Annotated in this window: 54 protein-coding genes (2 of these 54 running past the window's edge); 19 read left to right on the top strand and 35 right to left on the bottom strand. The window is 35.4% G+C overall.

Going from position 1 to position 57,671, the window contains the following annotated elements; translation table 11 throughout:
* From CQ022_RS12760 to tsf, 5 genes are all read right to left on the bottom strand, one after another.
* A protein-coding gene (locus CQ022_RS12760; protein WP_105681730.1) for a DUF6759 domain-containing protein crosses the window boundary here: on the bottom strand, nt 1-402 show its 5' portion. It extends 363 nt beyond the left edge of the window; the window shows 402 of its 765 coding nt (coding positions 1-402); it begins with the start codon at nt 400-402; its stop codon lies beyond the left edge, outside the window.
* 291 nt (nt 403-693) lie between these two features.
* Entirely contained in the window at nt 694-1,488 is a 795-nt protein-coding gene (locus CQ022_RS12755) for a hypothetical protein (RefSeq protein WP_105681729.1), read from the bottom strand.
* Between the two features lie 190 nt (nt 1,489-1,678).
* Entirely contained in the window at nt 1,679-5,077 is a 3,399-nt protein-coding gene (locus CQ022_RS12750) for a T9SS type B sorting domain-containing protein (protein ID WP_165791614.1), read from the bottom strand.
* 222 nt (nt 5,078-5,299) lie between these two features.
* On the bottom strand, nt 5,300-8,128 hold the full coding sequence (locus CQ022_RS12745) for a gliding motility-associated C-terminal domain-containing protein (RefSeq protein WP_105681728.1): 2,829 nt from the start codon (nt 8,126-8,128) through the stop codon (nt 5,300-5,302).
* A gap of 304 nt (nt 8,129-8,432) precedes the next feature.
* The gene (gene tsf / locus CQ022_RS12740; protein ID WP_047385945.1) at nt 8,433-9,257 is read right to left on the bottom strand and encodes a translation elongation factor Ts; all 825 of its coding nucleotides are present in this window, start codon (nt 9,255-9,257) and stop codon (nt 8,433-8,435) included.
* Between the two features lie 143 nt (nt 9,258-9,400).
* On the opposite strand from tsf, the gene CQ022_RS12735 reads away from it, so the two are divergent.
* Nucleotides 9,401-10,174 carry a DUF6759 domain-containing protein gene (locus CQ022_RS12735; protein WP_105681727.1) on the top strand — a complete coding sequence of 258 codons (774 nt, stop codon included), beginning with the start codon at nt 9,401-9,403 and terminating at the stop codon, nt 10,172-10,174.
* 61 nt (nt 10,175-10,235) lie between these two features.
* On the opposite strand, the gene CQ022_RS12730 is transcribed toward CQ022_RS12735, so the two are convergent.
* Together CQ022_RS12730 and gltX are read right to left on the bottom strand one after the other, a co-directional pair.
* Nucleotides 10,236-11,192: an acetyl-CoA carboxylase carboxyltransferase subunit alpha gene (locus CQ022_RS12730; RefSeq protein WP_105681726.1), complete on the bottom strand. Its 957-nt coding sequence runs from the start codon at nt 11,190-11,192 to the stop codon at nt 10,236-10,238.
* 49 nt (nt 11,193-11,241) lie between these two features.
* Nucleotides 11,242-12,750, bottom strand: coding sequence for a glutamate--tRNA ligase (gltX, locus tag CQ022_RS12725; protein ID WP_105681725.1), 1,509 nt, complete (start codon nt 12,748-12,750; stop codon nt 11,242-11,244).
* Between the two features lie 438 nt (nt 12,751-13,188).
* Here gltX and CQ022_RS12720 point away from each other — a divergent pair, with 438 nt between their 5' ends.
* The 5 genes from CQ022_RS12720 (at nt 13,189) to CQ022_RS12700 (ending at nt 19,226) form a co-directional block, all read left to right on the top strand.
* Nucleotides 13,189-14,619: an MAC/perforin domain-containing protein gene (locus CQ022_RS12720; protein ID WP_105681724.1), complete on the top strand. Its 1,431-nt coding sequence runs from the start codon at nt 13,189-13,191 to the stop codon at nt 14,617-14,619.
* A gap of 282 nt (nt 14,620-14,901) precedes the next feature.
* The gene (locus CQ022_RS12715) at nt 14,902-16,299 is read left to right on the top strand and encodes an MAC/perforin domain-containing protein (protein WP_105681723.1); all 1,398 of its coding nucleotides are present in this window, start codon (nt 14,902-14,904) and stop codon (nt 16,297-16,299) included.
* Nucleotides 16,300-16,480: 181 nt separating this feature from the next.
* Nucleotides 16,481-17,278 carry a hypothetical protein gene (locus tag CQ022_RS12710; protein WP_105681722.1) on the top strand — a complete coding sequence of 266 codons (798 nt, stop codon included), beginning with the start codon at nt 16,481-16,483 and terminating at the stop codon, nt 17,276-17,278.
* A 3-nt stretch (nt 17,279-17,281) separates the two neighbouring features.
* Entirely contained in the window at nt 17,282-17,935 is a 654-nt protein-coding gene (locus CQ022_RS12705) for a glycosyltransferase (RefSeq protein ID WP_105681721.1), read from the top strand.
* A 25-nt stretch (nt 17,936-17,960) separates the two neighbouring features.
* Nucleotides 17,961-19,226 (top strand): glycosyltransferase, encoded by a 1,266-nt coding sequence (locus tag CQ022_RS12700; protein ID WP_105681720.1) that lies wholly within the window; start codon nt 17,961-17,963, stop codon nt 19,224-19,226.
* 50 nt (nt 19,227-19,276) lie between these two features.
* Here the strand turns inward: CQ022_RS12700 and CQ022_RS12695 are convergent, their stop codons facing one another.
* The 12 genes from CQ022_RS12695 to pdxA all read right to left on the bottom strand — a co-directional run bounded on the left by CQ022_RS12695 (nt 19,277) and on the right by pdxA (nt 30,666).
* Complete coding sequence (locus CQ022_RS12695) at nt 19,277-20,518, bottom strand: glycosyltransferase (protein ID WP_105681719.1); 1,242 nt, start codon at nt 20,516-20,518, stop codon at nt 19,277-19,279.
* 3 nt (nt 20,519-20,521) lie between these two features.
* The gene (locus tag CQ022_RS12690; protein WP_105681718.1) at nt 20,522-21,709 is read right to left on the bottom strand and encodes a glycosyltransferase; all 1,188 of its coding nucleotides are present in this window, start codon (nt 21,707-21,709) and stop codon (nt 20,522-20,524) included.
* A gap of 3 nt (nt 21,710-21,712) precedes the next feature.
* Nucleotides 21,713-22,699, bottom strand: coding sequence for a hypothetical protein (locus CQ022_RS12685; RefSeq protein ID WP_105681717.1), 987 nt, complete (start codon nt 22,697-22,699; stop codon nt 21,713-21,715).
* A 4-nt stretch (nt 22,700-22,703) separates the two neighbouring features.
* A complete protein-coding gene (locus CQ022_RS12680; protein WP_105681716.1) occupies nt 22,704-23,450 on the bottom strand; it encodes a glycosyltransferase family 2 protein in 747 nt (248 codons plus the stop codon).
* A gap of 53 nt (nt 23,451-23,503) precedes the next feature.
* A complete protein-coding gene (locus CQ022_RS12675; RefSeq protein WP_105681715.1) occupies nt 23,504-24,268 on the bottom strand; it encodes a polysaccharide deacetylase family protein in 765 nt (254 codons plus the stop codon).
* 1 nt (nt 24,269) lies between these two features.
* Complete coding sequence (locus CQ022_RS12670; RefSeq protein WP_105681714.1) at nt 24,270-25,052, bottom strand: glycosyltransferase family 2 protein; 783 nt, start codon at nt 25,050-25,052, stop codon at nt 24,270-24,272.
* Nucleotides 25,053-26,300, bottom strand: a complete 1,248-nt coding sequence (rocD, locus tag CQ022_RS12665) for an ornithine--oxo-acid transaminase (protein WP_105681713.1) — start codon at nt 26,298-26,300, stop codon at nt 25,053-25,055. It lies immediately after the preceding gene.
* A gap of 325 nt (nt 26,301-26,625) precedes the next feature.
* Entirely contained in the window at nt 26,626-27,981 is a 1,356-nt protein-coding gene (gene accC, locus CQ022_RS12660) for an acetyl-CoA carboxylase biotin carboxylase subunit (protein ID WP_034692971.1), read from the bottom strand.
* A 94-nt stretch (nt 27,982-28,075) separates the two neighbouring features.
* Complete coding sequence (gene accB / locus CQ022_RS12655) at nt 28,076-28,561, bottom strand: acetyl-CoA carboxylase biotin carboxyl carrier protein (protein WP_105681712.1); 486 nt, start codon at nt 28,559-28,561, stop codon at nt 28,076-28,078.
* 127 nt (nt 28,562-28,688) lie between these two features.
* Nucleotides 28,689-28,892 carry a 50S ribosomal protein L32 gene (gene rpmF, locus CQ022_RS12650; RefSeq protein WP_002976251.1) on the bottom strand — a complete coding sequence of 68 codons (204 nt, stop codon included), beginning with the start codon at nt 28,890-28,892 and terminating at the stop codon, nt 28,689-28,691.
* 67 nt (nt 28,893-28,959) lie between these two features.
* Entirely contained in the window at nt 28,960-29,490 is a 531-nt protein-coding gene (locus CQ022_RS12645) for a YceD family protein (protein WP_105681711.1), read from the bottom strand.
* A gap of 84 nt (nt 29,491-29,574) precedes the next feature.
* Complete coding sequence (gene pdxA / locus CQ022_RS12640) at nt 29,575-30,666, bottom strand: 4-hydroxythreonine-4-phosphate dehydrogenase PdxA (protein WP_105681710.1); 1,092 nt, start codon at nt 30,664-30,666, stop codon at nt 29,575-29,577.
* Nucleotides 30,667-30,714: 48 nt separating this feature from the next.
* Here pdxA and CQ022_RS12635 point away from each other — a divergent pair, with 48 nt between their 5' ends.
* From CQ022_RS12635 to CQ022_RS12625, 3 genes are read left to right on the top strand one after another with little or no spacing between them, the layout of a single operon-like run.
* The gene (locus CQ022_RS12635; RefSeq protein WP_105681709.1) at nt 30,715-31,299 is read left to right on the top strand and encodes a riboflavin synthase; all 585 of its coding nucleotides are present in this window, start codon (nt 30,715-30,717) and stop codon (nt 31,297-31,299) included.
* A gap of 1 nt (nt 31,300) precedes the next feature.
* A complete protein-coding gene (locus CQ022_RS12630; RefSeq protein ID WP_105681708.1) occupies nt 31,301-32,755 on the top strand; it encodes a sensor histidine kinase in 1,455 nt (484 codons plus the stop codon).
* Complete coding sequence (locus tag CQ022_RS12625; RefSeq protein WP_105681707.1) at nt 32,755-33,447, top strand: tRNA1(Val) (adenine(37)-N6)-methyltransferase; 693 nt, start codon at nt 32,755-32,757, stop codon at nt 33,445-33,447. The genes CQ022_RS12630 and CQ022_RS12625 overlap by 1 nt, the downstream gene beginning before the upstream one ends.
* 59 nt (nt 33,448-33,506) lie before the next feature.
* Here CQ022_RS12625 and CQ022_RS12620 read toward each other — a convergent pair whose 3' ends face one another.
* Together CQ022_RS12620 and rpmH are read right to left on the bottom strand one after the other, a co-directional pair.
* Nucleotides 33,507-34,217, bottom strand: a complete 711-nt coding sequence (locus CQ022_RS12620) for a cell division ATP-binding protein FtsE (RefSeq protein ID WP_105681706.1) — start codon at nt 34,215-34,217, stop codon at nt 33,507-33,509.
* A gap of 152 nt (nt 34,218-34,369) precedes the next feature.
* The gene (gene rpmH, locus CQ022_RS12615; RefSeq protein ID WP_040997588.1) at nt 34,370-34,528 is read right to left on the bottom strand and encodes a 50S ribosomal protein L34; all 159 of its coding nucleotides are present in this window, start codon (nt 34,526-34,528) and stop codon (nt 34,370-34,372) included.
* Between the two features lie 235 nt (nt 34,529-34,763).
* Here rpmH and CQ022_RS12610 point away from each other — a divergent pair, with 235 nt between their 5' ends.
* Nucleotides 34,764-35,768, top strand: a complete 1,005-nt coding sequence (locus tag CQ022_RS12610; protein WP_105681705.1) for a DHH family phosphoesterase — start codon at nt 34,764-34,766, stop codon at nt 35,766-35,768.
* Nucleotides 35,769-35,817: 49 nt separating this feature from the next.
* Here CQ022_RS12610 and CQ022_RS12605 read toward each other — a convergent pair whose 3' ends face one another.
* The 8 genes from CQ022_RS12605 to tilS all read right to left on the bottom strand — a co-directional run bounded on the left by CQ022_RS12605 (nt 35,818) and on the right by tilS (nt 45,298).
* Entirely contained in the window at nt 35,818-36,621 is an 804-nt protein-coding gene (locus CQ022_RS12605) for a patatin-like phospholipase family protein (RefSeq protein WP_105681704.1), read from the bottom strand.
* A gap of 72 nt (nt 36,622-36,693) precedes the next feature.
* Nucleotides 36,694-37,476, bottom strand: coding sequence for an alpha/beta fold hydrolase (locus tag CQ022_RS12600; RefSeq protein ID WP_105681822.1), 783 nt, complete (start codon nt 37,474-37,476; stop codon nt 36,694-36,696).
* A gap of 111 nt (nt 37,477-37,587) precedes the next feature.
* Complete coding sequence (locus CQ022_RS12595) at nt 37,588-38,112, bottom strand: ExbD/TolR family protein (RefSeq protein ID WP_105681703.1); 525 nt, start codon at nt 38,110-38,112, stop codon at nt 37,588-37,590.
* Nucleotides 38,113-38,303: 191 nt separating this feature from the next.
* Nucleotides 38,304-39,839, bottom strand: a complete 1,536-nt coding sequence (locus CQ022_RS12590) for a T9SS type A sorting domain-containing protein (RefSeq protein WP_105681702.1) — start codon at nt 39,837-39,839, stop codon at nt 38,304-38,306.
* Nucleotides 39,840-39,973: 134 nt separating this feature from the next.
* Nucleotides 39,974-42,040: a protein-disulfide reductase DsbD family protein gene (locus CQ022_RS12585; protein WP_105681821.1), complete on the bottom strand. Its 2,067-nt coding sequence runs from the start codon at nt 42,038-42,040 to the stop codon at nt 39,974-39,976.
* Nucleotides 42,041-42,373: 333 nt separating this feature from the next.
* Nucleotides 42,374-43,333 carry a redoxin domain-containing protein gene (locus tag CQ022_RS12575; protein WP_105681701.1) on the bottom strand — a complete coding sequence of 320 codons (960 nt, stop codon included), beginning with the start codon at nt 43,331-43,333 and terminating at the stop codon, nt 42,374-42,376.
* Between the two features lie 79 nt (nt 43,334-43,412).
* Complete coding sequence (locus tag CQ022_RS12570) at nt 43,413-43,973, bottom strand: RNA polymerase sigma factor (RefSeq protein WP_105681700.1); 561 nt, start codon at nt 43,971-43,973, stop codon at nt 43,413-43,415.
* Entirely contained in the window at nt 43,946-45,298 is a 1,353-nt protein-coding gene (tilS, locus tag CQ022_RS12565; RefSeq protein ID WP_105681699.1) for a tRNA lysidine(34) synthetase TilS, read from the bottom strand. Before tilS ends, CQ022_RS12570 begins: the two co-directional genes overlap by 28 nt.
* Before the next feature lie 87 nt (nt 45,299-45,385).
* Here tilS and CQ022_RS12560 point away from each other — a divergent pair, with 87 nt between their 5' ends.
* A complete protein-coding gene (locus CQ022_RS12560; RefSeq protein WP_105681698.1) occupies nt 45,386-46,219 on the top strand; it encodes an OmpA family protein in 834 nt (277 codons plus the stop codon).
* A 52-nt stretch (nt 46,220-46,271) separates the two neighbouring features.
* Here CQ022_RS12560 and CQ022_RS12555 read toward each other — a convergent pair whose 3' ends face one another.
* The 3 genes from CQ022_RS12555 to CQ022_RS12545 are packed head-to-tail and all read right to left on the bottom strand — an operon-like array spanning nt 46,272 to nt 48,456.
* Nucleotides 46,272-47,234: an HTTM domain-containing protein gene (locus CQ022_RS12555; RefSeq protein ID WP_123864432.1), complete on the bottom strand. Its 963-nt coding sequence runs from the start codon at nt 47,232-47,234 to the stop codon at nt 46,272-46,274.
* Nucleotides 47,235-47,238: 4 nt separating this feature from the next.
* Nucleotides 47,239-47,811, bottom strand: a complete 573-nt coding sequence (locus CQ022_RS12550; RefSeq protein WP_105681697.1) for a hypothetical protein — start codon at nt 47,809-47,811, stop codon at nt 47,239-47,241.
* 51 nt (nt 47,812-47,862) lie between these two features.
* The gene (locus tag CQ022_RS12545) at nt 47,863-48,456 is read right to left on the bottom strand and encodes a hypothetical protein (RefSeq protein ID WP_105681696.1); all 594 of its coding nucleotides are present in this window, start codon (nt 48,454-48,456) and stop codon (nt 47,863-47,865) included.
* Nucleotides 48,457-49,304: 848 nt separating this feature from the next.
* Here CQ022_RS12545 and CQ022_RS23345 point away from each other — a divergent pair.
* The 6 genes from CQ022_RS23345 to CQ022_RS12520 all read left to right on the top strand — a co-directional run bounded on the left by CQ022_RS23345 (nt 49,305) and on the right by CQ022_RS12520 (nt 53,115).
* Nucleotides 49,305-49,460, top strand: a complete 156-nt coding sequence (locus CQ022_RS23345; protein WP_410492623.1) for a CCPGW family putative bacteriocin — start codon at nt 49,305-49,307, stop codon at nt 49,458-49,460.
* Between the two features lie 129 nt (nt 49,461-49,589).
* Nucleotides 49,590-50,237 (top strand): O-methyltransferase, encoded by a 648-nt coding sequence (locus CQ022_RS12540; RefSeq protein ID WP_105681695.1) that lies wholly within the window; start codon nt 49,590-49,592, stop codon nt 50,235-50,237.
* A gap of 87 nt (nt 50,238-50,324) precedes the next feature.
* Nucleotides 50,325-51,041 carry a C40 family peptidase gene (locus CQ022_RS12535; protein WP_105681694.1) on the top strand — a complete coding sequence of 239 codons (717 nt, stop codon included), beginning with the start codon at nt 50,325-50,327 and terminating at the stop codon, nt 51,039-51,041.
* Between the two features lie 22 nt (nt 51,042-51,063).
* Complete coding sequence (locus CQ022_RS12530; RefSeq protein WP_105681693.1) at nt 51,064-51,531, top strand: DUF1648 domain-containing protein; 468 nt, start codon at nt 51,064-51,066, stop codon at nt 51,529-51,531.
* Entirely contained in the window at nt 51,528-51,872 is a 345-nt protein-coding gene (locus CQ022_RS12525) for a cupin domain-containing protein (protein ID WP_105681692.1), read from the top strand. Before CQ022_RS12530 ends, CQ022_RS12525 begins: the two co-directional genes overlap by 4 nt.
* 4 nt (nt 51,873-51,876) lie before the next feature.
* Nucleotides 51,877-53,115: a 3-deoxy-D-manno-octulosonic acid transferase gene (locus CQ022_RS12520; protein WP_105681820.1), complete on the top strand. Its 1,239-nt coding sequence runs from the start codon at nt 51,877-51,879 to the stop codon at nt 53,113-53,115.
* Here the strand turns inward: CQ022_RS12520 and CQ022_RS12515 are convergent.
* Genes CQ022_RS12515 through CQ022_RS12505 form a run of 3 tightly spaced genes read right to left on the bottom strand, consistent with a single transcriptional unit; the run spans nt 53,107 to nt 55,545 of the window.
* Nucleotides 53,107-53,733, bottom strand: coding sequence for a deoxyuridine 5'-triphosphate nucleotidohydrolase (locus tag CQ022_RS12515; protein WP_105681691.1), 627 nt, complete (start codon nt 53,731-53,733; stop codon nt 53,107-53,109). The genes CQ022_RS12520 and CQ022_RS12515 overlap by 9 nt on opposite strands.
* A complete protein-coding gene (locus CQ022_RS12510) occupies nt 53,733-54,491 on the bottom strand; it encodes a glycosyltransferase family 2 protein (protein WP_105681690.1) in 759 nt (252 codons plus the stop codon). The genes CQ022_RS12515 and CQ022_RS12510 overlap by 1 nt, the downstream gene beginning before the upstream one ends.
* A 22-nt stretch (nt 54,492-54,513) precedes the next feature.
* The gene (locus CQ022_RS12505) at nt 54,514-55,545 is read right to left on the bottom strand and encodes an acyltransferase family protein (protein WP_105681689.1); all 1,032 of its coding nucleotides are present in this window, start codon (nt 55,543-55,545) and stop codon (nt 54,514-54,516) included.
* A 145-nt stretch (nt 55,546-55,690) separates the two neighbouring features.
* On the opposite strand from CQ022_RS12505, the gene CQ022_RS12500 reads away from it, so the two are divergent.
* A complete protein-coding gene (locus CQ022_RS12500) occupies nt 55,691-56,167 on the top strand; it encodes a lipocalin family protein (protein WP_105681688.1) in 477 nt (158 codons plus the stop codon).
* 170 nt (nt 56,168-56,337) lie between these two features.
* Nucleotides 56,338-57,671: the 5' end (the start) of a leucine--tRNA ligase gene (leuS, locus tag CQ022_RS12495; RefSeq protein ID WP_105681687.1), read on the top strand. It continues 1,480 nt past the right edge of the window; only the first 1,334 of its 2,814 coding nucleotides appear in the window; it begins with the start codon at nt 56,338-56,340; the stop codon falls past the right edge of the window.

Raw genomic sequence — 57,671 nt, 5'->3', positions numbered from 1 at the left:
AACATATGTATTTTGGGCACTACTTGGAGTATATACAGTGGTAGATTGTTTGGCAGCAAGTTCAGCCTTATATTTTGCAATCTGTTTTTGTTTGATGATGGCATTCATTTCATCAAAAGTAATTTTGGTAGAAGGTCTTCTTCTCAGCATAGCAAGCATTTCCTGCATATCTTTTACCTTCTGATCAGCAGGGTGTGCATCTTTGATGTATTCTTTCATCATTTCCATTACCCTTGGTTTCAGAACGGATCTTCGGGGGTCATCAGGATGGGCATCTCGCAAAAAAGCATTGATCTCGTAGATATTCTTACTTTTCAGAATATTACTATAGTCTTTACCTTGTTTTTGGGCAGAGACTGTAAAAAATAACATACATCCAAGAAGTAAAAGTACTTTTTTCATTAATTCATATTAAGTTAGAAATTGGGTGTTTCACTCTTAATTTGCGTTCCGGTTGCTTAGTTTTTTATTTGATAACGAATATCTCGTGTTTTTATTTTAAACACTTGTTTGTGAGATAAAATTAAACATATTTTTGAATATTGAAGAAGAATATGTTGTAAAAGTTGAATAATTCGTATTGTAGATGTTGTGGTAAACTATAGCGTGCATTTTTCGGTCATTTAACAAAAAAATAACCCGTGTAAAGCACACGAGTTATTCAATATTGTGAGTAATTTCTTTCCGAAATTTCTAATTACTGCTTACAACTTCCTGAAGATGCGAGCTTCTAAGCCTTTTCTGATAGATAGGAAGATATTTTTCAATAGGAATTTTTACCGCTTCAAAGTTGCCCGCCAATACATAAGCCTGGATATTTTCTGAAGTATAAACAAACTGAAGGAAGTTATCGATTAAATTTTCAGGAATCTTAAATTTTGTAAAATAATCTTTACCCAGATAATTTTTAATCTGAGCTACAGAGCTGTTCATCCTTTCATAGGCCTGATAACGTTGTTTTTTCTTTCGTTCTCCGGAGAGAATATCATAGATACTTTCAAGGCTAAAGGTAAGTCCTCCATCCCGCAGTCCGGCAACAGGAAGCTCCGGAGGAGTTCCGTCACCTTTTGGCTCAGGAAGGCCAATTACTTTTTTAAGAGCATGTGCTTTGTCTTCTTTTCTTAAAGAGTTCACATCATACCGAAGATTTCCGGTAGGCTTGAATCTGCTAAGAACAATTTCCTGAATTTCATAATATGCTATTTTCAGCTCAACCAGATTTTTTTGTTCCATGGATTGAGGAGTCATCTTAATATCTTTTCTTTCAGTAACGATAGAGGTAAAGCGAATCACATCCCCGACATTGGCAGGAATATTAAAATTACCATTGTAGTCCGTAAGAACAGTTTTCTGTGTATTCAGGTTAGTGACATAAACCTGATTGAGATATAAAATTGAGTTGTCTCTCAGAAATACCTCTCCGGAATATATTTGTGCATTAATTTTTGCCAGAAAAACCAATAGCAGTAGAGTAAACAGTTTCTTCATATAATGCGCAAAATTACATAGAAATAAAGCAATTCTGTGTAATTAGATGAAGAATAGTGGTTAAAGTTATATTAAACTTTGGGATTTAATTGTTAAGGAGTGTTAGAAACTTACCATTCATTTAAAAAATCGAAGATTTAAATAAAAAACCGGAAGAAAGAGTGGGGTTCTTTCTTCCGGTTTTCTGTTGTTATCTGTGTTTTACCAGCAACCAGCTTGTATATTTTACCATAAGGCTGGAACCATATTCTGTCCACGTGATAAAGTACCAATAATTAGCTGTAGGAACATATCTGCCACCGACTCTTCCGTCCCAGGTGTATCTGTTTTCAGGAGTACCTCTGAAGACTTCTGCACCATATCTGTCAAAGATCCTGAATATAAGATTCTCATTTTTCATTAAAGCAGAATAGTCTATTACTTCATTATAGCCGTCCCCATTTGGAGTAATGGTGTTGATCAGATTAATAATGGCAAATGGCTTTTTAACATCCTCACACATTTTAGAGTCTCTTACAAATATATTGTGTGCACCTCTAGGTACATTGTAGAAAATATTGGAACTCTGCCATACTACGCCATCCAAAGAATATTCATAAGGAGGTGTACCACCGCTTGCCCCAACTTTTACTGTCGTTCCATCAATTTCAATAGACGTAATGATAGGAAGAGGTAATTCCGTTACGTTTACATATTGCTTGTAAGTACAACCATTGAAGGTTAGTTCCACCCAATAGCTTCCCGGGCCAACATTTGTGATGGAAGGTGTTGTAGCTCCTGTACTCCATAAGTATTTTTCAAAACCAGGTCCTGCATTCAGTGTGGTAGTGGTTTTCGGACAGATAGCTTTATCTTTTAATACGTCTGATTTTTTAGGAACTTTAATATTGATTTTGAGAGTGCCTACTTCCGGACAAACTCCATTTTTTTCAAAACGGATATAATAAGTCTGAGAACCTGTAATGTTAACAGGTAAGGCAACAATATTTACATTGTTCTGAGCATCTGCTAAAGTTGCATGAAAAGTAAAAGTAACATTTGGATCTAAGGTAAACTGAGGAATAAACTGGGCTAAGTTGACACTTTTTATTCCATCCAGGTCATCGTCACAAGTAGTTTCTGTAACGGTTTTTGTAATTAATGTTATTTTGGCTCCAATACTGAATTGTAAAGGTTTGATAACAGAAGCACAACCATCGGGAGAATCTACTCTGATGTAAATCGTTGTGGTCGCGGTATAGCTCCAGTTATTAGGAAGATTATTATTGTTTCCGGCGTTAGCATCAGCCAGGTTTGCGTAATATCTTACAGTAGGAAAATAATTTGGATTATTAAGTACAATAGGGGTGATATTGGAAAGTATGACGGTAACCGTTCCATCCAGATTATCATCACAGAAAACACCATTGTAGTTGTCCAGTACAATTGCTTTATTAAAAAGGGATAGTGTTATTTGTGCAATATTTTTACAGCCAATATGGTCATTAACAACCGCATATATGATTGTTCCGTTAGTTGCAGTATAGGCAGTTGGGTTAGCAATCAATGCTGCTGCATTTTCATTTTGAGCATCCAATAGGGTAGGATAATAAGTAATGGTAACAGGAGAGTTGCTGGTAACATTTGCTGTTGTAAGGTTGAAGGTTCCCTGTCCATTGATATCACACGCAGATAATGCTGCATTCATTACCGTTAGAGCCTGAATATTCAGGGTGACAGTGACTGTTTCACAATCCGGGAAGTCAGGATCGTCTCCGCAGAATGTATAAGTGAATGTATCTGTTCCCGTTGTACCCAGAGTATTTACAGTATAAGTAATAATACCGGTTGCAGGGTTTACAACAGCTGTACCCAATGAAGGTGCTGTGGTAACAGCTACAGTGCTTGGGCTGGGAGTCTGTGATGAACTACTGAATGCAGGAATTATGGTTTTAACATTACATGCGTTATATGAAGTATTGGTAAGTTTTGTACAGTTCAGAACTTTAAATTGTTCAGTAACCAAAGGTGCACAACTTCCCATTGTTACAGAGCAAGTGTAATATCCTGATAATGTAGGGGTGATTGATGAAGTGGTAGCTCCCGGAACAATAACCCCGTTTCTATACCATTGGTAGGTATCATAAATAAAAGGATCTACGGTAAGACTCATTCCTGGAATACAGCCGCCTCCGGATTGTAAAATAACAGGTTGTGTAGGAAAGCCGGCAAAAAAGCCTCCATATCCTACAGCATCACTGCCGGCAGTGATCCCAGCCATAATTGCTCTATTTGAAGCTATAGTAATTGTACCTGTTACATTGGGAATACCATAGGTAACCCAATTCGTTGTACCTGTCATATTGTAAGGGCCGGTTATTGCAGGAGGATTAGCTCCATTTACTGTAATAATAGCACCACGTTCTGTAATGATGTTCAGTTTTGTAGGTATATTCAGCACTCCTCCGGGATTACCAATGGAATGAACAAAATTTTCATCAATAAGTCCAAGTTCATTAATTTGCTTTGGCAGGTAACAGTTCAAAGCAGGAATATAATTAAATCCACCGGTGGCCGTTTCATTTCCTGGATTTGAAACTCCTGCTAAAGTTTGGTAGACATAAGCATTTTTTGATGTTTTGAGATATAAGTTATAATGTCCATTGCCCTGAAGGATATATTTTGAGTCAGGAATGACAAAATATTTTCCTGCATTAAGGGTTGCAATAGGTGGAATTTCATCGTTTACAAAAATTTGAGTATTATCTTCAGTAGCAATTACAATAGCCCCTTCCATATGGGAGCCAATAGAACCGTTACCTTTTACAAGGGCAAATTCATTTCCAAGCCTGTTGACAGGTACTGCCTGATCCATTAAAATATCTGAACCAGCTGGATGATTTCCTGCATATTGACCATTAAAGTTTCCATTGGTGATATTGATGGGTTTGGTTGAAGTAATTTTAGCCCCAATAAAACCATCAAAGTTTGTTGTTATGTTTCCAATTCCATCAATAATGTAGGATTGTCCTTTATTTAAAGTGAAAGTCATTGTAGGATTGGTTGTCCCAGTTGTTCCATTTGAAAACTGAACGTTAGGACTGTACCCGGAAATAGTAACACTGGTATTATCTTCAGTTGCCAGTACACTGGTCATGAAATTCAGAATGGAATTGCTCACTGTAATAGGTGTGACAGCTGCGTAAAATTTCAGTCCTGTGGAAGAAATTCCTTTGGAAGTAATAATTTCTCCATGGTTGAACACTGAGAATCTTAAATTGGCATAAAAAGGGAATTCTGCCTTAAGGTATAATCCTTTTGTAGTGGGAGTAAATAAATCTGCCTGCAGTTTGGTAATAATATAAGTCCTTAATACATCAAATTTCTGAGGGTTATTTTTACTGATATTTACTGTTCCAATCAGAACATTATTATTGTAAATGCTTACAGGAAAAGGAGTTGTTCTGTTAGTAGATAAATAAAGTTTCTGATAAGGATTGGGAGCGCCTGTTCTGTCTATCATTGGAGCAAACCAATGCTCCCGGTCCAACTGAGCAAAAGCAAAGGTGAAAATGCAAAACATAAACAGAAAACATAATTTTTTTTTCATTCAGCGGTGGTCTTTATCACAAATTTAGTGATAAAAAGTATTGTATGGTTGAAAACATTATAAAAAAATGTGATTTCAAAATCATGGTTAAAAAAAAATTAAGTTTGTATTATTTTTTTTCGTATTTAACATAATCTAACAGATAGATTTAATCAGAGAGCTAAAAAAAATAAGCCACGATCATTTGATCGTGGCTTATTAAATATAGTTTTAAACTAATTATTACTCTCTGTTTTTAACAAGAATCCAACCTGTATATTTTATTGGAGTCTTTTCTTTGTTGGACTCATTCCAGCTGATATGATACCAGTATGTTCCTGTTCCAAGTTTTTTATCAAAGTGTTTTCCGTCCCATCTGTAGCTGTTGAATCTGTTTCCGGTGAATACCATATTTCCATATCTGTCATACACTACAAAGCTTAGGTTTTCTTTATATGCCAGTTCACTGTAATCGATATAATCATTTACATTATCTCCATTAGGGGTAATGGCATTTAATAGATTCGGAATAGTAACTTCTACTGCAATAGGAGTACAGTTATATGCATCTTTTACGTAGAAAGTGTGTTGCCCCCTTGTTAAACCTGTAAAAGTACTTGAATCCTGCCAGTTAGAAGTTCCGTCAACGGCATATTTATAAGGTGCTTTACCACCGCTTACAATTACTGTTGCTGTATTGTTGTTGATTTCAATGGTTTGAATTACCGGATCTTCAACTTTTTTAACTTTAACAGTCTGTGTAAGGAAACATCCATTCTTACCAAGAACTACGGTGTATTCTCCAACACCTACATCTCGGATACCTGAAGTGGTAGCTCCTGTGCTCCATAGGTAGGAATCATATCCAGGGCCAGCGTCCAGGTTAGTTTTTGCATCCATACAGATGTACTGATCTACAAGGATTGGTGACTTTTTGATTGGAAGTACAATTAATTCAATTTTAGCATTTGCTGTACATCCTTCAGCAGTCGTTACTTTCACATATACAAATCCTCCGGTGGAAGGGAAGTTTTCTGGTTGTGTGATTTCATTGATTCCTGCAGTAAGATCATTCAGTGTGCGGTAGTATTTTTTTGTAACAGCATTATAGTCTGTTACCTTAGCTTTTGTAAGGTCAAAGTAAGCGTAAGGATCCACATCATACCAACAAGCCTTAATAGAAGCATCCGTTACGATGAATGGTACTACAGTAAGGTTTAAGGTCACCTGCTCACAATCTGTAAATTCAACTGAATTTCCACAGAATTTATAAACGATTTTGTCTGGTCCTAAATATCCAGGATTTGGTGTATAAGTGATTGTTCCGTTTGGATTCACTACGGCAGTTCCTTTCGTAGGAGGCGTTAAAATTACTACTGTACTTGGAACCACTGTTTGAGTGGAAGAAGTAAAGGTTGGCGTAATTATTTTAGTAGAACAAGCATTAAGAGCTTGAGTCGTTTCTTTTAAACAGTTTTGCACTTTATAGATGGGAGTCGTCACTGGAGGACATGTTCCCATTGTTACTCTTACGGTATAATTTCCTGATTGTGTAGGAGTGTAAGTATAACTTGTAGCACCTGGAATGGCAACTCCGTCACGGTACCATTGGTATGTTTCATATCCATCATCTACTTCAAGAATAATTCCCGGAACACACTCACCTGTTTTTTTAGCAATTACAGGGATTGATGAGAATCCGGCAAAGTAACCTCCATATCCGGCAGAACTAAATCCTCCGTTGATACCAGCTGTTACAGCTTTTGTAGAGGTTATTTTAATGTTTCCAACAACTCCGGTGATTCCATAGGTTACCCAGTTAGTATTTCCTGCCAATGGATAAGGGCCGTCTGTCGGTGCGACAGGGTTATCATTTACCATTACAGTAGCTCCGGTCTCTGTTAAGATATTTAATTTTACAATAATATCCTGAACTGCACTGGCACCACCTGAACCGATTGGCATTTCATTAATCTTTCCGATTTCATCAATCTTTCTTGGAAGGAAACAGTTCAATGGCGGTATATAGTTGAATCCATTAGTTGCCTCACTATTCCCTACCCCTACAAACTGATAAAGGTATACGTTTTTAGTTGTTGAAATAAACATATTAGAATGCCCATTAGTACCTTGTGCTACATAACTGGTTTCATTAATTCTGTACCATTCTCCGGCAGCAAGTGTTGCAACAGAAGTTCCGACACCATTTAAATAAACATCAGTATTATCTTCTGTAGCAATAATAAGACCTCCTTCCATGTTCTGGCTAGGGATTGTAGATCTTGTTTTAACGATCGCAAATGTATTTCCAAGTCTTTCCACCGGTACTGATTGATCCAGAACCGGGTCACTTCCTGATGGAGAAGTAGAGAAGTTGGCATTACAGCTTCCGTTGGTAAGGGTTACAGGTTTATCAGAAACTATTTTTGCACCGATAAATCCAGTTTTATTTGCAGATTGTGTGCCTGCTCCGGCAAGAATCACAGATTGCCCTTTTTGTAATGTAAAGGTCTGGGAATTGCCTGTAGGAGTACCATTGATGAAAACAACTCCGGAAGTAGGGTTCCATGAGGCTGTTACAGTAGTATTGTCCTCAGTTGCCATAATACCTGCGGTAAAGTTCTGAATACTGCTGGTATTGGTATTGGGAGCAGTTGCAACGAAGAATGTTTTTCCGATTCCAGCTTTTCCTTTACTGGTAATTACTTCCCCATGAACACTTTGGGCAAGTCTTAAACTACAGTAAAAAGGTTTTACTGCTTTTAAATACAGTCCTTTATTACCAACAGTGAATGCTTCTGTAGTGGTTGTTCCACTAATAAGGCTATTGGTAACCTTATAGGTTTGCGGATTACCTTTACTAATGGTAACCGTAGTTATTACAGCATTGTTATTGTAAATGGTTACATCAAATGGGGTGTCTGAATCAGTAGACAGATAGATCATGTTGGTATAACTGTTACCGCCATAACTATCATAGTAAGGAGCAATCCAATGCTCTGTATCCCTTTGTGCAAAGAGTGTATTAATTGTCAAAAAAATTAATACCAGACTGAGTAGAAATCTTTTCATGTGTATGGAATTAGGATTTCTACAAAAATAAAATAAAAAATGAAATACTTTTAATAAAATTTAAATAAATGTTAAAAAAATGTTTTCAATTTTTAATTAAAAGCTATTCTGGGTATGAAACTGGTAATTAATGTTGAATTCGGTCAATATGGTTATTTGCCATGAAAATTTTGCCCGTTTGAATTGTTAATGTTTTCACTTATTTTATCTCTTGTTGGTGAATAGTGTTGATGGTTACGGGTTTAGGTTAATAAAAAATCCCGGTGAATTTCACCGGGATTCTATATTTTTTGAAAAAGTTAGCTTATAGGCTTACTCTTACAAATCCTGTTACTTTTAGGTCTGCGTTTACAGATTTTACGTAATCAGCAACTGAGATACTTCCGTCTTTAATGAAGTCCTGGTGTACCAAAGTGTTGTCTTTGTAGAATCTCTGCATTTTACCTTTAAGGATATTATCGATAATGTTTGCAGGCTTACCTTCTTCAGTAAGTTTGTGTCTTTCGATTTCTAATTCTTTATCGATAGTCTCCTGAGAAACTCTTGTTTCGTCCAAAGCGATTGGGTTCATAGCAGCAACCTGCATAGAAACAGCTTTAGCAGCTTCGTCAGCTCCATCTACTTTAGCAGAAAGAGAAGAGATTGCAGCGATTTTGTTTCCAGCGTGGATGTAAGCTCCTAAGAAATCTCCCTGGATTCTTTCGAAAGATCCGATTTCGATTTTCTCACCGATAACTCCTGTTTGCTCTACTAATTTCTCAGCAACAGTCATTCCGTGGAAGTCAGTAGCTAAAAGCTCCTCTTTAGTAGCAGCGAAGATTGCCATCTCAGCTAATTCGTAAGCTAGCTCGATGAACGCTTCATTTTTAGCAACGAAGTCAGTTTCGCAGTTTAGAGAGATTACTACACCTAAAGTGTTATCTTCGTTTACTCTTGCGATTACTGCACCTTCAGCAGATTCTCTGTCAGCTCTGTTAGCAGCAACTTTTTGTCCTTTTTTTCTAAGGATGTCTACCGCTTTTTCGAAGTCTCCTTCAGCTTCAACTAGAGCTTTCTTGCAGTCCATCATACCTGCACCTGTTTGGTTTCTCAATTTTGCTACGTCTGCAGCAGCTGGTGTATAAGACATAATATCTATTATTTTTTATTTAAGATTAGTATTAATTTTTAGCTTAATTTTAGAGCAGTGCAAAGATAATGATTTTAATGATAAACTAAAAAATGACTTTTCACGTTATTAATATATTTAATACTATTTTAAAGATTTGATTAATGAAAAAAATCTTCTTTCTCCTATTTATATGCATTTTCTCACTTGGTTTTTCCCAAAAAAAGAAAAAAACAAAATCTAAAGCTGTTGTTGAAAAAGAAACCGTAATTATCTATACAGAACAGGAAGCTGAGATTTCAAAAGAAGCCAGAGTGATTGCCGGATTTTTGAAACAGAATCCTGGGCATGCTAAAACGGACTATTTCAAAAGAAAACTTATTGATATTATTATGGCGAATAATTCTCCTGAAGCGAAACCAACCATTAAACCTATCAGTAAAGAAAAAATTGAAAATATTGTAAAAAATAATGAACTGAACAGTGGTAAAACGGTTGCCACAAATAAAACTTATACTGCTAATGGTAAGCCTGTTTCTAATAATACAGCGGCTGCTATTGAAGCGTTAAAAGAAGAAAGAAGAACCACCTTTGCATCGGTAGGTTCTGCGGCAAAAAGTGCAGGTACATCCACCGCGTCTAAATCTGAACCAAGTGAGGAAGGTAAAAGAAGAGCCGCAATGCTTACCCATCTGTTTAATAATGATGTCAATAAGAATGAAGCATATGTTAATATTAAAAACAGATCAGCATGTAATCTTATTGTAAAAATAAGTGGCAAAAAATATTATAATTTGACGGTTCCGGCAAAAGGGGAGAACTTTATTCTGGTGGATAAAGGGGAGTATGTAATGACAACATCCGTGTGTGATGCAAAATATTCCGCTGTGAAAAAAATTACCCAGGATATTGAAATTGCACTGAATGTTGCAGAATAGAATACAATAGAAGAAAACTAAAGAAAAAAGGTTAAGAAGAAATTCTTAACCTTTTTATTTTTTATCCTTTAAACTGACCCATCGCAATGAATTTATCCTGTCTCTGGGTTTCAAGCTCCTGTCCTGTAAATTTGGAGAAAGCTTTGATATTTTGTAAAATTGAATTTTTCAAATTCAAATAGGTGGTTTCCTGGTCATATTGAGCTCCACCAAGTGGTTCCTCAATGATTCCGTCGATGAACTTTTCTCTTAAGGCATCTGCCGGAGTAAGATTTAATGCATTGGCTGCATCTTCTTTATGATCCCAGTTTCTCCATAAGATAGAAGAACAGCTTTCAGGTGCAATTACTGTATACCATGTGTTTTCCAGCATATATACTTTATTTCCAACACCTATTCCTAAGGCTCCACCACTGGCACCTTCTCCGATAATGTAAGTGAAGATTGGGGTTTTCAGCTGAACCATTTCAAAAATATTTCTTGCAATTGCTTCTCCTTGTCCTCTTTCTTCAGCCTCCAATCCCGGATAAGCTCCCGGTGTATCTACTAAAGTTACCACAGGGATATTGAATTTTTCAGCAAGCTTCATTAGTCTTAAAGCTTTTCTGTATCCTTCCGGATTTGGCATTCCAAATCTTCTATGCTGTCTTTCTTTTGTCGTTCTTCCTTTTTGAGTACCAATGATCATTACTTTTTGACCATCAAGGGTAATCAATCCTCCAATCATTGCCGGATCATCAGCGAAATTTCTGTCTCCATGAAGTTCTAAGAAACTGCCTTTGTCTGCCATTCCGTTGATGTAGTCCAATGTATACGGACGATCTGGGTGACGGGACAGTTGTACTCTTTGCCAAGGTGTAAGATTTCCATAGATTTCTTTTTTCTTTTCTAAAATCTTATCCTCAATCTGGCTGCATGCTAATTTTACATCAACACCACTTTCTTCTCCTACTAAAGAACACGTCTGGTATTGGTCCATCAATTCTTTGATAGGAAGTTCGAAACTTAAATATTCCATTTCTTGAAGTAAATTAAATCTTTCAAATGTATGAAAAATTATGGTTATTCTATTTAAAATTATTTATAGCATTGTTTATTCTGGAGGTACTTTCCTCTTTACCAAGGGTTTCCAGAATGTCTGGTACATCCGGACCTTTCAATTCCCCTACTAAAGATAATCGTAACGGCATCATCACCTTACCCATACCTAATCCTTTGTTTTCAGCGAAATCATGCATTGTTTGTTTCAATGTTTCAGCAACAAAGTCTGTAGATTCAAATGCAGCTGCCAGTTCTGCTAAAATTGCAGATGTTTCATCATTCCAAGCTTTTTTTGAGGCTTTTTCGTCATAAGAAACCGGAGCTTCGAAGAAAAATTTTCCGTTTTCATAGATGTCTTTCGGGAAAGTTGCTCTTTCTTTCATAAGGTGAATCACCTTTAAAAGCTTTTCATCAGAAGCACCTGAAAGATCAAGATCTGTATTTTTAAGGATATGAAGTAGCTCCTGGTCAGATTTCATCTGGATATACTGATGGTTGAACCACTCAGACTTCTCTTTACTGAATCTTGCGCCTGCCTTATGTACTTTATGAAGATCAAATTCTTTAATCATCTCTTCCAATGGAAGAATTTCTTTATCATCAGCAGGAGACCATCCTAATAATGCAACCATATTGATAAAAGCATCAGGAAGATAGCCGTTTTCTCTATATCCCTTAGAAACTACTCCTGTAGCTGGATCCTTGAAGTCAAGCGGGAATACCGGGAAACCGAATTTATCTCCGTCTCTTTTGCTCAGTTTTCCTTTTCCTTCAGGCTTTAAAATTAAAGAAAGGTGGGCAAACTGTGGTGCTTCCCATTGCATTGCTTCATACAGTAACGTGTGAAGTCCTAATGAAGGCAGCCATTCTTCTCCACGGATTACGTGAGAGATTTCCATCTCATGGTCATCAATAATATTGGCAAAATGATAGGTTGGCATTCCGTCATTCTTTACCAGTACTTTATCATCTAAAGTATTGGTATTCACTGAAAATTTTCCACGAATGATGTCTTCAAGATTCAAGATTCTGTCAACAGGCATTTTAAATCTTACCACATAAGGAGTCTTTTCATCCAGTAATTTTTGAACTTCCTCTTCAGAAAGGGCAAGACTGTTTTTTAAACGGTTTCTGGTTTTATTGTCATATGAAAAAACATCTCCTTTTGCTTCGTACTCTGCACGAATTACATCCAGTTCTTCTGCTGTATCAAAAGCGATATAAGCATAATCGGTCTTTAGAATCTGTTCAGTATATCGGTCATAGATATCTCTTCTTTCAGACTGTCTGTAAGGAGCAAATTTTCCTCCTTTTTTAGGACTCTCATCAGGGATAATTCCGCACCATTCCAATGCTTCTTCAATATATTCTTCAGCACCCTCTACATATCTGGCAGTATCTGTATCTTCAATTCTCAATACGAATTCTCCACCTTGATTTTTAGCAAAAAGATAATCATATAATGCGGTTCTTACGCCTCCTAAATGTAATGGTCCTGTAGGACTTGGAGCAAAACGTACTCTTACTTTCTCCATTTCAATTTTAATTTTTGCAAATTTACTTAAAATTATGCGTTTAAGAGATGATTTATGACCTGGTATTGGTTTTTTGAGTCTAACTTTTTTATTTATTTCTCTAAATTTTCTTCAAATACCGCTTTCAACTCCCTCGTATTATATTTTCAAATAATATTTTTAATCAAAGAATTATAATCTGTGAATATTCTTGTTGTGGAAATTGGGTTCATAAAGGGAAATTATTAAATTGATTTTAGTATTCTGTTTGTAGTCTGATTAAGTTTGTTTGTATAATTTATTTTACTTATTAAATCACTAATTAGTGACTGTTAAACCTTTTATTAAAAGCATTTTAATTAACTATTAATTTCACTAATAAATGATATATGTCAGTTGTTGTTTTGTATTTCACACAGTATTGAAGTTTATATTTGTTGAGAATTTTAAAACAATACTATGAAAAAACAAATTGTATTTTGCTTCAGTACAGCGATGATGCTTTTCATGGGGTCATGCTCTTCAGAAGACCTGAATAATGAAGTGAGTCCTGATGGTCAGGCAAAAACCAGTCGTTTGTCAGCAGCAAAATTTGCAGGAGATGGCATTTACGATGTCTTAGGGCATGGGTTTGATGCAGCAGGGGAATATGCCAATGCTAATTCTGCAGGATTTAAAGTGATTGATATCGATCGCTTCAAGACTGAGCAGGCAGCAAGATTAGTTTCTGAAAATGCAAATACCCAACAGTATATTGAAGAATATGGGGAGAATGCGGAAACCTATTCTAAAATGGTTTCTACCAAAGTAGATGCTACTGCGGGAATTCCTTTATTCAAAAAAACATTATCAGTAGGTTTTAATTCAGCAGTTACTACCAATCATAAATTTGATGCAAAATATATTTATGGTAGCTACAATCTTTTAATCAAGCAGAAAAGATTAAGATTCAATGCTACAACAGATATGCTGGCAGATTACGTAACTCCGGAATTTGCACAGGACTTGCAGACAAAAACTCCACAGCAGATTGTACAGGACTACGGAACTCACGTAATGGTTGATATTTATACAGGAGCTAAAATGGATATTATGTTCCAGTCTGAAACCACTAACGAAAGCCGTGACCGTGCTGCAAGAATTGGGGTAAAAATCGGAATGCTTAAAATTTTTGACGTTGATGTGCAGAATGAGGTCAATACATCAGAATCATCAATGAATTACTCTAGAAAATTATCCTACAGAACAAGAGGGGGAGATCCTTCAAAAGGTTTGGTAGGAGAAGTGAATCTTGATCAGACTACTTCAAAAGTTAATATCGCAAACTGGCAAAATAGTTCTACCCCTAACAATTCGGTGTTGGTGGAATTTGGAAACAATGGCCTTGTTCTTATCTACAACCTTGTAAAAGATGCTGCAAAAAAAGCACAGCTTAAGGCTTACGTAGATCAGTATTTGATTGATAACCAGATTTCACTGGAGTATAATACAACAATGTTATATGGTTACCAAAACCAACCAGACAGTAATCATTACTTTACGTTTAATACAAACCTTCAGCCATCTTCTTACTGGACAAATGAAGGACCTACATTTAAAGTGTTTCAGTATAAAGCACCAAATACAGTTCCTATTTACTGCTATAAAAGTACTTCAGGAGCAGATCATTACTTTACGCAGGCAAGCACATTACAACCCTCTTCTTATTGGAATATTTATATGGGGGTAGCATTTTATGCTTATAAAGATCCTGGAGCTGGAAGGATTCCTGTATACAGCTATAAAGCTAAGAATGGATCAGATCATTATCTTTCAGTGTCCCCTAATTTAGGCCCTGTGAGCTATTGGAATACCAGAGAAGGTATCGCTTTCTATATTCCAGCTAATTAATTTTTTGGATTTATATAAATCAATTTGGTTATACATTGAAGTGAAGTCAGATATTCTGGCTTCGCTTTTTATTTGAAATTAAATACAGTAGACGTGAGTGTTGTGAAGTTGACAGGGATATTTGTTTATGAATAATTAATTCCTTTATTAATGATGGTTAGACTGTTTATTGATTGATTTTTAAATACTTATTATATTCACTTTATAATGATATATATCATTGTGTAACTATTTTTTCACTCATTGTTGAATATTATATTTGCAAAAACTTTTAAATAACCCATGAAAAAACAAATGTTATTTTGCTTCAGTAGCTTACTGATGCTTTGTATGAGTTCATGTTCTACGGAAGAACTGAATAGCGAAGGAACTCCTGGAAGTTCTGCTAAAAACAGCCGATTATCAGCAGCCAAATTTGCAGGAGACGGAATTTATGATGTGCTTGGACACGGCTACAATGCTGCAGGCGAATATGCGAATGCCAATTCTGCAGGATTTAAAGTTGTTGATATTGATCGTTTCAAAGCTGAGCAGACGGCAAGGCTGGTTTCTGAAAATCCCAACACTCAGGAGTACGTTGAAGAATATGGAGAGAATGCGGAAACTTATTCCAAAATGGTGTCTACCAAAGTAGATGTTACTGCAGGAATTCCTTTATTCAAAAAAACGCTTTCAGTAGGATTTAATTCTGCAATTACCACCAATCATAAATTTGATGCAAAATATATCTATGGCAGCTACAATCTTTTAATCAAGCAGAAAAGATTAAGATTTAATGCCACAACAGATATGTTAGCGGATTATATTACGCCGGAGTTTGCTCAGGATTTACAAACGAAATCATCACAACAAATTGTACAGGACTACGGAACTCACGTAATGGTTGATATCTATACGGGCGCAAAAATGGATATCATATTCCAGTCAGAAACAAGAAATGAAAGCCGTGACCGTGCTGCAAGAGTGGGGATAAAATTAGGAATGTCTAAAATTTTTGATGTTGAAGTTCAGAATGATGTCAATACTTCAGAATCTTCCATGAATTTTTCTAAAAAACTATCATACAGAACAAGAGGGGGAGATCCTTCCAAAGGTCTTATTGGAGAGCTGAATCTTGACCAGAACACTCCGAAGATCAATATCGCAAACTGGCAAAACAGTTCTACACCAAATAATTCAGTATTAGTAGATTTTGGAAATAATGGATTGGTATTTATTTTTGATCTTGTGAAAGATCCTGTTAAAAAAGCAGAACTTAAATCATACGTAATTCAGTACCTGATTGATAATAAAGTAATGTTGGATTATATCCCGGTTCCGATTTATGGATTCTATAGTGGTTCAGAAAGAGATCATCTTCTTTCTACATGGTCTGGAACTCCTAATACCTATCAGGCGGAGGGAGAGCAGTTTAAAGCATATAGCTATAAAGCACCGAATACAGTCCCTGTATATCAGTTCTATAGTGCAAATGACAAGGATCATTACTATTCTACTTATCAGGGTACACCTTGGAATTATGCATATGAAGGAATTGCGTTCTATGCCACGATGGATAGTACACAGAGACCTATTTATCAGTTCTATAGCGGAAGTGAAAGAGATCATTACTACAGTACCTATCCGGGAACGCCTAATAAGTATGTTGCAGAGGGTATTCCTTTTTATGCTTATTACTAATAAATATTGATATTTTTACAGCAAAGAAGCCGTCTCAGATATGAGGCGGTTTTTTATATGCTGAAGAGTAAAAATGAATATTCGTGAAATATTTTCATTGATAGGAGAAATACTGAAAGAATATTTCGGGGAGTCTTATTATTAAAAATGTATTTTTGTACCTTATAAATTTAGTTTATCAATGAGAAAAGCAATATGTTTTTTTATTGTAGGGGATAAGTACTGGAAAATGTACAATAAAAATAAGGCAACGTTTGAAAATTATGCTAAAAAATGTGGAGCAGATTTAAAGATTATTGATAAACCTATGGATGATCAGTTTCATCGTCCGCTTCTGGCTCAAAAACTGCTGATTCCTTCAGAAACAAGAGATTATGATATGGTTCTTTTTATGGATCTTGATATTATTATTTCCGATAAAGCACCCTCCGTTTTTGATTATCTTCCGGAAGACAAATATTTCGGGGCAATTCTGGATCCAAGAGGAACTGAAGAATTCAACAAAACCTGGGGACATATTCCAAGAATACTGGAAGAGACCAGTGAAATGTATTTTACTGACCGACATTTTGAAGCCAATCCCTTATTGCAGGGAAGTATCAATGGAGGAGTATTTATTTTCAGACCGAAGAAAGTAGCAGATATCTTTAAAGAATACTATTTTTCAGATCATAATCAAGGGGAGCTGAACAGCTTTGAAGAAACACCATTTGCTTATTTTTCACAGATTAATAATTGGTTTGAAGCTTTACCACCTGCATTCAATGTTCAGGTTTTATATAAAATAAAAGGAACAGAGAAAGGGAAGGAAGTAGAAAATGATGAGAAAAAACTTCCGGAATTTTTCAGGAAATATTATTATAAAAAAACAGGAAGCTGTTTTTATCCTACAAGGAAGTATAAAAATTACGTAAAACAAATCATTGCCGAAAATTACTTTACCCACTTTTCTGGCAACTATCCTATAATCTACAATTAAATTATGAGCTTACTTTCACGCTTTTCCAGTAAATTTGTAACTGTTTCTTACGGAATCACCGTCAATGATGAAGCTCAGGAACTTAAAAAATTATTAGATATTCTTATTCCTTTGATCGGTCAGAATGATGAGATCATTGTTCTGCAGGATATTACCAATAAAAATAAAGAAGTGACAGAGCTGCTTGCTCATTACAATAATATTGTAAAACTTGAGGCAAGACTGGATGGAGATTTTGCAACCTTCAAAAACAGATTAATTGAAAAGGCAAACGGCCAGTATCTGTTCCAGATTGATGCAGATGAATACCCTACTGAGCATTTTATCAAAACATTGAAACCTTATCTTAAAAAGGAAAGAAGTGTTGAGGTATTCTACGTTCCCCGAATCAATACTGTAGAGGGAATTACAGAAGAATATGTACAGCAACTAGGCTGGAATATGAATAAAGAAGGCTATATCAATTTCCCTGATTATCAGGCGAGAATTGTAAAGAATAATAAAAAGATCTTCTGGAAAAATAAAGTGCATGAAGTTTTATTTGGAAATAAAAACTTTACGGAAATTCCTGCAAAATATGAACTGTCATTGATTCATAAAAAGAATTTCGAGAAGCAAAAAAAACAGAATAGTTTTTATGAAACATTGGAAGATTAATTATTTGAATTATTAGAAAATAAAAATGACAGATTTAGGAATTAACGTTTTTGGATTTATTAATGGTGAATTTGGTATTGCGGAAGCCACAAGGCTCAATTGTAAGGCCATACAGAGCGCAGGCATGCCTATCAGTCTGATCAACTATGATGTGAGAACCAATCATAACAATAATGACCAGACGTTTACTCAGTTTTCCAATAAAGCAGAATATCCTATTAATTTAATTCAGGTTTCACCCTCTGTTTCGGAAATTTCAAATTTCTTCGAATATTTTGACTATTCTTTTTTTGAAAGAAAATATAATATTCTTTATATGGCCTGGGAATCAGAGACTATTCCTGAGGATTACCTTCTGAATATTAATCTTTTCGATGAAGTCTGGACCCCTTCAGAATATTGTAAAAAATGTATTGAAAAATATATAGCATCTCCCGTAAAAGTAATTCCACATCCGATTGATATTCACCTGAAAGAGACGCAAGATCCTGATGCTTTGAATTTTTATAACGAAGATTACTTTAATTTTTTATTCATCTTTGATTATAACAGTTCCATACAGCGGAAGAATGTACTCAACCTGATTAAGGTTTTCAGAGAAACATTTGACGGAAAAGACAATAATGCTTTTTTAACCGTTAAAACCTCTAAATCAGATAAATTTTCTTTAGAAAAACAACAGATAAAAGAGGCAATCGGTGACTCGGTGAAGATTAAAGTAGTAGAAAAGATTTTTGATAAAAATGCACTGAACTATGTGATCAGTAACTGTGACAGCTATATTTCTCTTCACAGATCTGAAGGTTTTGGACTGACAATGGCTGAGGCCATGTATTTTGGGAAGCCTGTTATTGCTACCGCGTATTCCGGAAATCTGGAGTTTATGAATTCTGAAAACAGTTTTCTCGTAATTGCAGAAAAAGTTTCTTACGGTTCAGACGACCTTAATTATGATTCTAATACCATCTGGTCTGAACCTTCACTGGAAAAAGCTTCTGAATATCTGAAAAAAATATATCAGGGTGGGGAAGATGTCAAAGTGAAATCTGAGAATGCACGCAAAACAATCACTCATGATTTCTCTCTTGAAGGAGTAGGGAAATTGATCAGGGAAAGATCTGAAGAGCTTATTTCGGGAGGTAAAATTCAGCAAAGCAGATCTGCATTAATAAAATTATATGCCGATAGTTTATTTCTGAAAAAAGACCTTAGAATTTATAAAAAAAGCAAACCCATTCAGTGGATATATGGTGTCAAAATGTATTTAAGAAATAGAAAACAAAAGAAATAATTGATAATAAAATTAAAGAGCGATGGATCCAGATAAATCCATCGCTCTTTTTATTTTTTACCTTTAACTTTCTTTAAAAAGATATTTACTTTTTTCCTGATTTTATTGTAGAGTGTTTTTTCCAGGTAATTCACTCTGCCACTCAATCGGTCTATTTCAGCAAGATAGAATACATTTCCTACACTATTTTCTGTGCTGCTTTCTTTTTTATCCATCTGGTCGATAAAAGACAATCGTATTTGAAGCAGATTTCCTATAGATTCAAGAGAAAAATGATCTCTGATCTGAGCCTCTGCACTTTCTTTAACAGCGTGTAAAGACCCGAAATTGTTTTTTATATACAAAAGCTTTTGGGTAGCATCCTGCAAATCAGGTTTTGCCAAAGTGAGGCCTTCAGCAATTAATCCTTTTGTATTGGAAGTTTTAATAAAACTATACTGAACAAGGAAGCTGTTGTTCACATTCATAAAATCCAGATTTCCGGAGTATCCTGTTCCAACAACAATTTTCCCGTAAGACATCGCTTCAGCCATTGTAAGGCCAAATCCTTCGGAACCATGCAGCGAGATCAGAACATCAGATTTCTGAATAAGGGAATGCAGCTTTTCTTTCGAGAAATGTTCATCAATAATGATAATATTCGAAATGCCTGCATATTTTTCCACTACTTTTTGTGCATCCTTACTTCTGTCGAGATTATGGGTCTTGACAATTAAAACACTTTCAGGATCATCTTTAAAGACATTAATAAACGCTTCAATAGTCGCTTCAGGGTTTTTTCTGATCGTTGTACTTAAAGAATCAAAAATGGTAATATATACCTTTGAGCCAGGCTTAATATTATATTCTTCAAAATTAAATTCATCAGAAGGAGCCAGCTTTTGAATAGGATGAGAAAATCTCATCACAGGAATTCCCGTATATTTTGTGAAAATATTGACACAAAAGTCACTAGGAACCCATAATTCATCAAAAATATTCAGAAACTCAACCGTTTTATCCGAAACTTCGGGAAATTCCCAGGCCCAATATACAATGTTGTAATGACCTGCAAGATTGATATCCTGATTTTTTGAGAAAAATTCGTGAGTCACATTACTGTTAATGTGAAAAATATTAATTAAGGCATCTGATGGTGTGTCGCTTTTAGATTTTTCAAGAGTATCACTTGAATAGCTGATGCGGTTTACTTTAATCCCTGCATTTTCCATGGCAGCAGCATTAAGCCTTGTGGCCTCTGCAATGCCAAAATTTCCATCAAAAAAACCGTGATAGTTTACGCTTAATGACATGTTTTATAATGTTTTAAGTTTTTCTTTTACTTCTTCAGGTGAAAATGCTCTCAGACTGTCTACGGAATTTTTGCTTAAAATATTCCAAAGCTCTTCATTATTATTCAGCTGAATAATTGCTTCTGCAAAACTATTTTCATCGTTAGCAATGAGAACATTCTTTTTATCGGTAAGCTTCATCCCTTCGGCACCAATATCCGTAGTAACCACTGGGAAAAAGTATTCAAAAGCTTGTCCGATTTTTCCTTTAACACCAGCCCCAAATCTTAAAGGGGCTACCATAATTTTCGAATTCATAAAATGCTCCTCAATGCTTTCCACAAAACCTAAAAATTTAAACTTAGGATATAGTTTAAGATCCAGCTTTTCTGCAACATTTCCGATAATGCTTACTTCCAGCTCAGGATTGGTTTTCCAGACAATGGGCATTATTTTTTCATATAAAAACTTGACTGCATCAATATTCGGCTCATGGATAGATCCGATAAAGGTAATTCCTTTACTTTCACTGAAATTTTTTCTTTCAGAAATATCAATTTTAGGATAATGAATATTAGATATGGTAATGATCTTATTTTTATCCGCATACTGGCTCATAATCTCTTTTTCCTTGTCAGAGATGGCAATAATATAATCCAGCTGTGGGGCAACAACAGTTTCCAGACGGAAAAAGTGTTTGTAATTTTTCTTCAAAGAAATACGGGTTGGCTCCAGTTCGATCGCTCTTTTAAACCTTAAAAAATGAATATCTACCATGTCATAAATGAATTTGGCAGAAGGTAAAACGGATTTCATTTTTTTATAAAAAAGATTCAGAGCCAGAGGGCCATTGAACCAAACATAATCTACCTTTTTAAAAGAAGACAGGAAGTCATAAATATTCTTATACTTATTGTTTTCTATATAAACGATAACATTGTGCTGCTGGTAAAATTTCACATAAGAATTATCTTCAAAAATATGGGGAGCAAATAATATGCAGTTATATCCTAATTCTTTGTAAATAAATATAAGTTCTTTCAGTCTGTTGGCTCCGGATTCTTTATCATGGGCCGGGAAATCTCTAGAAGCAAACAGGATTGTTTTTTGGGAAGTGTCATACTGGTTAATGTTGACTATATCCTTAGACTGAAGGTTTTTGAGTTTTTCTTTTCTTTCGAAGTGCTTTTTTATTTTTTTTAAGATTCCCATTTGTTAGTTTTTAGTATCCAGTTCAAAAACTTTATTCACCCAACTATCCAAAGTGTATCTGTAGTAGATTTCTTCCGGAATTTTTTCGTAAGGTCTTTCAAAAAAAGATTTATCAAGATTACTAATATTTTTGTTTAAAATCAAAATATTATTGGGATTGTAAAAATCATAGGTTTTAATGGCTTCATTATCAGTAATAATTTTCTTTTCCAGAGACATGGCTTCAAAAACTCTGAAGCTGAGTCCATATTGTCCTTCCCGCATGAGATCCAGTAAAACTTTTGAGTTTTTATAATATTTGGGAAGATCATTATGCGGAATCTTTTTAATACTGAAAATCAGGAAAAGATTCTTAGGTACTGTCATGAAAATATTGGTCAGCTGATGCTTCCAGGATTTTTTTCCAATGATCATAATCTGGAATTTTAATCCCTGCTCAATCAGTTTCTTAGCCAGTAATTTTATTAGTGAAACCCTTCTGTTATCATAAGATGTGATATAAAAAAGGTCCATTTCAGGCTTTTGAATTTCTTTTGAACAGTGCGGAAGGTAAATGTAATTCGTTAATTTTTCAAATCCGTGCTTTTTGACATCAATATAGTCAAAGGAAAATACCTTGTCAAAAAGATACAGTTTGTCTTCTACAGGAACTCTTTCAAGATTATCATAAAGATAGGTAACCAGACGGTCTGTATACTTGCGGATTTTTTTAAGGGTAGAAAGATCAAATGTATCAGGATTCATCACTAATATTTGATCCTGATGCCCTAGTTTTTCAAGAGAATCCAGTACATATTTCTGTCTTTTTTCAGTCTTAAGATTCTTGTTTAAAAAAGTTTTGCTTAAAGCATTTACAGCTCTTTCATTGAAGTTGGAATGAGTAACGGTACTGATCTTTACATGATGAGCGTCAATACCACGTTTGCATAATGTTTCAACAATATACTTATCATAATCCCAAAAATCATAACTAATGATACAAATCTTCATTCAACTAATTTTGCTCTTTTTTTAATGATTCATAGGTTTCGTAGACACTTAAAGACTGCAGATAAGATAACTGATAGCCTTCTTTTCCGTCTAAAATACCAAGTCTCATTATATAGGCTTTAAAGAATTTAAAAGCTGTTTTAAGATATTGAACTAAAACATTGTACTTTTTTCCTTTAGCAGCCATTTCTTTCCCCTTTAAAACTCCGTAATGAATCATTTTCTTTTTGTAAGATTCATAATCTGAAACGGAGTAATGGAGTAATTTATTTTTTAAAATTCCAATGGTTCCATTAACCTCCAGAGTTTCATGTACCTTTTTTCCTGCCATATATATGGCCTTCGATTTTCTGAATAGTCTGAAATTTTTATCAGACTGAGTTCCTGAAAAATGAATCGGTTTCTGGGCAAAAAAGAATTTCCTGTAAAAATAATAGGCATCCTTTTGCTCGGGTTTATTTAGCTCATCGATAATTTCCTGCTTCAGGGCCGGTGTAATTCTTTCATCACCATCCAAAAATAAAACCCAGTCGTTTGTTGCAGCTTTCAGAGCCAGATTTCTTTGCTTTGTAAAGTCTTCAAATTTATTTTGAATCACCTTTACATTGGAGAATTTCTTCGCAATTTCTACAGTTTTATCCGTACTAAAAGAGTCCACTACTATTATTTCATCACAAAAATCAAAAGACTCAAGGATATCCTGTATATTTTTTTCTTCATTATATGTTATGATTAAACCACTTATATTCATCACAACGATTTGTTTGATAGAGGAGTATGTGAATACTTCCTTATAATTGTTTTTTAAAATAGTTTTAATCTGCCAAAGATAAGTTTTAATTTGAATTTTATAATCGAATCTTTGCCTTTTATATCAATTCTACACAGCTCGTATGGGCGCTGGGTAGGGTAATAATTTACTTTATTTCCAATTCTTACTGCAAATTCAATTCCTATTTTTTTTAAAATAGAAAAAAAAGTTAATTTATCTTCTTTTTTTTGTGGATATTTTCCATAAGGATACGCCAAAACCTTTGAATACTTGATGTTGTGGGCATCGAGGATTTCCATATTTTTTTTTAGATCTTTTTCTATACAATCAATAGAAATGTTTTTTAAATTTTCATGGGCATGACTGTGAAGGGCAATCTCAAAATATTTTTTATCCAGACTTCTGATTTCGTCAAAGGTCATCATGGAGTAATTGTTATATCCCTTTTCAATAAATCCGGTTGGAATAAAAATAGTAGCTTTCAGATCATACTTTTCCAGTAAAGACGGCAGATATTCAAGGTTATTTTTGTACCCGTCATCAAAAGTAATGATAATATTTTTCTTTGATGAAATGGTAAGCTCCGAAAAAAAATGAGGAATATATTTTTTACGGTTTAGATAGGAAAACTGCTGTTCAAGGTTCTTTACACTGACTGTAAGATCTTCATGGCTTTCTTTTTCAACCTGATGGTACATAAGAATGACAAGCCTGTTATGCGGACAAGCAAACAGATAGAGACGGAAATATACGACGATAAATACCGCCAATAAAACAGGAATAATATACAGAATCATACTATTTTACCGTATTTTTTTCAAGTTCCTGGAGTCTTATTTTTTCACGCAATTTAATATATTTTAAAAAGGTGTAATAAGACATCGTTTTAGCAATATAATACCCTGGAAATCCGTCCAGAAAACCCAGTTTGAAAATAAAAACCTTGATAAATTCAAACATTGGGCTTACAATGATTTTAAATCTATTGATTTTTTTTCCTCTTTCAAACATTTTTTCAGCCATCATATCAGAATATTTATTGATTTTCGAGACATGATGGTGAATACTTTTGTAAGTATAATGATTCAGTTTTCCCTCGAGAAGCCCTACTTTTTCATAGGTCATCAAAAATTCATGAACTTTATCATGAGAATATGCTGCATATTCTTTTCTGAACAGCCTTTCACGGCATACATTTCCCCAACCTCCATGTTTGATCAGGTGAGTCCCTAAATGATTGTTGAATTGTGCCTTATACACATTGAATTCTGTGCTTGCTGAAGAAACGATCTTCTGTATAGATCTTTTCAGATTTTCATCAGGAACTTCGTCAGCATCCAGAAACAGGACCCATTCATGGGAACATAAATTAAGGGCATGGTTTTTTTGTTCACCATACCCGTTAAATTTTTTCTCAAAGAATTGTACCTGCGGATATTTTTGAGTGCAGATTTCTTTTGTCCTGTCTGTTGAAAAGCTATCAACAATGATAATTTCATCAGCTATATCTATTAATGAATCTAGAAGTCTTACGATATTTTCTTCTTCATTATAAGTGATGATTGCAAGGGAGAGAGCCATTTATTTATACTCAAGAATAGTCTTTTCAATAATCTTCACGCAATCCAGTAACTGCTCTTCAGTAATTACCAATGGTGGTGCCAGTCTGATGATGTTACCGTGGGTAGGTTTTGCCAGCAATCCGTTTTCTTTCAATTGCAGACAAAGATTCCATGCAGTAGAACTTTCGGGAGTATCATTGATCAGAATAGCATTTAAAAGTCCTTTTCCTCTTACTTTGGTAATAAGACCTGTCTTTTCGATCAGCTTTTCAATTTCAGCTCTGAAAAGTTTTCCTAATTCTTCAGCTCTTTCAGATAATTTTTCATCTGCTACTACGTCTAATGCTGCTACTGCTACTGCACAGGCAATAGGGTTTCCTCCGAAAGTGGATCCGTGCTGTCCAGGTTTGATCACATTCATGATGTTGTCATTCGCTAAAACAGCAGATACTGGGTACATTCCTCCGGAAAGAGCTTTTCCTAAGATTAAAATATCCGGTTGTACATCTTCATGGTGACATGCAATCAGTTTTCCTGTTCTTGCAATACCGGTCTGAACTTCATCAGCAATGAATAAAACGTTGTACTTTTTACATAGTTCAGCAGCATTTTTAAGGAAGTTTTCATCCGGAACATATACTCCGGCTTCCCCTTGAATGGGTTCTACAAGGAATGCTGCAATATTTGCTGCTTCTCTGCTAAGAACTTCTTCCAGCGCTGCAATATCATTGTAAGGAATTTTGATAAATCCTGGTGTAAAAGGACCGTAATTTTGGTTGGCATCCGGATCGTTAGAGAAAGAAACAATGGTTGTTGTTCTTCCGTGGAAATTGTTTTCGCAAACGATAATTTTCGCTGCATTTTCCGAAATTCCTTTTACTTCATAACTCCATTTTCTGGCTAGTTTTACCGCTGTTTCTACTGCTTCAGCTCCGGAGTTCATGGGTAAAACCTTATCAAATCCAAAAAGAGTTGTTATTTTCTGTTCGTATTCTCCTAATTTAGAGTTGTAGAATGCTCTTGAAGTTAGAGCCAGCTTTTGTGCCTGTTCTACCAATGCTCCTACAATCTTAGGGTGAGAATGTCCTTGGTTCACAGCAGAATATGCTGAAAGAAAATCATAGTACCTTTTACCTTCCACATCCCAAACGAAAACACCTTCTCCGCGATCCAGAACTACTGGAAGTGGGTGGTAATTATGCGCTCCATGTTTGTCTTCAAGGTCAATAAAATACTGCGAGTTTTTTGTTTGTTCTGCTGTTGACATATATTTTGGTTTTCAACAAATTTACGCAATATTAATGATATGCATAAACAAATGCCTAGTGACGTTTTGGGGTATAATTAAAGGAGATTTTAGGGCGGAATAATGTCGTATTGGAAAATATTTTCTCTGTTCGTAGACGGTTATAGGTATTATATCTTTATCGTGATGAAATTTTATTTTCTGTAGGGTTATCAATTTTTATGAATGAACAGGAATAGATACAGGAGTAACTTCTCTGAGGTTTGTAACGGAAAATTTTAAACTGATCAGCTAAAACAAAAACTGCCTCAAAAAGAGGCAGTTTCATTTTTATTTTAAAATAATCTTAGTGATTATCGTATTTTCTGTCCATTACAAAATCCTCCATGAATTTTGTGGTGTAGTTCCCGGAAAGATAATCTTCATTATCCATCAGTTGTCTGTGGAAAGGAATAGTTGTTTTTACTCCTTCAATATAGAATTCCTCAAGAGCACGTCTCATTTTTGCGATAGCTTCCTCACGGGTTTGAGCCGTAGTGATAAGCTTAGCAATCATTGAGTCGTAGTTAGAAGGGATTGTATATCCGGAATATACGTGAGTGTCTACTCTGATTCCGTGTCCGCCAGGGATATTTAATCCTGTGATTTTTCCTGGAGATGGTCTGAAGTCTGCGTAAGGATCTTCTGCGTTGATTCTACACTCGATTGAATGTAATTTAGGGTAATAATTGATTCCTGAAATAGGAGTTCCTGCAGCAAGAAGAATTTGTTCTCTGATCAGGTCATAATCAATTACCTGTTCAGTAATAGGGTGCTCTACCTGGATTCTTGTATTCATTTCCATGAAATAGAAATTTCTGTGTTTGTCTACAAGAAATTCAATAGTTCCCACCCCTTCATATCCAATGAATTCAGCAGCTTTTACAGCAGCATCACCCATTTTCTCACGAAGTTCATCTGTCATGAAAGGAGAAGGCGTTTCTTCAGTTAATTTCTGATTTCTTCTCTGTACAGAACAGTCTCTTTCAGAAAGGTGGCAAGCTTTACCGAATTGGTCACCCGCAACCTGAATTTCAATGTGTCTAGGCTCTTCAATCAGTTTTTCCATATACATACCTCCGTTTCCAAAGGCAGCTACAGCTTCCTGAATAGCAGATTCCCAGTGATCTTTAAGGTCTTCAGCTTTCCAAACCGCTCTCATCCCTTTTCCACCACCACCGGCAGTTGCTTTGATCATTACCGGATATCCTGTTTCTTCCGCTACTTTTACAGCATGTTCGTAAGATTCGATCAATCCGTCAGAACCAGGTACACATGGTACACCTGCAGCTTTCATGGTTGCTTTAGCATTAGCTTTATCACCCATTTTTTCAATCTGCTCAGGAGAAGCACCGATAAATTTGATACCGTTTTTCTGGCAGATTCTTGAGAAGTTAGCATTTTCAGATAAGAATCCGTAACCTGGGTGAATGGCGTCAGCATTGGTAATCTCTGCAGCAGCAATAATGTTAGGGATTTTAAGATAGGAGTCTTTACTCATTGCAGGGCCAATACATACCGCTTCATCAGCAAATCTTACGTGAAGGCTGTCTTTATCAGCAGTAGAGTATACCGCAACAGTTTTGATCCCCATTTCTTTACAAGTACGTAAAATACGCATTGCAATTTCGCCACGATTGGCTATTAATATTTTTTTGAACATCTCTCCGAAATTTTAAATTATAAATTTTGAATTTTAAATTATTTTAAATGAAAAAAGATTCATCTAAAATTTATAATCTTTAATCTAAAATTCCTTAAGATGGATCTACTAAGAATAAAGGTTGGTCATACTCTACAGGAGTAGCATCGTCAACTAAAATTTTAACAATTTTTCCGCTGATTTCAGATTCAATCTGGTTGAATAGTTTCATTGCCTCAATAACACAAACTACTTTACCAACAGAAACATCATCACCTACATTTACAAATACATCTTTATCAGGAGATGGTTTTCTATAGAAAGTACCAATCATTGGAGACTTGATCGTTACATATTTGCTGTCATCAGATGCAGCTTCAGCTTTCTCAGCAGCAGGTGCAGCAGCCTGAGTTGCAACAGGTGCCGGAGCAGCTACTGCTTGTGGAGCAGTGTGGTATACTGCAGGTTGTGCATAAACAGCATCGCTTCCAGCTAATGGAGTTTTAATAGTGATTTCGAAATCTTTAGTCTTGTACTTCACTTCTGAAACTTCAGCTTTAGATACAAACTTGATAAGATTTTGTATGTCTTTAATGTCCATAAATTTGATATTTGATTTTGGGTCAAAGATACCAAAAAAACGTAAAAAACAACAAAAAACCGCCAAATTTTATCAAAATTGGGCGGTTTTTGTATTAAAATGAGGCTTTTTCAATGAAAAGCGACTCTTAGTTTTCTTCAGTAGCAGCTACTTCTTTTTCCAATACTACTTTACCTCTGTAGTAAAGTTTTCCTTCATGCCAGTGAGCTCTGTGGTATAGGTGAAGCTCTCCTGTTGTTGCATCTTTAGCTAATTGAGGAACTACAGCTTTGTAGTGAGTTCTTCTCTTATCTCTTCTTGTGGACGATTGTCTTCTCTTTGGATGTGCCATTTTCTAATAACTTTTTTAATTGATGAGCGATGAGATTCATCATCTCATCATATTTAAATTATTCTATTTAATTATTGTCTTTTAATTTTCTTAAAGCATCCCATCTAGGGTCACTTTCATGTTCTTCTTCTTCAGTTACCTCAATATCTTTAGGACTGAACTGGTCAAGAATTTTAAGATCTTCATCACCTACATTGGGTGAAATCTTTTTCATCGGGATAGAAAGCATTACATTTTCATAAATCAAATGTGCTACATTGAAAGCATGCTCTGCAGTAGGAATAGTAATAACATCTTCATTGCTGTCATCATATTCTTCCCCGAAATTCACCAAAATTTTGATTTCATTTTCAATAGGATAGTCGAAATCTTCATTTGTGATATCGCAAACTAACTCAACCAATCCATTAATTTTAATCTCAAATTCCAGAAAAGTAGTGTGCTTATCAAGTGATACTTTCACTTCTATTCTAGGATTTGTAAATTCCTGCTCAGTGTCAAATAATTGAAAGAACGTATTATCTATCTCAAACTTGAACTCGTGTCTTCCGTTTTTAAGTCCGGAAAAGCTTACGTCATAGTTTCTTAACTTGTCCATAAAATGAGTGTGCAAAAATATGCATTTTTTTTATAATAACAAATAAAATCTGAAACAAATTAATTTAAAATTTGTTTTAAAGATTTATGCTTCAGTTTCCTCTGGTAGATCTTCGTCTATTCCGTTGTCTACAGTTATTTTTCTAGGCTGCAGGCGGTCGCTCATCAGTTCTCTGTATTCACTTCTGTTTTTGAAAACTTTGATAGCCGTGAAGATCGCTTCTGTGAAACTTTGTTCATCAGCGATATTTTTTCCTGCGATATCGTAAGCAACTCCGTGATCCGGAGATGTTCGGATAAAAGGAAGTCCTGCGGTATAATTTACTCCTTCTTCGTACGCTAATGTTTTGAAAGGAGCCAGCCCCTGATCATGATACATTGCGAGTACGGCATCGAAATTTTTGTATTTGCTCGGCTGGAAAAAGCTGTCTGCAGGGAAAGGTCCGAATGCCAATATTCCGTTGTCAGAAAGTTCTTTAATAGTCGGGCTGATAATTTCAATTTCTTCATTTCCGATAACACCGCCGTCTCCTGCGTGAGGATTTAACCCCAATACCGCAATTTTAGGCTTTTGAATACAGAAATCCTCTATAAGAGTCTGATTTAATACCCTGATCTGTTTCTTTATTTTTTCCTTGGAAATATTTTCAGCTACCTGAGCAATAGGAATATGATGGGTGGAAACAGCTACTTTAAGATCTTCAGTGACAAGGAACATTAATCCTTTTTTGCTGAATTTCTCTTCAAAATATCCCGTGTGTCCGGCATGCTTAAAGCCCATTTTTACCATCTCATCTTTGTTGATAGGAGCGGTTACCAGTACATCAATATCTCCTTTCATCAAAGCTTCAGTAGCCGCTTCTAAAGAATCAATCGCCATTTTTGTGGATTCTTCAGTAGGAACTCCCAATTCTACATTCACGTTTTCTTTGGTAAGGTTAACCATGTTGAGTTTTCCTACCTGTGCCTGTGAAGCCTCGTTAACATAGTTGAAGTTAAGATTCAGCTTAAAAATATTTTTCTGATAAGTGAATAATTTTCCCGAACCAAAAATTACAGGAGTGAAAAAATCTGTAATAGTTTTGTCTTTCAGAGACTTCATGATGATCTCCGGACCGATGCCGTTGAAATCACCGATTGAAATTCCTACTCGTACTTTATGGTTTTTTGGGCTCATTTTGATTATCTTTGAAGATTATAATTTACAAATTTAGCAAAAAATAATATGTTCACAGGAATTATTGAAGCAGTTGGTGTTATTGAGAAGATTGAAGAAAAAGGAAGCAATATAGATTTCACCCTGACATGCCCTTTTACAAACGAACTTAAAATTGATCAGAGCCTTGCACACAACGGCTGTTGCCTTACAGTTGTGGAGATAAAAGACCATCATTATGTGGTTACAGCGATCAATGAAACACTGGAAAAGACCAATCTTGGAAAATGGGAATTGGGAACCGTTGTGAATCTTGAGCGTTGTATGAAGATGGATGGAAGACTGGATGGCCATATTGTTCAGGGACATGTTGATAAAACCGGTGAAGTAGTGAGTATTGAAAATAAAGACGGAAGTTATTTTATCACCATGAAATATGAAAATGACGGAAGTTTTGTGACAGTACCTCAGGGGTCAATTACAGTAAACGGAATCAGTCTTACGGTTGCTAAAAGCGAAGACGATCAGTTTTCCGTAGCCATTATTCCTTATACCTGGGAATTTACGAATATGAAACATTTGAAAATTGGTGATAAAGTAAACCTGGAATTTGATATTATTGGTAAGTATATTGCTAGGTTAATTAAAAAGTAGAATGTCAATAAATAAGTATAAAGGATATAGCTTAAGGAATCGGGTATTCTTCGGTTTCTTACTGGTATGTTTTTTAAGTGTCGTTGCTACATCTCTTGTCCCTTACTTTGTGCTGAGAAATCATTCTTTGCAGCAGAGTAATATCGATATGCAGGACAAGACCAATGCGGTAATGCGGTATCTGGACTATGCGGTAAGTCAGACACTTATAGAAACAAAAGACCTTCCGGAAGTTTTAGGGAATAAAATTTTTGAAATAGCGGATATCAACCAGCATGACATTTTTATTTATGATCTGAAAGGACACTATTTACTTTCCAACAAAGATGAAGGTTTAGTTGAGCAGAAAACAATTCCTATAGAGATTATCAATAAAATCCTGTCTACTGATGCAAGAGTAGATATGATTAATTATGATGCGGCTAAAGATGCTAAGCTTACTTCTTCCTATCTTTTGTTGAAAAACAATGAGCTTGAACCCATCGGAATTGTTTATATTCCTTTATACCACAATGAATCTGCTTATCTTGAAGTTCTTCATCAGTATGTAAAATATATTCTTTTAGTCGATATATTCCTTATTCTTTTTAGTATATGGATCAGTTGGGTTACGTCTAATAGCCTTGCGAAAACCATTACGAAATTCTCTGATATGATTACCCGTATTACATTGTTTGAAAATGAAATGCGTCCCATCAGATACTATAAAAATGATGAGCTTAATGCTTTGGCGAGAGCTTATAACAGAATGATTCTGCAGATTCAGGATCAGAAAGAAAGACTTAGATTCAAGGCATCTGAAGAAGCTTGGAGAGAGATGGCTAAGCAGGTGGCTCATGAGGTGAAAAACCCATTGACTCCAATGAAGCTGACCATTCAGAATTTTGAAAGAAAATTTGATCCTGAAGATCCAAATATCAGAGAGAGAGTAAAACAGATGAGTAAAACGATCGTAGATCAGATTGATCTGATTGCTACGGTAGCCTCGGCATTCTCAGAATTTGCAAAACTTCCGGAAAAAAATAATGAAGTTATTAATCTGAATACTGAAGTTGAAGATATTCTCCGTGTATTTAATGATGACAGTATTTTCATGCATGCCAACAAGACGAATATTATGATCAATATGGACAGAATTTATCTTTCCAGGATTATAACCAACCTTGTTACCAATGCAAAACAGGCAGAAAGTGATGAAAGAAAACTGATCATTAATGTAGATGTGGAACAGCATCAGAGACGAGTGATTATTTCTGTTCAGGATAACGGAATAGGAATTCCTGAAAATATGTACGAAAGAATCTTTGAACCGAATTTTACTTCTAAAAGCAGTGGAATGGGGCTGGGGTTGTCTATGGTGAGAAAGATGATTGAAGATTATAAAGGAGAGATTTCTGTAAAATCTGAAATAGGAAAGGGATCTACCTTCATGATTACACTGCCTACCAATTTATAGTGAAACCTTTTACATTTAAGCAATTTAAAATTGAGCAGTCTAAAGACGTCTTCCGTGTAGGAACAGACGGGGTTCTGCTTGGGGCTTTAGCTAATGCTGAAGGTGCTTCCAGTGTTTTGGAAGTGGGAACGGGTACAGGTTTAATTTCTCTTATGCTGGCCCAGAGAAATCTAGATGCTGAGTTTTTGGGACTTGATATTAATGAAGAGGCAGCAAGGCTTACCAGGCTCAATTTTGAAAATTCTCCTTTTCATACAAGGTTGCAAAATAGACATCAGGATTTTAAAACTTTTGAAACGAAAGACCGGTTTGATCTTATTGTTTCCAATCCTCCATATTTCGAAGAATCGGGATCTGAAAAGGATAAAATTGCCCGTCAGACGGTGGAGTTAAACTTCATGCAGTTGATATCCAAAGCATCTCAGTTTTTATCAGAAGGTGGGATTTTTTCCGTCATTATTCCTGTTGAAGCGGGAGATCTTTTTGTTTCAATTGGAAAAGAAAATAATCTGTTTCTGATCCGAAGAGTACATATCAAAGGAATTGAAAATTCAAAAGCAAAAAGGCTGATTCTGGAGTTTTCATCAGAAGAAAAAAATATTGATGAATCTGACTTTATTATAGAAAAAAGTCCGAGAGAATACTCGGACCAATATCTTGAACTCACCAAAGAGTTTCATGTTTTTAAGTAAAGAAGTTAGAAATTAGATTGTAGAAGTTAGTTATTTCTGATCTTCTTATTTTTTTATTCTTATTCGAATAATTCTGAAGTATCCAATACAGAAACTTTCCCATCCTCACATCTGATGGCTTCACCAGGGAAGTTTTGAATCATATGATAATCATGTGTTGCCATTACCACTGCAGCGCCATTTTCAAGAGCTACCTGCTTTAATAATGTCATAATTTCGTTGGAAGTTTCGGGGTCAAGGTTTCCTGTAGGCTCATCGGCTAAGATAAGGTCCGGGTGGTTAAGAAGAGCTCTTGCGATGGCAATACGTTGCTGCTCTCCTCCGGAAAGTTCGTGTGGCATTTTGTGCTTTTTGCTTTTCATGTTCACACTTCCCAAAACCTCATTGATACGGTCTTCTATTTTTACTTTGTCATTCCACCCTGTAGCTTCAAGAACAAACTTCAGGTTCTTTTCAACTGTTCTGTCGGAAAGTAACTGGAAATCCTGGAATACGATTCCTAGCTTTCTTCTAAGGTTGGGAATGTCAGATGGTTTTAGTTTTGCCAGGTCAAATCCTACAACAGCTCCGTGTCCTGATGCCAATGGAATGTGTCCGTAAAGCGTTTTCAGAAGAGAGCTTTTTCCGGAACCTGTTTTTCCAATAAGATAACAGAATCTACCTTTTTTAATGTTAAGATTTACATCAGAAAGTACAGTGAAGTTTTTTTGGGCAATCTTTGCGTTTTGTAAACTTATGATGTTTTCTCCGGAGATATTTGTATGTGGCATAATTTAATTTTAAAGACTATTTCTAACAAAAATATTTCAACTTTTAAAAATAGAAAAAGATGTTGATACAGCCTAAATTTTAGTAAATTTTAACAACAAAAAATGCCTGAAAAGGAACTTCTCAAGCATGTTTTGTATATGATAATGTAGAATTATCTCTTAGCGCGTGATGCACTTACAGTTAAACTCTTTCTGCCTTTAGCTCTTCTCGCAGCCAAAACTCTTCTTCCATTTGGCGTAGACATTCTTTCTCTGAAACCGTGTTTGTTTCTTTTCTTTCTTTCTGATGGCTGGAATGTTCTTTTACTCATTACTATATGTTTAAATCGTAATTAATCTATTAATTTTCAGGTTGCAAAGATATATAAATTTTTATAAGTTACAAACTTTATATATCTTTTTTTAAAATTAAATGTTGCGTTTTTCAGTCGGGTATTAACAAACCCTCATGGAAAAACCATTTTCCGGTACAAAAATAATATTTAAATGATTTATATAAAAGCTCTATCTTTGAAAACTTTAATTTTAACGAAAAATAAACACCGGATGTTTACACCAGCAGAACTTTTAGATATCAATACATTACTTACCCAGGAGAGCAAAATAGTGATCCTTACCCATTATAATCCGGATGGAGATGCTATTGGGTCAAGCTTGGGATTGAAACATTATCTGAAAGCCAAAGGAATTCATGCAGAGGTTATCGTACCTAATGATTTTCCTAAGTTTCTGAAATGGATGCCGGAATCTAAAAAAGTTATCATTGCTGAGTACAAAAGAAAACTGGCCTCTGACATGATTGCAGGAGCAGATGTTATTTTCTGCCTGGATTTTAATTCTCCGTCAAGAATCGGATTGTTGGGAGACTGGTTGGTAAAAGCTCCGGGAAAGAAAATTCTTATTGACCACCATCAGCAGCCGGAAAAATTTGATTTCGTTTATTCCGATACGGTAATTCCTGCAACTTCACAGATGATCTATCATTTTATTGAGGCAATGAATGACGAAGGACTGGTGAATCAGGATATGGCGGAATGTCTTTATACCGGAATTATGACGGATACAGGAGGTTTCCGTTTTCGTTCTACAAGCGCTACCACGCACAGAATTATTGCCAATCTTATTGAACATGGAGCAGATCCTGCCATGATCACCTCTAATACATGGGATACAAACACCGTTTCCCGACTGCATTTACTTGCTTTGGTTCTGGGAAGAATTGAGGTAGTGAATGAGGGAACAGTAGCCGTATTGAGCCTTACAAGAAACGAGCTTAAAGAATTTGGATTCCAGAAGGGAGATACGGAAGGATTTGTTAATTATGGTTTAAGCATTGCCGGAGTGAAAATGTCGGCATTCTTCATGGAAGATCTGTATGAGGATTTTGTTAAAATTTCATTCAGAAGTAAAGATGATGTGGATGTGAACCAATTCTCAAGAAAATATTTTAATGGTGGAGGGCACATCAATGCTGCCGGAGGGAAATCTTTGGATTCTTTAGCCGGAACTATCGTGAACTTTAAAGCTAAAGTAAAAGAGGAAGGGTTATAATGGAATGAAAAGCTGAAATAGCTTATCCATTCCCGGTTTCTTAAACTTATTAGCTTTTGCGAAACCCTTTTTCTTCAAGTTCCAGACAGGTATATTCGTAGACCTGCTGAAACATTTCATCCATATACCTTTTGTTGAAAAGACTATACTTTGTCATTTTAGGCGGATCTAAAAATATATTGCAGTATTTTGCTTTAGAATACACGGATTTTGCGATGGCCAAATGGAGAATCCTGTCAAATTCTTTCATCAGACTCATTTTATTGAGTTCATCATAGCTGATCGAGTTCACATGGGATGCAATCAGGAAGTTGCATTTGTCCATGATAGGCTCAATGGGAAGATTGTCAAGAACGCCGCCATCCACATAAATTTTCTCACCAATTCTTACCGGAGGAAGGATGAAAGGAACACTGGAAGAAGCCAGCAACGGGCCGAAAAGTTCTCCTTCAGAAAAAAAGTCAACAATGCCATGCGTCATCTCTGTGGCTGCAACATACATAGGAATTTCCAAAATACTGAAATTGTCTTCCGGGAAATAATCTTTGAAAAGTTTTAAAATAAAATTAGAACTGAAAATTCCATTTTTTGATAATTTTAAAGCTGATCTGGAGAAAAAAGAGGTTTGTCTCACAATTTCCATCATCTCATCCGGTGTTTTTCCAAAAGAATAAAAAGCACCAATGATAGATCCTGCACTTGTTCCGGAGATAATGTGCGGCTTCAGGTTGTATTCTTCCAAGGCTTTCAGTACGGCAATATGGGCAATTCCACGCATTCCTCCGCCTGAAAGTGTAAGTCCGATAACCGGTGGTACCGGTGGTTTCTTTTTTTTGAATGAGAATAAAGCCATTACAAAAATTATCCTCTACTAATATACAGGATTTTTTATTAAACATGGCTTTAATATATTATGAAAACAATGTTATAAAACCAGTTTCTTAGGAAGGTTATGAAGAAGTTCTGTATTGATGATTTCGGCACAGATACCTGGTTTTTCCCAATGTCCGTTGTGTCCGCAGTCCAGGATGTAAGATTTGATATTTGTTCTGTCCGGAAGATGCTTAATCATGAGATTGGTTTTTACAGCATTGTCATGTTTCCCTGCCAATACTAAGATTTTTGCTTCCAGATTTTCCAGAACATGTTTTTTGTCGGTTCTTTCTACCATGCCTTTTACACAGGCAAGTGCGCCCATATTGTTGGTGGAAAGTGCAGTTTCAAGAGCGGTTTCAATTTTCCCTTCCAGGGTATCTCTTTCATTCGGATTGAATAAGTTGGGAATTCCGGCTCTGGCATAGTGGGCAAATGCATCCTTTATAATTCTGTAGCTTTTGATACGCTGTTGTTTTTTCTCTTCATCATCCGGAAAGTAGGTAGAGAAAAATAACGTTAAAGTTTTTAAAGAACTGGGATATTTTTCAGCAAAGGCAAGCGAAGTATAGCCTCCCATGGAATGGCCCAGAAGGTGAACTTTTTCTAAATTCTGATGGTCTAAAACTTTTTTTACTTCCTCAGCCATCAATTCCATGGTGTGAACTTCAGCCAGAATTTCAGACTGTCCGTGGCCGGGAAGGTCAATTTTGAGCAGTGAAAAATCTTTAGAAAGATGAGACTCCATATCGCTCCAGATGGTTAGGTTTTCCATAAATCCGTGCAGAAGTACTAACGTTTCTTTTCCGTTTCCTTTTCTTTCAAAGTTCAGCATGATTCCAAAATTTAGAAGGTTAAAAATAATACAACAGGTTGCGTGCTGCGGATCTGTTTCTCCTTTCAAATTTAGTCAAAAAAAGAGCATTTTTACAATGCTCTTCGTTTTTTATTGAGTTAATTCCTTGTAAATCTTTGTTTCCCAAGGCTTGATATCTGTTACGCCATATCGTTCCTTTTTGGAAATAGCAAGATTGTCAAGCATGTCTACAAAATTTTTATAATTGGCTTCATCTGTTGGTTTTACAATGACAGTGAAGTTGTTGGGAACCGGAGCATTTTTATAAGCTTCAGCAATGATTTTTGAAATTTTTATTCCACTGAAATCAGTTTCCTTAAGGGTTCCTGTATTTAAATCTTTAGCATTGCTTTGATGATAAAATACACGGTTGTCTTTTCCAAGGATAAAGGTAATCTGGTTTTGATCTCCTATTACAGTAATATCCTTAGGATGAGGGTTAGGATCTTTTGCCGGTAATCCCAGATCCATTACGTTGGGTTTTGTAAAATTGGTGGTGAACATAAAGAATGTGATGAGCAGGAATCCCAGATCTACCATAGGAGTCATATCTACTCTGATCATTTTTTTCTTTTGTTTGCTGCCTTGTTTTTCTTGTGCAATTACTTCTGCCATGATTAAAGTTTTTAAATGTTAAACGGTATTTTTTTTTGAATAATTCTTACAAAACGCATGCCTTGTTTGTGGAATAATCAATAGATTCATGAATTTATTGATTGTTTTTGTATTGAATTTTGGAAAAAATACTGTTTCTTTTACAACATTTATGCTATTGAGTTTGAATGGCTGAAATATTCACAAACAGTTTACCTGTTTACTGTTATTTTTTTTGAAAGAATGATTTTGTTTTTATTTTTTATCTGTACCATGTAGATTCCTTCAGAGAATGTATTGGTATTGATTTTTATTTTTTTCTCATGATACTTTTGAGAGAATATTTTTCTTCCTGACATATCGATAATATCAATACTGCTTTCCTGTGGCAGATGATCTGCATAAAAGAAATCTTTTGCCGGATTGGGGTAGAGGTTAGGTTGAACAGTCTTCTGGCTTTCTGAAATTCCTAATTGTTCAGGACTTAATTTTACAACCCAGGCATCCATCAAACCATGATTTCCTGTAACATCTCCGTCTGTAGATAAGGTGCTGCCTGAAATAATATACCCATTGTCATTGGTGAGCTCAACAGAATTCAAGTATTCAAAATCTGAACCTCCCAATGTTTTTTCCCATTTCAGATTTCCATTAGGGTCCAGTTTTACAATCCACCAGTCCAGATTTCCATGATTTCCGGTTACCTGTCCGTTATTGGAAGCTGTCCAGCCTCCAACGATATAGTCCCAGTCGGGAGTTTGTCTTATGGTTATTGCGTTATCGTGAAGGCCTCCGCCTAAATATTTTTCCCACTGTATAACTCCGGTACTATTTAATTTTATGATCCAATAATCAGGAAGTCCATTTTCAATGTTTGAGAGATCATAAGAAGTGCTTGCAGCGATATATCCGCCATCAAAAGTTTGTTGTACAGAATACCCCATATTATCCGCCAAATTGCCCAATGTTTTTTCCCATTGTATATTTCCCGAGGCATCAAGCTTTACCACCCAGAAGTCATTGTTCCCATAGCTCACAGTAATATGGCCATCTGTAGATACGGTGGTTCCTGCAATAATATATCCTCCGTCAGAAGTTTGCTGAATAGAACTTAGCTGATCACTATCACTTCCTCCCAGCGATTTCTGCCATTGTATATTTCCGGTGCTGTCCAATTTTACGACCCAATAGTCTTGTCCTCCTTGATTTCCGCTCACATCTCCATCGTTGGAATGGGAAGAACCGGCTACAATGTATCCTCCATCAGCAGTCTGCTGAATAGATTGTGCGGTATCACTGTTGCTTCCTCCCAGCGATTTTTGCCATTGTATATTTCCATTGGAGTCAAGCTTTACCACCCAGTAATCATCATTTCCGTGGTTTCCTGTGACATCTCCATCGTTGGAATTGGACGTTCCGGCAACAATATATCCTCCGTCTGTCGTTTGTTGAATGGATTGTGCATTATCGTGATTGCTTCCTCCTAATGATTTTTGCCATTGTATATTTCCGCTGCTGTTCATTTTTACGATCCAGCTATCGCCATTTCCATGGTTTCCATTCGCGTCTCCGTCATTAGAAGAGGTTGCTCCTGCCATAATATATCCTCCATCAGAAGTCTGTACTGTTGAATTGGCTACTTCACTTTGAGTGCCACCCAATGCTTTCTGCCATTGTATAGGAGGTGCAGTTTGGGCTGTTATTATTGAAAAAGTAAAGAATAAAAAAGTAGATGTTAAATATCTCATATGTATTTGAATAAGTGATGGTTATTCAAATGTAATTAATTTTGTACTACGTTTGGTGTTTTATTGTTTATTTAATTCATGGAAATAAAAAACTCACACGATAAAGTGTGAGTTTTAAATGATATGTAAATAATTTATTTATTCTTTTTATAGAAGTTCACCCCGCATTCCAGGAATTTTTTGAAATCCTCTTTCGGCATATATCCTGAAACAGGTGTATTAATTACTTTTCCGTCAGGAGTGATTAAAACATAGTGAGGCTGGGAATTATTGTTAAAGTTCACTTGTTGGAATAAACTCCATCTGTCCCCAATTGTTTTTACCTTTTTGATCTGTCCGTCCCCAAGGTCAATTTTGGTTTTCTGATCCTCAGGAAGCTCTTCCTTATCATCCACATAAAGAGAAGCCAGTACTACGTCATTTTGTAGGATAGGCAAGATGTCCGGTTCGCTCCAAACAAACTCCTCCATTTTTCTACAGTTTTCACATCCGTATCCGGTGAAGTCAATTAAGATCGGTTTATCTTCTTTTTTAGCCAGTTCTATTGCTTTGAAGAAGTCGTGTTCCGGATGCATTCCTAAAATTCCGTCTTTTTCATCATGGAAATAACTTACATTCAGAGGAGGTAAAATTCCGCTTAATAACTGAAGCTTCGGACGATCAGACGGGATTAAACCTTGTACCAAGTAGATGACAAAACCGATTCCCAATACACCCAATACCTTTCTTGTGATTGAGATTTTAGGTTTTTTATCATCATGTGGGAATCTGATCAGTCCCAATAAATATAATGCTAACCCTAAGGCAATAATGATCCAGATCGCAATGAAAAGTTCCCTTTTTAAGAAGAAGGTTTTAGAAACAAGATCTGCTTTAGATAAGAACTTCAATGCTAATGCCAGTTCTACGAAACCTAACACTACTTTTACGGTATTCATCCATCCGCCTGATTTCGGAAGACTTTGCAATGCCTGCGGGAATAAAGCCAGTAAACCAAAAATAATCGCCCATGCCAGCCCAAATCCTGCCAACGCAAAGGTTAGCAGCATAGGAACATTTGTGGAACCTGTTACTGCACTTCCCAGTAAACTTCCTAAAATAGGTCCAGTACATGAGAAAGAAACAATCACCAGCGTTAATGCCATGAAGAAAATACCGATAATTCCTCCTGCCTCTTCCGCTTTAGAAGATTTGTTGGCAATAGAACTAGGTAGTGTGATATCATAATACCCGAAGAAACTTCCGGCAAAGAAGATGAATATAATAAAGAAAGCAATATTCAGCCACACACTGGTAGAAATCTCGTTGAAGACATTTCCGGCAATCCCATCAATAATGTGGAAAGGAATACTCAGTAAAACGAAAATAAGAAGGATGAAAAACCCATAAATAAGAGCATCTCTTTTTCCTTTTGCTTTGTTCTTACTTCCTTTGGTAAAAAATGAAACGGTCAGTGGAATCATTGGGAAAACGCATGGAGTAAGCAAAGCGATTAATCCTCCGATAAACCCAAGGAATAAATACGTCCAGTAGTTTTCATCCACTTTGGTAGAAGCTGTACCACAATCCGTCAATGGTTTTTTGAAATCAATACTCTCAATTTTCAGTTGCTTAGGATCCAGTTTAGAAGTTTCTGTAATCGTAGCTTCTGTTTTTGCTGGATTTTCAGTTATTGTCTCAACTGTTTTTACAGAATCTTTTGCAGGAACCACTTCCTCAGTTGCCGTCTCTTCCGTTGCTCCTTTTGGAGTGACTTTTTGATTGAATTCTAAGGTATTGGGAGCCAGACAAACTCTGTCGTCACAGGTCTGATACGTAATCTCAGAAGTGACATCCGCAGGTTTTGCAGGATCTTTTAATTTAAATTTTTGCTTAAATCCAGCAGAATTGGAGTAGAAAACAATTGTTCCTCCAAACGCTTCAGAAAACTCTTCATGTTTTTTTCCTACTTCGGTAAACTTTCCGATCAGCTCAATGTTTTTTCCGGTAACTTTATACTCGGTAGGAATACCTGTATCTTCCGGTAAATCTTTGGAGTAAATATGCCATCCGCTTTCCATGGTAGCATTCAATACCGCTTCGTACTGATTGTTTCCAAGATCGTTGATGGTAAATTTAAACTTTACGGGATTCTTTATCTGCGCATTAATTCCTGTCGCTAAAAAGAGCAGAATTAATAAAAACCAATTTCTAAATTTCATTGTTCCTTTCATTAAAAATTTTGAGACTCCACTTTGTCTTCTCATTCTTTGTATATCTTCTATCCTGCCTGAAAGGATGATCCCTAATAAGAATCATTGCTGTCATTCAGTATCCAGATTTTTTGCCTCGCTAAAATAGATAATTTTTCGTCCCTAAAAAACTTAGAAACTTTCTTTTTTTAAGCCTGATGTCTAAAATATTCTGTCTTCTGCCTTGATGGCAAGAGACGTGTCACTTATTTTATCCTTCAAAATGATTATTGATTTTGTCAATTTTGTTGACTGGAGATTATGATTAGCATCTTTTGCCAATACAAAAACTTTCTTTTAAAATCAATTCAGGTTTTTTAAGATATCCTCTACAGACGCTCTCTTTTTATAGTCTGTTTCAAAATGTCTCCATGTAATTTCTTTACTTTCATTAAGGATGAAGGTCGCCGAAACAGGAAGTCTTCCCGAATGATCTGATCTGCTGTCAGCAAAATCCTCCTTTAATTTTGAGTTGTATAGGTTAAGCGTTTCACTGTCAGGAGTATAAAGAACATCGAATGCTTCTGCAATTTTATATCCCTCATCATATAGAACAGTATAGTCTGTCTTTGTTTTGCTAAGGGTCTTTTCTATAAATTCAGGTTTTTCAGGAGAAATAATAACAAGTCTTGCATTTTTCGATTTCAGTTCGGGAGACAGTTTTTGTAATGTTTCAATGTATTTGTTACAATAAGGGCACCATTGCCCACGGATAAAAACGATCACCAGTTTTTGATTTTCTTTGGATGAAGAAAATGTATTTCCCAAATGGTCTTTCGCATTGAAATTATCAATTTTATCTCCAACCATTTTTCCTTTTACCTGATCTAAAGTTTTGCCGGATTGAGACATCTTTTTCCCCAGAACTGAAGCTCCTACTCCTAAAAACTGTTCAGCATTATAATATCCGAAATCATATTGAACCAGTTTTCCTTTTGGATCCAGGAATAAAAAAGAAGGATAGTTTACCACTTTAAACTCTTTGGCCAGGTTTATCCCTTCTTTTTCTGCATCCAGGGCAATATTGACAAAATTTTTGTTGAACATCTCTCCAATTCTAGGATCGGTAAAGGTGTTTTTTGCCATGAGCTTACAAGGCCCGCACCATGTGGTGAACAGATCAATGAAGATCAGTTTATTCTCTTTTGCTGCGATTTTTTTTGCGGCCTCCAAATCAATTTTTTGAAAATTGATGCCTGCACTTTGTGCTCTCAATGAAATTCCTACTATTATAAGAAGGCTCAATACAATTTTTTTGAACATATATTCTTTTCTTATTATGTTCCCTGAAAAAGAAAAAAATCACCCACAAACAATAAGTTTTTATGTAATGATTTGATTTTCAGACGGAAAAAATGCTTTTGTTTTTAATCTTTTTAATCTGCTCTACACATTTATACTTTTGATTCTGAGCATTATGTTTGCTGGAATATTGATATTTATCCTGAATTTCTTCGATACTTTTGTTTTCAATAAAAATGTCATGAATCAGATTCTGACAATGTGAAGAGATTGATTTGATATAACCAACCAGCTTTTCCCAGTAATACCTTTCGTTTTCGATAGCATCACTGATTTCCTCCTGATGTTCCATGAAATAGCTTTCCGGAGACTCTACATAAAAGTTTCTGTTTTTTAGTTTTTTAAACCAGAGATTTTTTACAATTCCGATAATATAATTTCCCAGACAGGTTTGAACTTTGAAGTCATCAGCATTGAGCTTTTCGTAAAGAATCAGTAATGCATCCTGGAAAATATCTTCTGCATCTTCCAAATTACCTTTATTCTTGAGAATAAAATTCTTAGTATACCCGAAATACTGTTGGTATAAAATTCCAAAAGCTATATTGCTGTCTTTCTTAAAATCATCAACAGCTAACGAATTAGTTGTTTTTCTGTCCACTTTACAGTTATCTTTTTTTGCGTAGTTCTGTCTGCCTGATATCTGCGATCTTGTCTAAGGGGGATGACTCCCAAAATATGGTTTCCTGAATCACAGAGTAACCAGATCTTTTCCTTGGTCAATGCAGATAATTTTTCGTCCCTAAAAAATTTAGAAACTTTCTTTTTCCCTGAAAACCCTGCCGGATAAAATTCATCTCCATCCTGTTGTTTTCTCAGAAGGAGAGGGAATTGAAGCTTTTCAGCATCGAAGTTCCATTCAAATCTTTTGCCGATCTCGTCAATGTTTTCAATAGCATTTACGAGGTCAATGCAGATTTGGTTTTCGGAAAAATCAAAATTTTTGATCAGTACTATTTCTTCCGGAGTTTCCTTTTCTTCGCTTTTATCAATGAAAATAAGTTCATCACGGTTGACAATCAACTGATATTCTTTTGAAAAGAAAGAACTGTTGTTTTCTGCTGTAAAAATTTTGGGGATTTCTTCCTCCTGACTGAACCCGTATTTTTTTAAGATTTCAAATTTTACGAAATCACTTTCCTGATCCAGCTTTTCCTTTGATAGGATTTTATAGTTTTGGTTAAATATTGTGAGTTGATTTTCTATCTCCTGAATCTGTTTGTAGACAAAATCTTTAGTCTGATTGAGATACAAAGAACTTTTCCTGAAGTTTTCCAGAAAGTGGTCGTTGGTTTCCATAAGCATCGGAACAATCTTATTCCTGATCTTATTTCTCAGATAATCATCCTTTTTGTTAGAAAGATCTTCCCGGAATTTAATGCTATTCTCCTCAGCAAACTGATAAATTTCTTTTTTGGAAAAATCTAAAAGAGGACGAAGTATGGCATTATCATTCGATGGTATTCCGCTTAGCCCATTGATTCCTGCGGCTTTGGAAAGATTAATGATGAAAGTTTCCAGCTGGTCGTTGAGATGATGGGCTGTAACAAGAAATTCCAGTTTTTCTTTTTCCTGGATTTCTTTAAAAAAGGTATACCGTAGCTCTCTTGCCCAAAGCTGGATAGAGTTTTCAGGCTTATTGTCCTTTTCCGAAACTTCATACAAATGAAATTTTATATGATTTTTCTCACAAAAATCCTGCACTGTTTTCTGATCCAGATCTGAATCATGACCACGAAGTTTATAATTGATATGGGCCACCTGAAACTGGAATTTTGAACCCTGAATTTCATGCCCGAAATCCCTGAACAAAGAGGCTAAAACCATGGAGTCCGCACCTCCGCTTACCGCCAGAAGAAACGTGTGGTTTTCCGGTTCGTATACGAGATTTTTTAATTGGTTGATAAAGGTTAATTTTTTCAACATATATGTTGAGAATTTCTTTTATGCAAAGATAACCGATATAATTCAATTGAATTTTCCTAACTTTGAGTAGTCTAAAAATGATTATTTATGAAGATTTTAAAAGTTTTAGCAGTTTCTGCAATGGCGCTGGGGATGACATCTTGTGTCAGCAAAAAGCAGTATGATGCTTTGAGCACAAACTATAAGCAGTGTATTGAAAATATTGGAGAAAGACAAAGAGAAATTCAGGATTTGAAGTCTCAGAACTCTGCATTGTCAGGTGAAAACAACTTGTTGAAAAGCCAGCATGATGCTTTAAAATCATCTCTTGATGCATGTTTATCCAATACAGGAAAAAGTTCTGCTAACATTGATAAACTGGTAGGTGAAATCAATGCTTCCAATTCTTATATCAAGCAATTGATCTCAAGCAATGCTAAGAATGACAGCTTGAACCTTGCATTGTCTAACAAGCTGAAAAGATCTTTGGATAATGTATCAGATGAAGATGTACAGGTAAAAGTATTGAAAGGAGTAGTAATGATCTCTCTTTCAGATAAAATGCTATACAAAACAGGAGACTACAATATTTTACCTGCAGCTCAGGAAGTGTTAGGTAAAGTAGCAAAAGTAATCAACGATTACGATAAATACTCAGTATTAATTGAAGGTAACACCGATAACGCTCCGTTGAACTCTCCAAATCTTCCAAGAGACAACTGGGATCTTTCTGCATTGAGAGGTACTTCTGTGGCTAAAGTTCTTCAGACTCAGTTTGGAGTAGATCCGGCAAGAATTACAGCTGGAGGACGTTCAGAATACAATCCGAAAGCTACTAATATGAGCGTTTCAGGAAGATCAGAAAACAGAAGAACAGAAATCATCATTATGCCTAAGCTTGATGAGTTTATGAAACTGATGGATATCGCTCCTAAGAAATAATGATTAAACCATATATCAAAATAAATCCCGAAGCAATTCGGGATTTGTTTTTTTATGAGCTAACCTGTTTTGGAATATACTCCACAGAGATTTTTTTCTTTGAAGAAGAGACTTCCTTTTTTGCATACTGTTCAAAATAAAAATTGGTGATATTCCAGACGATCATAATAGCTGAAAAATAATATAAATTGAGAACAAGTGCAATTCCTATATGCATGGAGACTGTAAGGAAAAGCCATGTCTTTTGTGTTGGTTTATACCAGATGAAAAATGGATAGCACATTTCAATGACAATTGTACTCCATCCGATGAAGCTTAAAATATAAGAATGTTCTGTAAGCCAGCTGAAATCAATATTCAGATCCCTGTTGGAGTAGGGAAGATGAATAGCTTTCCAGATAGACTCTCCATTCCACCAGTTGAAACCTAAAGCTTTGTCTAATCCTGAAAAAAAATAGGCCATAGAAATATGAATCTGAAATAATCTTTTAACCGGCATAATGTTGATATCTCCAGCTGTTCTGCTGAACATAAAATTCCTAAGCGAGAAATGCTGGTCAGCAGGAAAAAGAATCAGGTAAAATAAAGACATGCTTGTGAAAAAATCTGCACCATACGCAAAGAAGGAACTTCCTTTCAGCAGTGCTATCTGCAGTATAAGTAATAAGAAGGCAGATATTCTGGAATAAAACCCGGTGATGATAAAAATGCATAATGTGATGAACGATACTTTGGTGATCACAATTGTTGTGCTTTCTTCAATACCATAGCTTTGTAAAAAGCTGACCATTTTAGGGAAGGTAATCAGCCAGTCTGGAGTGAAAACACTCATGATATCTTGTGGAATGATACTGCTGCTTGAAAATAATGTATCAAAATCCGGCAGCACTGCAATAAATTGTAAAAGGATAACAGCTCCTATGGCAACCCGGAAGAAACTTAAGAATTCCGTTTTATTATCCTGTCTGAAAAAGAAGTTTTCAACTTTCGCATAGAGTATATTCAGTTTTTTCATGGCTCTAATGTTTGAATTCATCAATAAGAATCAGATTTTCATTCGTTTTTCCCTGTCTGAAATCTGCAATGGTAGGATAGTCGTACAGGTAGAGGCGCGTTGTGACGCTTGCTGCTTTCGGATTTTCCTTCATGACATGTGCTGCGATCTGCCTGATAATAATATCCAGATACTGATAATATTTGCTGTCATAGCTTTTTTGGTCAGAGATTTTATCAAGAAACATATTAAAAACAGTGGTATATCTTACTCTGCTTTCTTTGTTTTTAAAATGAGGCAGATTTTTTTGTTCAAGGATATTTCCATGCTGATCTTTCAATTCAAAGCTCATTACAAAATCACTGGCAACATTAGGAGCATAAAAACCATATCCTGTATCAAAACCTGTATAAGAAGTAAATATATTAACGGGTTTCGACTGGGCAATGTTTTCCGAAATACTATAAGCCAGCGGTTTTTCATAGTTTTTGTTTTCATAATAAAAACCATAATAGCCATCAAATGTTCCTTTCAGACCAATAACAAAGACCACCAGCAGGATAATGAAAATTCCGGATAACTGAAGTTTTCTTTTCATGGTAAAAGATTTAGAAAAGGCTGTCTTTAGGCTAAAAACAGCCTTTTGAGGTTATTTGTAATTGAGCAATACATTATTAAGTTTTACATTGATTCTGGGATCAATAGCTGTATTGACTTTGTAAGATTTTATGATCACATTGGTCAGGTTCTTTCTTCCCATTGTTGGCGGGCAAATGGTGTATTCTTCGGCACCTCTTACCGTTAATTTACTTAAAGATGAAATGTCCTTCTGACTTAATAATGCAGCGTTGGTAGCAACCTGATTGTTTTGAATAGCATAATAATCTTTTCCAAGTTCTTTAGCTCCATATTTTTTCAGAATTCCTTCCACTTTAGCTCTTAAATCACCATATTTTTTCCAGTCGATATTTGCTTTCATTAAGCATCCACGGATCACATACTGTCTGTTGATTTTGTAAATAATAAAATTAGTTCCCAAACTATTCTGATGAAGTTTTTGCAGGCTTAATAAACTCTTTAGGTCTTCATCAGAAATTTTTTTGACATCTTTCAGAATGTAATTATTATCTACAATGTAATTGCCTTTCTCTTTGTAAAAAGACATTTCCTGAGGTTTTAGTTGGGAAAATATAATAACAAGTCCCACTATTGCTCCAATTAAAAATAAAGTCTTTGTTTTCATGTGGTTGTTTTTAAAATATCCCTACTCTTTTTTAGGATTTTCGGGTTCCTCCTTTATTTGAATGTTTCATGGTTGGAAAACTTATATCAAAGGTAGAGGCATGTCAGCAGTAATATACAGGTGTTTTTCCTGTTTTTTATAAGGATTTTGACTTTTGAAGGAAGTCTGAAGAAGATTATTTTTCAGGAATAATGTCTGCTCATGAGCATTTCAGGCAATGAGATATTACTTAAAACATAAATTCTGAAAAAGACATGTAGATAGAACTTAGCAAAGTTCTGTTGAATAAACTGTGGTGAAAATAGGCTCCCGTAAGGAAATTAAGATGGTTAATCCGGAGCTCAGGCAGAATGATTGGTGTAATCGAAGAAGAAATAATCTTGGTGTAAAGCAAAAATAAATCCCGAAGGTGGCCGGGATTTATTTTTTAATCAAATTAATTCTTCTTTTTTCAAGAGCGAAATAATTCGTTGCAAAAATGAAGTGGATATTTCTTTCTTAGTTTTTGCTGCAGAAGCATCAGTCCTACCTCTCGGTATTACTGTTTTATGATTCTCATGGTTAGTTTGTGTCTCTCCTGCAATCATCATGTTTTCTCTTAGTGTTTTTACCCCTTATTCTTATTGCAAACTTACAACGGATACCTCAAAAATACCATCCGTATTTTCCCGGTATTTCATATGGGGTTTTCACTGATATGAAAAGGTGAATCTATTGTATGAATAATTTATATGAGTGTAATTAGGTGATTAATAAAAGAATATGTATATTTAAATCTCCATTAAAGGAAATAAAAGAGGTGTCCGAAAATCTTAGAGAGTAGGAAATTAATACTAAACAAAATAATTATGAAAAATTCAAAAAAACTTTCAAGAGGAGAAATGAAAACTGTACAAGGTGCTATTAGAGGGTGTAATCCACAGATATTTTGTACCAGCCCACAAACAAAGTGCTGTCCAGGATGGGTTTGTGCTGGTATAAGACAATATTGTATAGCAGTATAATGATTTTTTACATAAAATTTAGATATGGCTAAGAAAAAGAGAGGGATTAATTTCTCTCTTTTTTTGTAACTTCTTGTTGAATTTAAAAACTAGCTTTAAAATCCTTAAATTTGTTTAAATTAAAATGGTATGAGTTTTTTTGAAGAAAAGAATCCTGAAATGGACAGATATTTGGAAGCACACGCTTCTTCGGAATCCGAAATTCTGAAAAAGCTGAGAAGAGAGACTTATCAGAAAACAACACAGCCTCATATGATTTCCGGGTATCAGCAGGGAAGATTACTGACTATTATTTCCCAGATGCTGCAGCCGAAAAGTATTCTTGAAATAGGAACATTCACGGGATATGCTACCTTATGTCTGGCATCAGGATTAGCAAAAGACGGAAAAATTACTACGCTGGACGTCAACGAAGACCTTGCTTATCTTCCCAGAAAATATTTCGAATCTAGCGAATATGCCGGTCAGATTGATTTTAAACTTCAGGATGCCAAAGAATATTTAAAAGAAACAGATGAATTTTTTGATCTGATTTTTGTAGATGCCGATAAGGAAAACTACGCCGAATATTTCAGACTGATTAAACCCCATACAAAATCCGGAACCGTAATCCTTTTTGATAATGTGCTATGGTATGGAAAAGTTTTGGAGGAAAACCCAAAGCTGAAATCTACGCAGTCTATTCAGGAATTAAATGATTTAGCGGCAAAAGACGAAGATTTTGAAAATCTTATTTTACCTTTGCGTGATGGAGTTAATTTTCTTCGCAGAAAGTAATTAAAATATCCAAAGATTACGACATTTAAAGAAAGTACAGATGGTATTTTTAATCTTTAAATTATTCAATCTTTAAATTGAGAGTTAATGAATAAAGGAATTTGTATTGTTACAGTGGCACCCGTTCGTGCAGAAAATTCTGACAGAGCTGAAATTGTTACGGAAATATTGTTTGGTGAAAGTGCAGATATTTTGGAAGTAGATAAAAACTGGACCAAAATAAAAATGCACTATGATGGCTATGAAGGATGGATGGATACCAAACAGCTGAAACCAGTGACAGATGAAGAACTAGCCAATAGAAAAGTGACTGTTGTTACCGAAGATTTTTCTTCTGTACTCATGAACGATGGGAAAACTTTACTTTCTATGGGATCAGAAGTAGAGTTTCCGGTGGTTGCTTCCAGAAGAAGTCATGATGTGCGTGAAAGTATTGCATTGACGGCGAAAGAATTCCTTAATGTACCTTATCTGTGGGGTGGCAAAAGCTTTTTTGCAGTAGACTGCTCCGGATTTACCCAACTGGTTTATAAAATCCATAATATTAAAATACCGAGAGATGCATCACAGCAGGCTGAGGTGGGAGAACCACTTACTTTCATAGAAGAAACACAGCCGGGAGATCTTGCTTTCTTTGAAAATGCAGAAGGAAAAATTATTCACGTAGGAATTATGCTGGAGAATCAAAAGATCATCCATGCTTCGGGAAAAGTAAGAATTGATACACTGGATTCTACCGGGATTTTTAATAAAGAAATGAATAAACACACTCATAAACTGAGAGTGCTGAAAAGTGTAATCTAATCCTGATTCAATCTCATCTGAAATGGAAAATATTCTTTTTACAATTTTTGATATTTTTAATTTTGGATTAGTTGTTTTTCTGTGGTGGTTTACCCTGAAAAATTATAATACTTTGCCGGAGAGAATTCCTGTACATTTTGATATGGAAGGGAAAGCGGATGGATTTGGTGGAAGAATATATGCTTTTCTGATGCCTGTATTGGGTCTGGGATTATATGCTCTGTTTGTGTATGGTATGAGACATCCCGAAGACACTAATTTCCCTGTAGAGATTACAGCTCAGAATATGAATGCTCAGTTTTTAGTTATGAAAATTGGATTGAGAATTCTTTTTTTGCTACTGGCTGTGATTTTTATGAATATTCAGGACTATATGTTCAGATCTGCCGTTGATGATCAGGCTAAACCGAGAATTACATTTGCTACCATCTTTTTATTTGTTGTTTTATTTACGCCTGCATTACTTTTTATCGCCCATCTATTTAAATGATACACTCTAAAGATAATTCAGAACATTACACCTGGGGAAACCAATGCGACAGCTGGATCCTTAAAAATACACAAAGCTTATCCGTAAAGCAGGAGAAGATGCCTGCAGGAACTTCAGAAAAATTGCATTTTCATAAAGTGGCAGAACAGTTTTTTTATATTCTGAAAGGAGAAGCGGTATTCTACATTAATGAAGAAAAATTCTTAATTGGTCAGGGAGAATCTATATCCATTGAAGCAGGATCAAAACATTTTATCTCCAATGAATCCACTGAAGAAATTGAGTTTTTAGTCATATCCAATCCTCCTACGGATCATGACAGAATTGAAATTAAAGAATAATAAAATGGCTTTTCTCTACAATATATTTATAGGTTTCCTTACTTTCGGAATGAAGGTTTTTGCATTGATTAATGATAAAACTAAAAAAGGCGTTGAAGGAAGAAAGGAATCTTTAAGTAAAGTGAAATCTGCATTTTCAAAAACCGATAAAGTGATTTGGATGCATGCAGCAAGTCTGGGCGAATATGAACAGGGATTACCTGTGCTGGAGAAGCTTAAAGAAAATTTTCCTCAACACAAAGTTCTGGTGACTTTCTTTTCACCATCAGGATATGAGAATGTCATTAAAAAGAAACATATTGCAGATGCTATCTGTTATTTACCTTTCGATAAAAAAAGTACGGTAAAAGAATTTATAGCCCAGTTTAATACTGAACTATTTTTTACGGTTAAGTATGATTATTGGTACAATCTTCTTGCTGAGCTGAAAAATCAAGGAGTGAAGGTTTATGTGATTTCTGCATTGTTTTATGAAAGACAATCTTTCTTTACCTCCTATGGGAAATGGTTTGTAAAGCAGCTTCAGAAAAATGTAGACTGGTTTTTTCATCAGACTCAGTTTTCATTGGCTTTGGCGAAAAGTGTAGGGTTGATAAAATCTTCTGTAACGGGAGATACAAGATTTGACAGAGTGAAACAGCTTCGCGAAAGGGATAATCATATAGATTTCATTGCAGACTTTAAAGGAGAGCGTAAAGTAGTTGTTTTTGGAAGTTCATGGCAGGCAGAAGAGAAAATAGCAGAAGTCATTTCCCGAAAAAATAACACGGTGAAACTTATTATAGCACCTCACGATCTGAAAAGAGTAGAGCATTTGAAAAATATATTTCCGGATGCTTTACTGTACAGCGAAATACAACGCTCCCAACCTTCAACTTTCAGTTCTCAGATTATGATTATAGACAGCATTGGTCTATTGTCAAAACTATACTCTTATGCAGATGTAGCGGTTGTAGGCGGAGGTTTTCATGATGCCGGACTTCATAATATTCTGGAGGCAGCAACCTTTAGCGTTCCTGTCATTTTTGGGAATCATTACAAAAAAAATCCGGAGGCTGACGATCTGATCTCTGCTAATGGTGGAAAGGCCTTTCCTGACGAATATACAGCCGCAGAATTTGTTTTATTTCTTATCAATGAAGAGAACAGAGAAGAACTTATCTCGATGTCTCAAAATGCCGGAAGATTTGTTGATGAGAAACCTGATTCTACCAGAATGATTCTTCAGAAAATTTTATCTTAAGAATCCCTGGCTTTTAATGTCTTTCATCATCTGATCAATGTTATCTGGAATCCTGTCGCATTCCAGCCAATTGAAGTCAAGGCCATTGTTAATACAAAGTTTCTGAAGATAGTGATTTTCTAAAAGTTTATTCTGAGTGTCACGAAGGTATTCATCAATTTCCATCCAGTAATCTTCATCCAGTTTCTTTATCAGAATCAGAGATTTAAATACTTTATTGATGATATAAATATAAAGCTTGTAAACATTGTCGAATCTTTGTCTGCTGAGGTCACTGTTGTTTTCCAATACCTTATTGATGAGAAGAAGGTTCAAAGAAACTTCCCCGAATTTATCCGTGGTAATTTTTACATGTTCTGTAATTTCAGCACTTATTTTTCGAACGATCGTCAGAAAATATTTGGCATTTCCCACATATTTTGATGCTAAAAGAACCTGTTCCTCCACATGATCTTCCATGGAATTTCTCTTATCATCCGTAGTTTCCGGATCAATAAGTTCGAAGTAGAGTTTTTTAGATAATAATTTATCCTTTCTCAGGAGTCTGAAAATTAGTTTGTCCTTTTCGGGGCCGGAAAAAGCACTCAGAGCGGCTTTGAACTCTTTTGAATATTCCATTAATTGAAAATTTTAGAATACTTCAGGAATCCGTTTAACGCCCAGTTAGCCGTATAATACAATGATTTTACTGTTGAGAATCCCATGAAATCTTTATAGACAAGATATTGATCTTTGATGATGTTTTTTTTATTTCTGGAAACACTGTTTTCACGCATTCTGTATTTGGCCATTGTCTTTTTTACCGGATAACCTTTAGGAATTACTTTCAACAAATTCAGCCACATGACATGATCTTCACGCTTACTTTTTACCGGAAAGAAAAATTTCCCGACTCTTTTGGTATCGTAAATGGTGGAAACCGGAGCCAGTCTGCAGGTTTTAAGTAAATTCGAAAAAGTAACAATTTTGTCGGCTTCGAAATCTTTTAAAATCGGTTCCATTGTATATTCATCACATCTTGAGTAGTTGCAATACGCCAGTTCTGCATTATTTTGCTGAAGAAACGTAATCATGCTTTCCAGGTATTCGGGATACCACAAATCATCGGAATCGAGAAACGCAATATATCTTCCATCAGCTCTTTCAAGACTTTTATTTCGGGCATTTCCTGCTCCTCCATTTTGCTCCAATACTTGCAGTTTTATTCTAGGATCATTATATTTTCTGATGATCTCAACCGTATTATCTTTAGAAAGGTCATCAGTGATCAGCCATTCCCAGTTTTCATAGGTTTGGTTAAGAACAGACTGTATGGTTTCCTCAATAAATTCTGCAGAATTATAACAGGGAGTGATAATGGAGACAAGATCTTTCATTTATGCTTTTTGAATTGTAAAATTATAAAAATCTTTTTTCATAAAGGTGCCACGAGCTTACCCCTACAGCAATAACTACCAACATGCATACCAGAGCCATTACAAACGGATTGTAATCCTCAAACAATCCTAAGGTCTGGAAAGTTCTGATAATTGGGAAGTGGAAAATGTAAATTCCGTAGGTGAAATCACCATATTTTCCGAAATTATTTAAGAATTTGAATGAATAGGCAATATACATAACGATAGCACCAATCATCATTGGAGAAAAAAGCTGAATTTTTAAATATAAATCAATCCAAACGGTAGCAAGAGCGATGATAAAAATGAGATTTTTATGTTTGATAAATTGATCGAAATTAAAGTAAATCAGCATTCCTGGGATAAAATAAGATAATGTTCCGGGAAGCTGCTTGGCAAGTGAAATTTTATTTAATGACTCAAAATAATTTAAATAAACAAGGGACAAAAAGTATAAAATAACTAAACTTATATTTCTGTATTTATTATTCTTTCCAAAAAGTAAAAACAACAAAGGGACAGCAAAATAGTAGCACATCTCTATTTTCAGTGTCCAAAGAGCGCCATTTACAGCTTGATTTCCAAAAACTCCGGGAAGCCAGGGTGCTTTGAAATTTAAAAATAATGAATTCCAGAAAAGGTATTTGTAAACTTGTGTATTGCTAAAATATTCAGTGAAAGAATAAGTACTTACCAAACTTAATAAAATAGCACATAAAAAAATAACCAATAAGTAAGCGGGAACAATTCTTTTGATTCTCTTTTTTAAATAACTTTTCAGGCTTGAAGACCTTTCATAACTCCTTGCTATAAGAAATCCGCTGACTGCAAAGAAGCCGAAAACGGCAATTTCTATAGGGCTGTACTCAAAAATTTTAAGATCAGGAGAATTACTGAGGGTGCCAAGATGTCCGAGGAAGACAATAAAGGCAAGGAGAACGCGTATAAAATCAAAATTGTTTTTCGTAATATCCTGCATTTGTATTTTCTTTCTTGCAAAAATAACTTTTTTAATAAAATGAATGGTGCTCATGTATTCATTATTTGTTAAATAGAGGGGAAATGAGGTCTGGCTGTTTTAAAATATATATAAATAAATGTCAATGAAATAATTTTTCATAAAAAATAGTAATATAAATCAAAAAAATTATAATTTTAGCGCTTGAAAAAATTGATCTATGAAGAAATTAGCATTACTATTTGCAGGTTTGTCTTTGTTTGTTGCAGCTACTGGCTGTAGTGATGACAATGATACTGTTCTGGAAGCTCCTCTTGTTGGGACATGGCAACCGTTAAAAGAAGTAGTTACCACTGTAGAAGTTGGTGAAGACCCGGTTTCTAACACGATTACTTATACTGACTGTCAGAAACAGACAAGATGGTGGTTCAGCCCTGATTCCAAAGGAGGGAAAACGAACTGGGGAGATACTGCTACACCTGGTCAGTGTGCTATTCTTTCAGATATAAAATTTAATTATACCTATAACAAGGAAGGAAAAGACGTTCAGATGAAAATTCAGGGAATAGTAGAACCGCAAAATGCAAAGGTTATTACTTTGGATGCCAATACGCTCAATCTTGCGGTAAGAGAAGAGACTCAGGATCCTACTATATTTCAAACAAGAACTTATACATTTAAAAGAGTTCCTCAATAATAATATACTTCAGGACATAAAAATAGATCTCATCCCCGGATGAGATTTTTTTGTTGAGGGTAAATGGTAATTCATCATAAATTCAATTTCTATTTACTTTAAAATCATTAATTTTGTGAATCTTGTTAAAAAGAAAAATAATTCAGTCTAACATATAACATATATATAAAGTGTTTTACGATCATCAGCAGATAGAAAAAAAGTGGCAGAAATACTGGGAGGAAAATCAAACCTATAAAACCTCTAATAATACAGATAAACCCAAGTTTTATGTACTCGATATGTTTCCGTATCCATCCGGAGCAGGACTTCACGTAGGTCACCCGCTGGGATATATTGCCTCGGATATCTATGCGAGATATAAAAGACATCAGGGATTTAATGTTCTTCACCCGGTAGGATATGACAGCTTTGGACTTCCTGCTGAACAGTATGCTATTCAGACAGGACAGCATCCGGCTATTACTACAGAACAGAATATCAACAGATACGAAGAGCAGCTGAGAAAAATCGGTTTCTCATTCGACTGGAGCAGAGAAGTAAGAACTTCAGATGCTTCTTATTATAAATGGACACAATGGATTTTTATCCAGTTGTATCACTCATGGTATAATAAAAATACAGATAAGGCAGAAGCTATTGATTCTTTGATTAAGCATTTTGAAGAAAAAGGAACAGAAGGATTACATGCTAATCAGAATGACGAATTAAACTTCACAGCAGAAGAATGGAAAATTGCTTCTGATCTTGATAAAGAAGATATCCTGTTAAACTATCGTCTTGCTTACAGAGCTGAAACCACTGTAAACTGGTGTCCTGCATTAGGAACAGTATTGGCCAATGATGAAGTGAAAGACGGTAAATCTGAAAGAGGAGGATTCCCTGTTTTCCAAAAGAAAATGATGCAGTGGAGCATGAGAATCTCTGCATACTCTGAAAGATTATTACAAGGATTAAGTACATTAGACTGGCCGCAGCCGTTGAAAGATTCCCAGGAATACTGGATTGGGAAATCTCAGGGAGCACAGGTTCAGTTTCAGGTAGAAGGTTATGACGAAATTGTTGAAGTGTTTACAACAAGACCTGATACCATCTTTGGAGCTACTTTCATGGTATTGGCTCCGGAAAATCCTTTGGTAGAAACCATTACTACGGATGCTCAAAAAGTAGAAGTAGATACTTATATTGAAGAAACTTCCAAAAAAACAGAGAGAGACAGAATGTCTGACGTGAAAAACGTGAGCGGTGCTTTCACAGGAAGTTATGCAATCAACCCGTTCAGCAACGAAAAAATGCCGATCTATATTTCAGACTATGTATTGATGGGATATGGAACAGGTGCTGTGATGGCAGTTCCTGCACATGACGAACGTGATCATAGATTTGCAAAGAAATTCAACCTTGAAATCAAAAAAGTTGTAGAAACTGAAGAAGACGTTCAGGAAAAATCTTTTGATTCCAAAGACTCCGTTTGTGTAAACTCTGATTTCTTAAACGGATTGAA

The organism is Chryseobacterium culicis (assembly GCF_002979755.1).
Classification (GTDB): domain Bacteria; phylum Bacteroidota; class Bacteroidia; order Flavobacteriales; family Weeksellaceae; genus Chryseobacterium; species Chryseobacterium culicis_A.
This window is presented reverse-complemented; position numbering and strand designations above follow the sequence as displayed.

Bases quoted from the DNA above. Each gene is read 5' to 3' on its own strand.
- CQ022_RS12755 (WP_105681729.1), bottom strand. From the start codon at position 1,488: ATGAAGAAACTGTTTACTCTACTGCTATTGGTTTTTCTGGCAAAAATT.
- CQ022_RS12750 (WP_165791614.1), bottom strand. From the start codon at position 5,077: ATGAAAAAAAAATTATGTTTTCTGTTTATGTTTTGCATTTTCACCTTT.
- CQ022_RS12745 (WP_105681728.1), bottom strand. From the start codon at position 8,128: ATGAAAAGATTTCTACTCAGTCTGGTATTAATTTTTTTGACAATTAAT.
- tsf (WP_047385945.1), bottom strand. From the start codon at position 9,257: ATGTCTTATACACCAGCTGCTGCAGACGTAGCAAAATTGAGAAACCAA.
- CQ022_RS12735 (WP_105681727.1), top strand. From the start codon at position 9,401: ATGAAAAAAATCTTCTTTCTCCTATTTATATGCATTTTCTCACTTGGT.
- CQ022_RS12730 (WP_105681726.1), bottom strand. From the start codon at position 11,192: ATGGAATATTTAAGTTTCGAACTTCCTATCAAAGAATTGATGGACCAA.
- gltX (WP_105681725.1), bottom strand. From the start codon at position 12,750: ATGGAGAAAGTAAGAGTACGTTTTGCTCCAAGTCCTACAGGACCATTA.
- CQ022_RS12720 (WP_105681724.1), top strand. From the start codon at position 13,189: ATGAAAAAACAAATTGTATTTTGCTTCAGTACAGCGATGATGCTTTTC.
- CQ022_RS12715 (WP_105681723.1), top strand. From the start codon at position 14,902: ATGAAAAAACAAATGTTATTTTGCTTCAGTAGCTTACTGATGCTTTGT.
- CQ022_RS12710 (WP_105681722.1), top strand. From the start codon at position 16,481: ATGAGAAAAGCAATATGTTTTTTTATTGTAGGGGATAAGTACTGGAAA.
- CQ022_RS12705 (WP_105681721.1), top strand. From the start codon at position 17,282: ATGAGCTTACTTTCACGCTTTTCCAGTAAATTTGTAACTGTTTCTTAC.
- CQ022_RS12700 (WP_105681720.1), top strand. From the start codon at position 17,961: ATGACAGATTTAGGAATTAACGTTTTTGGATTTATTAATGGTGAATTT.
- CQ022_RS12695 (WP_105681719.1), bottom strand. From the start codon at position 20,518: ATGTCATTAAGCGTAAACTATCACGGTTTTTTTGATGGAAATTTTGGC.
- CQ022_RS12690 (WP_105681718.1), bottom strand. From the start codon at position 21,709: ATGGGAATCTTAAAAAAAATAAAAAAGCACTTCGAAAGAAAAGAAAAA.
- CQ022_RS12685 (WP_105681717.1), bottom strand. From the start codon at position 22,699: ATGAAGATTTGTATCATTAGTTATGATTTTTGGGATTATGATAAGTAT.
- CQ022_RS12680 (WP_105681716.1), bottom strand. From the start codon at position 23,450: ATGAATATAAGTGGTTTAATCATAACATATAATGAAGAAAAAAATATA.
- CQ022_RS12675 (WP_105681715.1), bottom strand. From the start codon at position 24,268: ATGATTCTGTATATTATTCCTGTTTTATTGGCGGTATTTATCGTCGTA.
- CQ022_RS12670 (WP_105681714.1), bottom strand. From the start codon at position 25,052: ATGGCTCTCTCCCTTGCAATCATCACTTATAATGAAGAAGAAAATATC.
- rocD (WP_105681713.1), bottom strand. From the start codon at position 26,300: ATGTCAACAGCAGAACAAACAAAAAACTCGCAGTATTTTATTGACCTT.
- accC (WP_034692971.1), bottom strand. From the start codon at position 27,981: ATGTTCAAAAAAATATTAATAGCCAATCGTGGCGAAATTGCAATGCGT.
- accB (WP_105681712.1), bottom strand. From the start codon at position 28,561: ATGGACATTAAAGACATACAAAATCTTATCAAGTTTGTATCTAAAGCT.
- rpmF (WP_002976251.1), bottom strand. From the start codon at position 28,892: ATGGCACATCCAAAGAGAAGACAATCGTCCACAAGAAGAGATAAGAGA.
- CQ022_RS12645 (WP_105681711.1), bottom strand. From the start codon at position 29,490: ATGGACAAGTTAAGAAACTATGACGTAAGCTTTTCCGGACTTAAAAAC.
- pdxA (WP_105681710.1), bottom strand. From the start codon at position 30,666: ATGAGCCCAAAAAACCATAAAGTACGAGTAGGAATTTCAATCGGTGAT.
- CQ022_RS12635 (WP_105681709.1), top strand. From the start codon at position 30,715: ATGTTCACAGGAATTATTGAAGCAGTTGGTGTTATTGAGAAGATTGAA.
- CQ022_RS12630 (WP_105681708.1), top strand. From the start codon at position 31,301: ATGTCAATAAATAAGTATAAAGGATATAGCTTAAGGAATCGGGTATTC.
- CQ022_RS12620 (WP_105681706.1), bottom strand. From the start codon at position 34,217: ATGCCACATACAAATATCTCCGGAGAAAACATCATAAGTTTACAAAAC.
- rpmH (WP_040997588.1), bottom strand. From the start codon at position 34,528: ATGAGTAAAAGAACATTCCAGCCATCAGAAAGAAAGAAAAGAAACAAA.
- CQ022_RS12610 (WP_105681705.1), top strand. From the start codon at position 34,764: ATGTTTACACCAGCAGAACTTTTAGATATCAATACATTACTTACCCAG.
- CQ022_RS12605 (WP_105681704.1), bottom strand. From the start codon at position 36,621: ATGGCTTTATTCTCATTCAAAAAAAAGAAACCACCGGTACCACCGGTT.
- CQ022_RS12600 (WP_105681822.1), bottom strand. From the start codon at position 37,476: ATGCTGAACTTTGAAAGAAAAGGAAACGGAAAAGAAACGTTAGTACTT.
- CQ022_RS12595 (WP_105681703.1), bottom strand. From the start codon at position 38,112: ATGGCAGAAGTAATTGCACAAGAAAAACAAGGCAGCAAACAAAAGAAA.
- CQ022_RS12590 (WP_105681702.1), bottom strand. From the start codon at position 39,839: ATGAGATATTTAACATCTACTTTTTTATTCTTTACTTTTTCAATAATA.
- CQ022_RS12585 (WP_105681821.1), bottom strand. From the start codon at position 42,040: ATGAAATTTAGAAATTGGTTTTTATTAATTCTGCTCTTTTTAGCGACA.
- CQ022_RS12575 (WP_105681701.1), bottom strand. From the start codon at position 43,333: ATGTTCAAAAAAATTGTATTGAGCCTTCTTATAATAGTAGGAATTTCA.
- tilS (WP_105681699.1), bottom strand. From the start codon at position 45,298: ATGTTGAAAAAATTAACCTTTATCAACCAATTAAAAAATCTCGTATAC.
- CQ022_RS12560 (WP_105681698.1), top strand. From the start codon at position 45,386: ATGAAGATTTTAAAAGTTTTAGCAGTTTCTGCAATGGCGCTGGGGATG.
- CQ022_RS12555 (WP_123864432.1), bottom strand. From the start codon at position 47,234: ATGAAAAAACTGAATATACTCTATGCGAAAGTTGAAAACTTCTTTTTC.
- CQ022_RS12550 (WP_105681697.1), bottom strand. From the start codon at position 47,811: ATGAAAAGAAAACTTCAGTTATCCGGAATTTTCATTATCCTGCTGGTG.
- CQ022_RS12545 (WP_105681696.1), bottom strand. From the start codon at position 48,456: ATGAAAACAAAGACTTTATTTTTAATTGGAGCAATAGTGGGACTTGTT.
- CQ022_RS23345 (WP_410492623.1), top strand. From the start codon at position 49,305: ATGAAAAATTCAAAAAAACTTTCAAGAGGAGAAATGAAAACTGTACAA.
- CQ022_RS12540 (WP_105681695.1), top strand. From the start codon at position 49,590: ATGAGTTTTTTTGAAGAAAAGAATCCTGAAATGGACAGATATTTGGAA.
- CQ022_RS12535 (WP_105681694.1), top strand. From the start codon at position 50,325: ATGAATAAAGGAATTTGTATTGTTACAGTGGCACCCGTTCGTGCAGAA.
- CQ022_RS12530 (WP_105681693.1), top strand. From the start codon at position 51,064: ATGGAAAATATTCTTTTTACAATTTTTGATATTTTTAATTTTGGATTA.
- CQ022_RS12525 (WP_105681692.1), top strand. From the start codon at position 51,528: ATGATACACTCTAAAGATAATTCAGAACATTACACCTGGGGAAACCAA.
- CQ022_RS12520 (WP_105681820.1), top strand. From the start codon at position 51,877: ATGGCTTTTCTCTACAATATATTTATAGGTTTCCTTACTTTCGGAATG.
- CQ022_RS12515 (WP_105681691.1), bottom strand. From the start codon at position 53,733: ATGGAATATTCAAAAGAGTTCAAAGCCGCTCTGAGTGCTTTTTCCGGC.
- CQ022_RS12510 (WP_105681690.1), bottom strand. From the start codon at position 54,491: ATGAAAGATCTTGTCTCCATTATCACTCCCTGTTATAATTCTGCAGAA.
- CQ022_RS12505 (WP_105681689.1), bottom strand. From the start codon at position 55,545: ATGAGCACCATTCATTTTATTAAAAAAGTTATTTTTGCAAGAAAGAAA.
- CQ022_RS12500 (WP_105681688.1), top strand. From the start codon at position 55,691: ATGAAGAAATTAGCATTACTATTTGCAGGTTTGTCTTTGTTTGTTGCA.